The sequence below is a fragment of the Novosphingobium sp. genome (genome assembly GCF_040398825.1).
GTDB lineage: Bacteria > Pseudomonadota > Alphaproteobacteria > Sphingomonadales > Sphingomonadaceae > Novosphingobium.
The window spans coordinates 1-57671 of sequence record NZ_JBBATI010000027.1 but is presented as its reverse complement, the minus strand read 5'-3'; the positions used below and the strand labels follow the sequence as shown (position 1 = coordinate 57671).

48 protein-coding genes (1 of these 48 running past the window's edge) are annotated in these 57671 nt (G+C 65.0%); 17 read left to right on the top strand and 31 right to left on the bottom strand.

The genetic code is table 11. The annotated features are described in order from the left end of the window. Both ABWP89_RS13475 and ribA read left to right on the top strand, forming a co-directional pair. Positions 1-596: the 3' portion of an exodeoxyribonuclease III gene (locus ABWP89_RS13475; RefSeq protein ID WP_353229889.1), read on the top strand. 190 nt of this gene lie to the left of the window's left edge; only the last 596 of its 786 coding nucleotides appear in the window; its start codon lies off the left edge, out of view; it ends in the stop codon at positions 594-596. Further along, on the top strand, positions 593-1678 hold the full coding sequence (ribA, locus tag ABWP89_RS13470; RefSeq protein WP_353229888.1) for a GTP cyclohydrolase II: 1086 nt from the start codon (positions 593-595) through the stop codon (positions 1676-1678). Before ABWP89_RS13475 ends, ribA begins: the two co-directional genes overlap by 4 nt. Before the next feature lie 125 nt (positions 1679-1803). Here ribA and ABWP89_RS13465 read toward each other — a convergent pair whose 3' ends face one another. The 4 genes from ABWP89_RS13465 to ABWP89_RS13450 all read right to left on the bottom strand — a co-directional run bounded on the left by ABWP89_RS13465 (position 1804) and on the right by ABWP89_RS13450 (position 6716). Beyond that, positions 1804-2739, bottom strand: coding sequence for a right-handed parallel beta-helix repeat-containing protein (locus ABWP89_RS13465; protein WP_353229886.1), 936 nt, complete (start codon positions 2737-2739; stop codon positions 1804-1806). A 110-nt stretch (positions 2740-2849) separates the two neighbouring features. Further along, positions 2850-4673 (bottom strand): DNA helicase RecQ, encoded by a 1824-nt coding sequence (recQ, locus tag ABWP89_RS13460; RefSeq protein WP_502915292.1) that lies wholly within the window; start codon positions 4671-4673, stop codon positions 2850-2852. A 260-nt stretch (positions 4674-4933) separates the two neighbouring features. Next, entirely contained in the window at positions 4934-5425 is a 492-nt protein-coding gene (locus ABWP89_RS13455) for a DUF3592 domain-containing protein (RefSeq protein ID WP_353229885.1), read from the bottom strand. A gap of 64 nt (positions 5426-5489) precedes the next feature. Beyond that, complete coding sequence (locus ABWP89_RS13450) at positions 5490-6716, bottom strand: cation:proton antiporter (RefSeq protein ID WP_353229884.1); 1227 nt, start codon at positions 6714-6716, stop codon at positions 5490-5492. A 244-nt stretch (positions 6717-6960) separates the two neighbouring features. Here ABWP89_RS13450 and ABWP89_RS13445 point away from each other — a divergent pair, with 244 nt between their 5' ends. Next, a complete protein-coding gene (locus tag ABWP89_RS13445; RefSeq protein ID WP_353229883.1) occupies positions 6961-7656 on the top strand; it encodes a DUF2490 domain-containing protein in 696 nt (231 codons plus the stop codon). Between the two features lie 133 nt (positions 7657-7789). Here the strand turns inward: ABWP89_RS13445 and ABWP89_RS13440 are convergent, their stop codons facing one another. The 6 genes from ABWP89_RS13440 to ABWP89_RS13415 all read right to left on the bottom strand — a co-directional run bounded on the left by ABWP89_RS13440 (position 7790) and on the right by ABWP89_RS13415 (position 14952). Beyond that, complete coding sequence (locus tag ABWP89_RS13440; RefSeq protein ID WP_353229882.1) at positions 7790-8518, bottom strand: hypothetical protein; 729 nt, start codon at positions 8516-8518, stop codon at positions 7790-7792. 199 nt (positions 8519-8717) lie between these two features. Continuing rightward, positions 8718-9203, bottom strand: a complete 486-nt coding sequence (locus tag ABWP89_RS13435; RefSeq protein ID WP_353229881.1) for a cupin domain-containing protein — start codon at positions 9201-9203, stop codon at positions 8718-8720. 94 nt (positions 9204-9297) lie between these two features. Then, positions 9298-11931 carry a methionine synthase gene (gene metH, locus ABWP89_RS13430; protein WP_353229880.1) on the bottom strand — a complete coding sequence of 878 codons (2634 nt, stop codon included), beginning with the start codon at positions 11929-11931 and terminating at the stop codon, positions 9298-9300. A 2-nt stretch (positions 11932-11933) separates the two neighbouring features. After that, positions 11934-12992 carry a homocysteine S-methyltransferase family protein gene (locus ABWP89_RS13425; RefSeq protein ID WP_353229879.1) on the bottom strand — a complete coding sequence of 353 codons (1059 nt, stop codon included), beginning with the start codon at positions 12990-12992 and terminating at the stop codon, positions 11934-11936. After that, a complete protein-coding gene (metF, locus tag ABWP89_RS13420) occupies positions 12989-13924 on the bottom strand; it encodes a methylenetetrahydrofolate reductase [NAD(P)H] (protein ID WP_502915291.1) in 936 nt (311 codons plus the stop codon). Before metF ends, ABWP89_RS13425 begins: the two co-directional genes overlap by 4 nt. After that, positions 13921-14952, bottom strand: coding sequence for an ArsR/SmtB family transcription factor (locus ABWP89_RS13415; RefSeq protein ID WP_353229901.1), 1032 nt, complete (start codon positions 14950-14952; stop codon positions 13921-13923). Before ABWP89_RS13415 ends, metF begins: the two co-directional genes overlap by 4 nt. 146 nt (positions 14953-15098) lie before the next feature. Between ABWP89_RS13415 and ABWP89_RS13410 the strand changes: the two genes are divergently transcribed. Together ABWP89_RS13410 and ABWP89_RS13405 are read left to right on the top strand one after the other, a co-directional pair. After that, positions 15099-15434 (top strand): hypothetical protein, encoded by a 336-nt coding sequence (locus ABWP89_RS13410; RefSeq protein ID WP_353229878.1) that lies wholly within the window; start codon positions 15099-15101, stop codon positions 15432-15434. Between the two features lies 1 nt (position 15435). Next, entirely contained in the window at positions 15436-15657 is a 222-nt protein-coding gene (locus ABWP89_RS13405) for a hypothetical protein (protein WP_353229876.1), read from the top strand. Between the two features lie 281 nt (positions 15658-15938). Here ABWP89_RS13405 and arfB read toward each other — a convergent pair whose 3' ends face one another. From arfB to ABWP89_RS13355, 10 genes are all read right to left on the bottom strand, one after another. After that, positions 15939-16352, bottom strand: a complete 414-nt coding sequence (arfB, locus tag ABWP89_RS13400) for an alternative ribosome rescue aminoacyl-tRNA hydrolase ArfB (RefSeq protein ID WP_353229874.1) — start codon at positions 16350-16352, stop codon at positions 15939-15941. Beyond that, the gene (locus tag ABWP89_RS13395) at positions 16349-17026 is read right to left on the bottom strand and encodes an RluA family pseudouridine synthase (RefSeq protein WP_353229873.1); all 678 of its coding nucleotides are present in this window, start codon (positions 17024-17026) and stop codon (positions 16349-16351) included. Before ABWP89_RS13395 ends, arfB begins: the two co-directional genes overlap by 4 nt. Further along, the gene (locus tag ABWP89_RS13390; RefSeq protein ID WP_353229872.1) at positions 17023-18204 is read right to left on the bottom strand and encodes a pyridoxal phosphate-dependent aminotransferase; all 1182 of its coding nucleotides are present in this window, start codon (positions 18202-18204) and stop codon (positions 17023-17025) included. The genes ABWP89_RS13395 and ABWP89_RS13390 overlap by 4 nt, the downstream gene beginning before the upstream one ends. Before the next feature lie 3 nt (positions 18205-18207). Further along, a complete protein-coding gene (pabB, locus tag ABWP89_RS13385) occupies positions 18208-20028 on the bottom strand; it encodes an aminodeoxychorismate synthase component I (protein WP_353229870.1) in 1821 nt (606 codons plus the stop codon). Between the two features lie 61 nt (positions 20029-20089). Beyond that, positions 20090-22786: a M1 family metallopeptidase gene (locus ABWP89_RS13380; protein WP_353229869.1), complete on the bottom strand. Its 2697-nt coding sequence runs from the start codon at positions 22784-22786 to the stop codon at positions 20090-20092. A 174-nt stretch (positions 22787-22960) separates the two neighbouring features. Continuing rightward, positions 22961-24487 carry a sensor histidine kinase gene (locus tag ABWP89_RS13375; protein ID WP_353229868.1) on the bottom strand — a complete coding sequence of 509 codons (1527 nt, stop codon included), beginning with the start codon at positions 24485-24487 and terminating at the stop codon, positions 22961-22963. A 1-nt stretch (position 24488) separates the two neighbouring features. Beyond that, the gene (locus ABWP89_RS13370; RefSeq protein WP_353229899.1) at positions 24489-25220 is read right to left on the bottom strand and encodes a response regulator; all 732 of its coding nucleotides are present in this window, start codon (positions 25218-25220) and stop codon (positions 24489-24491) included. Between the two features lie 77 nt (positions 25221-25297). Next, on the bottom strand, positions 25298-25987 hold the full coding sequence (locus ABWP89_RS13365; protein ID WP_353229867.1) for an EF-hand domain-containing protein: 690 nt from the start codon (positions 25985-25987) through the stop codon (positions 25298-25300). Positions 25988-26231: 244 nt separating this feature from the next. Continuing rightward, positions 26232-26609, bottom strand: a complete 378-nt coding sequence (locus tag ABWP89_RS13360) for a VOC family protein (RefSeq protein WP_353229866.1) — start codon at positions 26607-26609, stop codon at positions 26232-26234. Positions 26610-26702: 93 nt separating this feature from the next. Then, positions 26703-28502, bottom strand: coding sequence for an aminopeptidase P family protein (locus tag ABWP89_RS13355; RefSeq protein ID WP_353229898.1), 1800 nt, complete (start codon positions 28500-28502; stop codon positions 26703-26705). Between the two features lie 64 nt (positions 28503-28566). Between ABWP89_RS13355 and ABWP89_RS13350 the strand changes: the two genes are divergently transcribed. Both ABWP89_RS13350 and ABWP89_RS13345 read left to right on the top strand, forming a co-directional pair. Continuing rightward, a complete protein-coding gene (locus ABWP89_RS13350) occupies positions 28567-30705 on the top strand; it encodes a S9 family peptidase (protein ID WP_502915290.1) in 2139 nt (712 codons plus the stop codon). Between the two features lie 4 nt (positions 30706-30709). Beyond that, positions 30710-31105 carry an acyl-CoA thioesterase gene (locus ABWP89_RS13345; protein WP_353229863.1) on the top strand — a complete coding sequence of 132 codons (396 nt, stop codon included), beginning with the start codon at positions 30710-30712 and terminating at the stop codon, positions 31103-31105. Here ABWP89_RS13345 and ABWP89_RS13340 read toward each other — a convergent pair whose 3' ends face one another. The 3 genes from ABWP89_RS13340 to ABWP89_RS13330 all read right to left on the bottom strand — a co-directional run bounded on the left by ABWP89_RS13340 (position 31106) and on the right by ABWP89_RS13330 (position 34901). After that, on the bottom strand, positions 31106-31531 hold the full coding sequence (locus ABWP89_RS13340; protein ID WP_353229862.1) for a hypothetical protein: 426 nt from the start codon (positions 31529-31531) through the stop codon (positions 31106-31108). It abuts the gene before it with no gap. A gap of 332 nt (positions 31532-31863) precedes the next feature. Next, on the bottom strand, positions 31864-32232 hold the full coding sequence (locus tag ABWP89_RS13335) for a hypothetical protein (RefSeq protein ID WP_353229860.1): 369 nt from the start codon (positions 32230-32232) through the stop codon (positions 31864-31866). 227 nt (positions 32233-32459) lie between these two features. Then, complete coding sequence (locus ABWP89_RS13330) at positions 32460-34901, bottom strand: FtsK/SpoIIIE family DNA translocase (RefSeq protein ID WP_353229859.1); 2442 nt, start codon at positions 34899-34901, stop codon at positions 32460-32462. Between the two features lie 200 nt (positions 34902-35101). Here ABWP89_RS13330 and ABWP89_RS13325 point away from each other — a divergent pair, with 200 nt between their 5' ends. After that, positions 35102-35779, top strand: coding sequence for a YggS family pyridoxal phosphate-dependent enzyme (locus ABWP89_RS13325; protein ID WP_353229857.1), 678 nt, complete (start codon positions 35102-35104; stop codon positions 35777-35779). Positions 35780-35965: 186 nt separating this feature from the next. On the opposite strand, the gene pyk is transcribed toward ABWP89_RS13325, so the two are convergent. Next, on the bottom strand, positions 35966-37468 hold the full coding sequence (gene pyk, locus ABWP89_RS13320; RefSeq protein ID WP_353229856.1) for a pyruvate kinase: 1503 nt from the start codon (positions 37466-37468) through the stop codon (positions 35966-35968). 139 nt (positions 37469-37607) lie between these two features. Between pyk and ABWP89_RS13315 the strand changes: the two genes are divergently transcribed. Continuing rightward, positions 37608-37934 (top strand): DUF1244 domain-containing protein, encoded by a 327-nt coding sequence (locus ABWP89_RS13315; RefSeq protein WP_353229855.1) that lies wholly within the window; start codon positions 37608-37610, stop codon positions 37932-37934. A gap of 119 nt (positions 37935-38053) precedes the next feature. Here ABWP89_RS13315 and ABWP89_RS13310 read toward each other — a convergent pair whose 3' ends face one another. Beyond that, complete coding sequence (locus tag ABWP89_RS13310; protein ID WP_353229853.1) at positions 38054-39670, bottom strand: glycosyltransferase family protein; 1617 nt, start codon at positions 39668-39670, stop codon at positions 38054-38056. Between the two features lie 152 nt (positions 39671-39822). Here ABWP89_RS13310 and ABWP89_RS13305 point away from each other — a divergent pair, with 152 nt between their 5' ends. Both ABWP89_RS13305 and htpG read left to right on the top strand, forming a co-directional pair. Beyond that, a complete protein-coding gene (locus ABWP89_RS13305) occupies positions 39823-40782 on the top strand; it encodes a 1-phosphofructokinase family hexose kinase (protein WP_353229851.1) in 960 nt (319 codons plus the stop codon). 64 nt (positions 40783-40846) lie between these two features. Then, on the top strand, positions 40847-42754 hold the full coding sequence (gene htpG / locus ABWP89_RS13300) for a molecular chaperone HtpG (RefSeq protein WP_353229850.1): 1908 nt from the start codon (positions 40847-40849) through the stop codon (positions 42752-42754). Between the two features lie 43 nt (positions 42755-42797). Here the strand turns inward: htpG and ABWP89_RS13295 are convergent, their stop codons facing one another. Genes ABWP89_RS13295 through ABWP89_RS13285 form a run of 3 tightly spaced genes read right to left on the bottom strand, consistent with a single transcriptional unit; the run spans position 42798 to position 46882 of the window. Further along, a complete protein-coding gene (locus ABWP89_RS13295; protein ID WP_353229848.1) occupies positions 42798-44258 on the bottom strand; it encodes an aldehyde dehydrogenase family protein in 1461 nt (486 codons plus the stop codon). An 8-nt stretch (positions 44259-44266) separates the two neighbouring features. Next, a complete protein-coding gene (locus ABWP89_RS13290) occupies positions 44267-45592 on the bottom strand; it encodes a type I glutamate--ammonia ligase (protein WP_353229847.1) in 1326 nt (441 codons plus the stop codon). A 24-nt stretch (positions 45593-45616) separates the two neighbouring features. After that, the gene (locus tag ABWP89_RS13285; protein ID WP_353229897.1) at positions 45617-46882 is read right to left on the bottom strand and encodes a cytochrome P450; all 1266 of its coding nucleotides are present in this window, start codon (positions 46880-46882) and stop codon (positions 45617-45619) included. Positions 46883-47038: 156 nt separating this feature from the next. Here ABWP89_RS13285 and ABWP89_RS13280 point away from each other — a divergent pair, with 156 nt between their 5' ends. Continuing rightward, positions 47039-47896 (top strand): 3,4-dihydroxyphenylacetate 2,3-dioxygenase, encoded by an 858-nt coding sequence (locus ABWP89_RS13280; protein ID WP_353229846.1) that lies wholly within the window; start codon positions 47039-47041, stop codon positions 47894-47896. 32 nt (positions 47897-47928) lie between these two features. On the opposite strand, the gene ABWP89_RS13275 is transcribed toward ABWP89_RS13280, so the two are convergent. After that, on the bottom strand, positions 47929-48768 hold the full coding sequence (locus ABWP89_RS13275; protein WP_353229845.1) for a type 1 glutamine amidotransferase: 840 nt from the start codon (positions 48766-48768) through the stop codon (positions 47929-47931). Further along, positions 48768-49823 (bottom strand): AraC-like transcriptional regulator QhpR, encoded by a 1056-nt coding sequence (gene qhpR, locus ABWP89_RS13270; protein ID WP_353229843.1) that lies wholly within the window; start codon positions 49821-49823, stop codon positions 48768-48770. The genes ABWP89_RS13275 and qhpR overlap by 1 nt, the downstream gene beginning before the upstream one ends. 405 nt (positions 49824-50228) lie before the next feature. Here qhpR and ABWP89_RS13265 point away from each other — a divergent pair, with 405 nt between their 5' ends. The 5 genes from ABWP89_RS13265 (at position 50229) to ABWP89_RS13245 (ending at position 57189) form a co-directional block, all read left to right on the top strand. After that, positions 50229-51395: an MFS transporter gene (locus ABWP89_RS13265; RefSeq protein ID WP_353229842.1), complete on the top strand. Its 1167-nt coding sequence runs from the start codon at positions 50229-50231 to the stop codon at positions 51393-51395. 138 nt (positions 51396-51533) lie between these two features. Beyond that, positions 51534-53825: a TonB-dependent receptor gene (locus ABWP89_RS13260; protein WP_353229841.1), complete on the top strand. Its 2292-nt coding sequence runs from the start codon at positions 51534-51536 to the stop codon at positions 53823-53825. Positions 53826-53941: 116 nt separating this feature from the next. Next, positions 53942-54313 (top strand): response regulator, encoded by a 372-nt coding sequence (locus ABWP89_RS13255; protein WP_353229840.1) that lies wholly within the window; start codon positions 53942-53944, stop codon positions 54311-54313. After that, the gene (locus ABWP89_RS13250) at positions 54306-56678 is read left to right on the top strand and encodes a PAS domain S-box protein (RefSeq protein WP_353229838.1); all 2373 of its coding nucleotides are present in this window, start codon (positions 54306-54308) and stop codon (positions 56676-56678) included. Before ABWP89_RS13255 ends, ABWP89_RS13250 begins: the two co-directional genes overlap by 8 nt. A gap of 112 nt (positions 56679-56790) precedes the next feature. Then, positions 56791-57189 (top strand): hypothetical protein, encoded by a 399-nt coding sequence (locus tag ABWP89_RS13245; RefSeq protein ID WP_353229836.1) that lies wholly within the window; start codon positions 56791-56793, stop codon positions 57187-57189. Between the two features lie 7 nt (positions 57190-57196). Here ABWP89_RS13245 and ABWP89_RS13240 read toward each other — a convergent pair whose 3' ends face one another. After that, on the bottom strand, positions 57197-57580 hold the full coding sequence (locus ABWP89_RS13240; protein WP_353229834.1) for a VOC family protein: 384 nt from the start codon (positions 57578-57580) through the stop codon (positions 57197-57199). Positions 57581-57671: the final 91 nt, after the last annotated feature.

Genomic DNA, 57671 nt, shown 5'->3' with positions numbered 1-57671 from the left:
ATCACGGCGTGGCGACGGTCAGCCGCCTGCCGTTTGTCGAAACCAGGCGCCACGACTGGCAGGCCAATGGTGAAGCGCGCCATGTCGGCGTCGATCTGACCGGGCACGACCTTCACCTGGACAATGTCTATATCCCCGCCGGCGGCGACATTCCCGATCGCGATACCAATGCCAAATTCGGCCAGAAGCTCGACTTTCTGGAACGCATGACGGATTGGTCGGCCGGGCTGGACCGGCCGACGCTGCTGGTCGGTGATTTCAATGTCGCCCCGCTGGATTGCGATGTCTATGATCACAAGGCGCTGGTGAAAGTGGTTTCGCACACCCCGGTTGAGGTCGCGGCGCTGGCCCGGCTGGCCGCCGCGCACGACTGGGTCGATCTGGGGCGCAAACATATCCCCGCCCCGGCGCGCAATTATTCGTGGTGGTCGTACCGGTCGTACTGGCGCGACAAGGACCAGGGGCGCCGGCTGGACCATATGTGGGCGTCACCTGCGCTGGCCGAACGATCGCGCGAACACCGGTTGGTCGAAGAAACCCGCCGCTGGGACCAGCCATCGGACCATATTCCGCTGATCACCGGGTTTGCCGCATGATCCTGCCAGAGGGCGGCCGGCGGGTGGCGCAGGCGCTGGATGCGCTGCGCCATGGCTGGGCGATCCGTGTGGAGCCCGCGTCTGCCACCGATGCCGCCGCAGGGTTTGATCTGCTGCCGGCCGAAACCGGCTATGCCCAGCCGGGGATTCACGCCGCGCGGGTGCTGATTTCCGCGGCGCGCGCGGCCACGCTGAAACTGGGCAACACCATCGCGTTCAACCCCGCCGCGCCGGTGCTGATCCGCGGGCTGGAACCGTTTACACTGGCGACCGCGCGCGATCTGGCCGATCCGGCGCGCGATCTGGCCAGCCCCTTGCGCGGGCCATTCCGCGTTGATCCGCTGCCCGATGCCGATGTCGCGCGCACCGCGATGGAACTGGCGCGGATGGCCGGCGTGCTGCCAGCATTTCTGGTTGCGACCGGCAGCACGGTGGCGGTGACGGTCACCCCGGACGACCTGTTGATGTTTCGCGATGGTGACGGGCTGTCGATCCAGACCCGCGCACATCTGCCGGTGGCGGCCACCGACAATGCCGAAATCGTTGCATTCCGGTCACGCGACGATGTGCGCGAACATGTCGCGCTGATCATTGGCACGCAGGACCGCAGCCGCGTGCCGCTGGTGCGGCTGCACAGCGAATGCCTGACCGGGGATATTCTGGGCAGCCTGAAATGCGATTGCGGGCCACAGCTCGATGCTGCGCTGCGTGCCATGGCAGACGAAGCCGAACATGGCGGATGGGGCGTATTGCTTTATCTGCGGCAGGAAGGACGCGGCATCGGCCTGATCAACAAATTGCGCGCCTATCAGTTGCAGGACCAGGGGTTCGACACGGTCGACGCCAACGAACGGCTGGGCCTGCCCAACGAATCGCGCGATTTTCCGGTGGCGGCGCGCATGCTTGATCTGCTGGGCGTGCCGGCGATCCGGCTGATGACCAACAACCCCGCCAAAGTCGACGCGTTGCGCGGCGTGGGCGTGGAGGTGGTCGAACGCGTGCCGCACGAACTGCCCGCCAACCCGCACAACCACCGCTATCTGGCCACCAAACGCGACCGGTCAGGCCATTTGCTGGATTGAAAAGCCCTCCCCCTCAGGGGGAGGGTTGGGAGGGGGTGTCCAGCGCCGCGATGGCGCGCGACAAATTCGGGCGTCGGACACCCCTCCCCAACCCCTCCCCTGAGGGGAGGGACGCCATAGATCCCCTATCGCTTTTCAAACCGGCGGATGCCCGCGCCGATGGTGTTCTGGCCCAGCCGCACTGCATCGCCCGACCAATCGACGAAGAACGCGGTGTCGTATTTTGCGCCGGGTGCCAGCCGGGCGTTATTGCCATCGATGGTCAGGCCGTCGGCACTGTGTGCGTGGTCCTCGGGGGCGTTGGAGATGAAGGTGGTGCGGTTTTCCTTGTCCGGCCCTCCGACAAACCAGTTGCCGCGGATCAGCCCGGTCGCGCCGATCGACAGATCGATCATGTAATTGCTGGCGCGGCCCGCCGAATCGTCAAAACTGCAATCGGTCACTTCGATCCGGGCCGCCCGGCTTTTGACATAATGCCCGCCGCGTCCCGCTTCGAACCGGCTGTTGCGGATGGTCACGCTGGCATAATTGGCGAAATAGACCCCGTGCGCGCATGACAGCCCGCGGTCGCACCGCCCCAGCCGCGAAAACGTCGATCGTTCGATCAGCACCGTGCCCGCCGGATCATCGGCCGACAGGATGCCCTCTTCGCTGTCGCGAAACCAGTCCTGCCGCACGATCAGATTGCCGTGTTCCAGCCGGATGCCCGACCCGTTGCCATCATCGACGCGCTGGTTTTGAAACACGATGCCTTCGACCCGTGCAGAGCGGCCACGCACCACCAGCGCCGCCTTGCCCTCACAAATCGCGCCATCGAAGGTGACCGCGCCTGGCACCGTCGCCAGAAACGCGACATCGCCCTGCGTCTGCACTGCGCAATCGCGGTACAGCCCCGGCGCGATCATGATCGTGCCGCGCCGGTCGCCGATTGCCGACACCGCCGCCTGCAAAGCGGCAAACCGCTGCCCGGTTTCCACCAGCAGATAGGGCGCGCGCGAATCCTGCGCCGACGCCACCAGGGGCGTGGCCGAAAGAGCCAGTGCAAGCAGGACAAAACGCATGATCAGCAGCCTTTTCGTGATCTAACCCGCTGATTGTGCCCGATGCTGCGCGCGCTGTCGATGTGGTGATGGGGTCGCGGGTGTCTCATTCCCGGCCACCTGTGCCTGCCTCAGCCGGCGACAAATTCGCGGATGACGGCGATAAAGCGGTCGCCATAGGCATCGCGTTTGCGCGCGCCCACCCCGCTCACTTCCGCCAGCGCATCCAGCGTGGCGGGGCGCGCCGCCGCCATTTCGCGCAAAGTGGAATCGTGGAACACCACATAAGGCGGCACCCCGGTTTCGCGTGCCAGATCGCGGCGCAGTGCGCGCAGTGCATCGAACAGCGGATCATCGGCGGGATCGCCCGCCGGCGCAGCGCCGCCCTTGCGCCGCCGCGTGGGGCGATCGGCCTTTTCCGCCGCGGCGTGGACAATCATGTCGACGGTACTCGCGCCCTTCAGAATGTCGCGCGCATCGCCGCCCAGCATCAGCCCGCCGTGTTCGGTCTGCACCAGGGCGCCGCGCGCCTGCAAAGCGCGCGCGACCGGGCGGATCAGCCGTGCTTCGTCCGCCGTGGCGATGCCGAATACCGACAGCTGGTCATGCCCGCGCTGCGCCACCCGCTCATCACTCGCGCCGGTCAGCACCTTTTCGACATGGCCCAGCCCGAACGATTGCCCCGTGCGGTACACCGCCGACAACAGTTTGCGCGCCAGTTCGGTGACGTCGGCCACCGCCGGGCGATCCAGGCAATTGTCGCAATTGCCACACGCTGCCGGCGGATCTTCGCCGAAATGGCGCAGCAGGATCGCGCGGCGGCATTGCGCGGTTTCGACCAGGCTGGCCAGCGTATCCAGCCGGGTGCGTTCACCGCCCCGCCGCGCTTCTTCCAGTTCGCCCAGCCGGGCGCGGGCGCGGGCAAAATCATCCGCCCCCCACAGCATCAGCGCCACTGCCGGATCACCATCACGGCCGGCGCGGCCGGTTTCCTGGTAATAGCTTTCGATCGATTTGGGCAGGCCGGCATGCGCCACAAACCGCACATCGGGTTTGTCGATACCCATGCCGAACGCCACCGTGGCGACCATCACCATGTCTTCGGATGCGACGAACGCGGCCTGGTTGGCCAGGCGCACATCGGGGGCAAGACCGGCGTGATAGGGCAGCACACGGCGGCCGGTCGCAGCCAGCTGATCGGCCAGCTTTTCCACGCCGGCGCGCGTCGGCGCATAGATGATGCCGGGGCCGGGATGATCCTGCAACAGCCGGGTCAATTGCCGCAACGGCGCATCGCGCGGCGTGATGGCATAGCGGATGTTGGGCCGGTCAAACCCGGCGATGATCAGGCCATCGTGCGGAATGCCCAGCTGATCCAGAATATCGGCACGGGTATGCGCATCGGCCGTGGCAGTCAGCGCCAGCCTGGGCACATCCCCGAAATGGTCGAGCAACGGCCGCAAAAGGCGGTAATCAGGTCGAAAATCGTGCCCCCATTCCGACACGCAATGCGCCTCATCAATCGCGAACAGCGCGATGGGTGCGGATTCCAGCAGTTCGCGAAAGTGCCCCTGGCTGGCGCGTTCGGGCGCGATGTACAACAGATCAAGCTCGCCAGCGCGAAACCGGTCCATCGTCTGGCCACGGTCATTGTCGGCGCTGGTCAACGTGGCGGCGCGGATGCCGTTGGCGCGCGCCGCGCGCAACTGGTCATGCATCAGCGCGATCAGCGGCGATACCACCACGCAGGTGCCCGGCAGCATGACCGCCGGCAATTGATAGGTCAGCGATTTGCCCGCGCCGGTCGGCATCACCGCCAGCGTCGAATGCCCTGCCAGCACCCGGCCAACCACCCGGTCCTGCACGCCGCGAAACGCCGGAAAGCCGAACACGCGCGCCAGTTCCGCGCGCGCGGCAGCGAGGGCAGTCAGATCGGGATGGGTGGGCGCGGTCAGGTCAGCATGGTTCACGCGCATCGCTATGCCAGATCGCGGGTCCGCCACAAACTGCTTGTTGGACCAATACCAAGTCGCGCAAAGCGCGACTCATACCGCCCGCCCCGCCTCCCGCGACGAAGATCACGAAAACGTCCGGGGGACGTTTTCGCTGAGGAGCCGACCACCAACGATACCAGTAGGTTATGGTGGTCGGGTGGGGAGGCGGGGCGGGAGGTATGAGTTCACGTCAGTGAACTTTGGTATAAATCGCGCCGAAATCAGCCCAGCTGGCGCAGCCCCGGCAATTCCGCAACCACCGCCGCCATCCCGCCGGTCAGTATCAGCATCTGGAACAGCACGCCCGCGATGACCCCGCTGCTGGCCGCCATCAGCAGCCAGTAGAACGGACCATAGAACGTCACCTGCGTCGGATCGGCGGTGTCGTACCACACCGTATAGACCCCCGACGGTTGCCAGCCGCGCACCACCTGCCGTTCGACCAGCGCGCGGCGCTGGTGGCCATCTGCCGGTGTATAGACAATTTCATCGGTGATCATGCGCATGTCATCGCCATCGCGCCAACTGTATCCGCGCGATGTCATCATCGGGCTCAGCCAGCGGTCTTCCCATTGCTGGGTGTCGGTATAATCGCTTTTGCACACTTGCGCCGGTGTCGGCCGCCACCCGGCCAGCATGCACGCGACGCGCCACAGCGCATAGACCATGGCCACCCAGGCGACGATGGCCAGCAAAAGAAACAGCGATGCCATGGCAGTGGCCATGCCATGCGGGCGGTTAAAAAACCGTCCTGTATCAAGTCGCGCCAGGCGCGACTCATACCTCCCGCCCCGCCTCCCCACCCGCCGCCGCGCGCATGCGCGCCAGCCGCGGCCGCACCATCGGCACGGTCAGCGCGGTGCTGGCCACCGCCATCAGCAGCAGCGCGGTAAAGGTTTCGGCGGTGATGATCTGCCGGTCGAGCAGGACATTGACAAAGATGATCATGATCAGCGCCTTGGTCTGCAACATCCAGCCAATCACGCTCGCCTCACCCGGGGCCCAGCCCAGGATGCGCCCGGCGATGTGCGTGCCCGCCAGCTTGCCCGTGACCGACGCCACCAGGAACAGCGCCGCCGCGCCAAACACTGCCAACGCGCCCGCGCCACCAAGGCCTGCCCCCCACTGCGTGCGCAACCCGGTGGACAGGAAAAACACCGGCATCAGCGCCAGCAACAGCACATCACGCAGCGCATCGCGGCGGGCGATCGAAAAGGCCCCGCCGTCGAGCACCGCACCGGCCAGAAACGCGCCGACCATGAAATGCAGCCCCGACCAGTCAGCGGCAAACCCGGTGGCCGCCAGCCACACCACCGCCACCGCCCAGCGATCGTTTTCGGGCATCCGCACAATCCACCGTCGCATACCCCACGCGGCCAGCGCAAACCCGGCCAGGAACAGCCCCTGCCGGCCCACCCTGCTCCAATCGAGCAGGATCAGCGCCAGCACGCCCCAGATCGCAACATCGTCAAAACTGGCATAGCGCAACAGCCGGTCGCCCAGCGGTTTGCGGAATATCTCCAGCTTTTCCATCAGCAGCACCAGGATTGGCAGCGCGGTGACCGCACACGCCATGCCGATGCCGGCGACACCCTGCACATAATTGCCATGCGGCCCGATCCACCCCGGGTATTGCAGCACCACCGCCGCCGCGCCTGCGCCAAACGCCAGCGGCACCAGCAGCGCCGACCCCGCGGTCACCAGCGTTTCGCCCCGATTGGCCCAGGCATGGCCCAGATCAAGCTCCAGCCCGGCGGCAAACACGAACAGCATGACCGCCCACCACGCAATCCCGTTCAGCGCGCCGATCACCTGGGGATTGAACACAAACGCATAGGCCCCGGGATAGGCCGCGCCCAGCACGCCCGGCCCCAGCAGGATGCCGCCGATGATCTGCACCACCACCAGCGGCGCCCAGCGATCGGTGCGCAACAGCCGCCACACCGCATATGGCAGCGCCAGAATGACCGTCAGCGCGATCAGGAAAATTTCGCTGGTCCCCATTTATCCCACCCGGTTTGTTTCCAGTGATGTGCGCAGCACACAGCAAAAAGCGCAAGCCGGATGAAAGGCCACCCGCGCGGGAATACCTATGCCCCAGGTCCGGTTGCCCTCGCCCGCCGACCAGGTCCCGGCCGCGACCGAAGCATGCTTGACATTGTTACCGCAGGCTTGCTTACCCCACAGGCCCCGCGATCCACAGTCAGGCCACTGCCAAAGCATCGCTGCCCTTGTCTTGGAGCGGATCGTGCCGGAAATTCATTCGCTTCATCCGGCCCTGCGCATTGCCGGCGCGATGCTGACGGCCATGGCCGGTTGCACCGCGCCATTGCGCGCGCAGGCCCAGGCGGTTCAGCCCTGGCCGACCGTGCTGGTAAGTGGCCCGGTTGCCGATGGCGTGCTGCTGTCGGGTGAGGCGACCGGCCGGATCGCCGACAACAGTCGGAACTCGCAAATCGAAACGCGGTTTCTGGTCGGCCATGCCTTCACCAGACATGTCACCGGCTGGATCGGCTATGTGCATTACGAGACTTACGTTCCCAATGCCCGGAACACCCACGAAAGTCAGGTGCTCGGGCAAGTGAACTGGGTCATCGGGACCTTGGGTCCGTTGCACATTTCGACGCGCACCCGGCTTGAACAGCGCTTTATCGGCGGCGTCGACGCCACCAGCTGGCGCTGGCGGCAACAGCTGCGGGTGTCGGTTCCGCTGGGCGGCAAGACTGCGCCAAGTATCGCAGTCTCGGCCGAGCCGTTCATTGCCCTCAACGAAACCACAGGCCAGCGCCGCACACGGGATCAGCTGCGCACGTTTGTCGGGATATCCGTGCCGGTGTCGCCGCACGCCGATATCGAAATCGGCTATCTTAACCAGCGCCTGTACCGGGCCGGGCCGACGCTGGTCAACAATGCCATTCCCGTCAACCTGACCGTGCATTTCTGATCACGGCCAGCGCTCTGCTGACGGTGATCAGACTGGTGTTGCCTGCGTGGACGATCGCGTTGTGGGCAATACGGCGCCGATTGCATGAAATCATGCCAGGGCGGCTGTAGGCTCATGGTCATTCCATTCCGGATCAATCGTCTGATAAAAATGCGCCGGCACCAAGATTGTTGTTCGCCAGATTGTCCGCAATCGCGATGTTGGTGCTGCCATTGAGCCGCTTTCCAGAGCGGGCATAATCACTTAGCCACGCCAGCCGCTGCGACAGGCCAAGCCCGACCGGATCTTGCGTGATCTGCACGGTCAATCCGTTCAACCGGATCCCTGCGCCAAACGAGGCCGACAGATTATCGGGATTGACCCATTCCACGCTGGCAGGATCGCGCTCGTTGCGAAAACGGACCATTTTCGGGTAGCCGGTATTCCAGTCATCGTCTGAAAACCTGCGGGGCAGGACCAGTTGGACCGGGTCACCGGCGATCGCGCGGATCTCCGCCGGCTCGATCAGGCCGCTGGGCGAGCGCGTTTGGCGATGGTGGTATTCGCTCGCATTGATCATCACGCTGCCGAGCCAGCCGGGATCGAGCGTCGTGAACAGCGCTGCACCAGGCAAGTCGACAACGACGGATTGGCCCCGCACCGCGAAACCCATCTGATTGGGCGATGCCGGTAACCATTCGCCTGTTCGAGACGTTTTGACCTCGTAAACACTTGAACCGGTTCGCAGGCCTCCGGGTGTTTCCATCATGACCGTCAGGCGAAAACGGTACTTTGGGAACCACGGACCCACAATGCCGCATCCCGTCAGTACGGCTGTTGCAGCGATGCCCAACTGGGCCAGCGCCGCTCTTCGCGCGATCATTGCCCAGGGTCCGGGATCAACGGACTTTGGACTGGCGCGCCAACAATTCCGCGCGCGACCCGCAGCATATCCGCGCCACTGTGGGCACACCTGTGGCGCGCGGTCGCAGGTATTCGGTCGGCTCGCACGTTCGCTTCAACCCCTTGCCAAGTCTCACTGGCTGTCAGGATTTTATGACGGGCGCAAGTGACCGTGAACGTCAGCCATGTTTGTCTGGCGCGTGCGCGGGCTGCACCGACCATGCCGGCGGTTCATCGTGCGTGTCGGCCATTGCATCGGCGGCGGTCGCCTGCACCTTGCCGGGCGCGTGGTGCACCGGCGCATAGATGGTGTAAACCTGCATGGGCGTGTCGCCAATATTGGTGATGTTGTGCCAGGTTCCGGCCGGGACCAGCACACACCAGCCGGCATCGACCTGTTCGTCAAAGGTCAGCCAGTCTTTGTCGGCGCCCATCTGCACGCGGCCTTTGCCGGATTCGATCCGCAGGAACTGGTCGGTTTCGGGATGAGCCTCCAGCCCGATATCGCCATCGACCGGGATCGACATCAGCGTGACCTGCAAATAGCGGCCGCTCCACGCCACCGACCGGTAATCGCCATTGCGGTTGGTCGCGCGTTCAATGTCGAACGCCTGCGGCATCGGGCCGACATCCTCGATCCGTACATCCGTAATCGCAATGGCCATGGCCGCTCTCCTGAAAGATGCGACGATAGCGTCACCGCCACGGGCCGGAAGGTTCGGCAATTACCCAAGCGCGGCAGGGGCCGCAATTCGCTGCCTAATCCAGATTGGGCCGCAACCAGCGCTCTGCCGTCGGCAGATCGATCCCGCGCCGCACCGCATAGTCCGCCAATTGGTCGCGGCCGATGGTCGCAACGCCGAAATACTGGCTTTCGGGGTGGGCGAAATAGAAACCGCTGACCGCGGCGGTGGGCAGCATCGCCTGGCTTTCGGTCAGGATCAGCCCGGCGGTATTGGTTGCGTCCAGCAGGTCGAACAGGATCGGTTTCAGGCTGTGATCGGGGCATGCCGGATAGCCTGGCGCGGGGCGGATACCCTCAAAATCTTCATGGATCAGCGCTTCGACGCTCAGGTCCTCGCCCGGGGCATAGGCCCACAGTGTGCGGCGCACATGGGCGTGCAGCGCCTCGGCAAAGGCTTCGGCAAAGCGGTCGGCCAATGCTTTGAGCAGGATATCCGAATAATCGTCGTGCTGGGCCTGGAACCGTTCCAGATGCGGTTCGATGCCGTGGATGCCGACGGCAAAGCCGCCCAGCCAGTCGCCCGCCGGATCGATGAAGTCGGCCAGGCAGAAATTGGCCCGCCCTTTTCCATCTTTGCCCCGGCTTTTGCCGAATTGCTGGCGCAGGAATGGCAGGCGCACATGGGTGTCGCCGCCATCCAGATGCAGCACCACGTCATCGCCATGGCGCGCGCAGGGCCAGAATTCCGCCACGCCGCGCGCGGTCAGCCATTTTTCATCGATGATCTGCGCCAGCATGGCCTGCGCATCCACCCACAGCGCACGCGCGCTTTCGCCGACAACATCGTCATCCAGGATGGCGGGGAAGTTTCCGGCCAATTCCCACGCGCGGAAAAACGGGGTCCAGTCGATGTATTTCGCCAGATCGGCCAGATCCCAATCGTCAAACACATGGCGGCCGGGTTGTTCGGGCGGAGGCGCCTTTTCCGACAGGTCGGGCGCAAACGCGTTCACGCGCGCCGCGTCCAGCGTCAGCAGTTTGGACGGGCCTTTGCCCGCGCGCGCCACGCGCACTTCGTCATAATCGCTGGCGGTCTGCGCGATAAAGGCATCGGCCTGGGTATCGGACAGCAGCTGGCTGGCCACGCCCACCGCGCGGCTGGCATCCAGCACGTGGATCACCGGGCCCTTGTACGCGGGATCGATGCGCAGCGCGGTGTGGACCTTGCTGGTGGTCGCCCCGCCGATCAGCAGCGGAATGGTCAGCCCGGCGCGCTGCATTTCCTCGGCCGCGGTCACCATTTCATCCAGCGACGGCGTAATCAGCCCGGACAGGCCGATGATATCGACATCGTGCTCGCGCGCGGTGTCGATGATGCGGGTCCACGGCACCATTACGCCCAGGTCGATCACCTCGTACCCGTTGCATTGCAGCACGACGCCGACGATGTTCTTGCCGATATCGTGCACATCGCCCTTGACCGTGGCCATGATGATGCGGCCCTTTGGCCGGGCACCGGGCTCTTTCAATGCCTCGATAAACGGGATCAGGTGCGCGACCGCCTTTTTCATCACCCGCGCCGATTTGACCACTTGCGGCAGAAACATCTTGCCACTGCCGAACAGGTCGCCGACGGTGTTCATGCCGTCCATCAATGGCCCTTCGATCACCTCGATCGGGCGGGCGTGGGTCAGCCGCGCCTCTTCGGTATCTTCGACCACGAACGCATCGATGCCCTTGACCAGCGCGTGTTCCAGCCGGCGCGCGACATCCCAGCCGCGCCATTCCTCGGCCGCCTTTTCGGCAACGGCATCCTTGCCCTTGAAACTTTCGGCCAGCGTGATCAGCCGTTCGGTGGCATCGGCGCGGCGCATCAGCAGCACGTCTTCGCAATGGTCGCGGAGGGTCGGGTCGATCGCATCATAGATGTCGAGCTGCCCGGCGTTGACGATCGCCATGTCCATCCCCGCCGGAATGGCATGGTACAAAAACACCGAATGCATCGCGCGGCGCACGGTTTCGTTGCCGCGAAAGCTGAACGACAGGTTCGACAGCCCGCCGGAGATGTGGACATGCGGACAGGTGGCGCGGATCTCGCGTGCGGCCTCGATAAAATCGAGCGCGTAACGGTCGTGTTCTTCGATCCCGGTGGCAACCGCGAACACGTTGGGATCAAACACGATGTCTTCGGGTGGGAAACCGATCCCGGTCAGCAGCGCATAGGCGCGCTGGCAGATCGCCACCTTGCGCGCGCGGGTGTCGGCCTGGCCCTGTTCGTCAAACGCCATGACCACCACCGCGGCGCCATAATCCATGCATTTGCGCGCCTGCGCCAGGAACGCGTCTTCGCCTTCCTTCATCGAGATCGAATTGACGATCGGTTTGCCCGACACGCATTTCAGCCCGGCCTCGATCACCGTCCATTTCGAACTGTCGATCATCACCGGCACGCGCGCAATATCGGGTTCGGCGGCGATCAGTTTCAGGAACGTGGTCATCGCCATTTCGGCGTCGAGCAGGCCTTCGTCCATGTTGACGTCGATCACTTGCGCGCCGTTTTCGACCTGCTGGCGCGCGACTTCCACCGCTTTGGTATAATCACCCGCCATGATCAGTTTCTTGAACGCGGCCGAACCGGTCACATTGGTGCGTTCGCCCACATTGACGAAGCGCGATCCGGCGGAAGCGGGGGCAGTGTTTTCGGTCATAATCAGGCCATTACAAAGGGTTCAAGACCGGCCAGCCGCGTGGCCACCGGAACATCGGGCAGGCCGCGCGGCGCAAGGCCGGTGACGGCAGCGGCCATCGCGGCAATGTGATCGGGGGTCGATCCGCAACACCCGCCCAACACGTTGACCTGGCCGTGTTCCGCCCATTCGCGCACCAGCCCGGCGGTCGTCGGCGGCTCTTCGTCATATTCGCCCAGTTCGTTGGGCAGCCCGGCGTTGGGATAGACCATGATCAGCGTCTGCGCGATCTGCGACAGCGCGCGGACATGCGGGCGCAGCTGGTGTGCGCCAAACGAACAGTTCAGCCCCACCGTCAGCGGGCGGGCATGGCGCACGGCGTACCAGAACGCCTCTACCGTATGGCCCGACAGGTTGCGCCCCGACAGATCGGTCAGCGTCATCGACAGCATCAGCGGCACATCGCGCCCCAATGCCTGTTCCACCTGCCGCACCGCCATGATCGCCGCTTTCGCATTGAGCGTGTCGAACACGGTTTCCACCAGGATGAAATCGGCCCCGCCCTCAACCAGCGCGTGTGCCTGTTCGGCATAGACCGCGACCATGCCGTCCCAATCGACCTCGCGATAGCCGGGGTCGTTGACATCGGGGCTGAGCGACAGCGTCTTGTTGGTAGGGCCGATCGCGCCGGCCACAAACCGCGGCCGGCCATCGACGGCGGTGAATTCATCGGCAACGCGGCGCGCCAGCCGGGCGCTGGCCAGGTTGATGTCGCGCACCAGGTGTTCGGCGCCATAATCGGCCTGGCTGATGCGGTTGGCGGAAAAGGTGTTGGTTTCTGCCAGATCGGCGCCAGCGGCAAAGTATGCGCGATGGATGCCCTCGATCACGTGCGGCGCGGTCAGCACCAGGATATCGTTATTGCCCTTTTGATCATGGCCCAGCCCCAGCGCGCCGGCATAATCCGCCTCGGTCAGGCCGCTGCGTTGGATTTCGGTGCCAAACGCGCCATCGGTGATCAGGATGCGCTGTGCCGCCTGTTCCAGAAAGGCGGTGCGCGCGGGCGCGGGGGCAAAGGTCATGACCGGGTATCCTGTGGGCGCAGACCAAGCAGCTGGCAGATCGCATAGGCCTGGTCGGCGCGGTTGAGCGTGTAGAAATGGAAATCGCGAGCGCCGCCCTGGTACAGCCGCTGGCACAGATCGGCGGCCACCACCGCCGCCACCAGCGCGCGCGGGCCGGGGCGATCGTCCAGCCCGGCAAACGTGGCCGCCAGCCAGTCGGGAATGGTGGTGTTGCCGCTCATGCGGCGGATGCCGGCAAAACTGGTCACCGGCATGATCCCCGGCAGCACCGGCACGGTGATCCCGGCCGCCAGCACGCGATCGATAAAGCGGAAATAGATATCGGGCGAAAAGAAGAATTGCGTGATCGCGCGGGTGGCCCCGGCGTCGATCTTGCGCTTCAGATTGTCGAGATCGGCCTCTGCGCTCAGCGCTTCGGGATGAACCTCTGGATAGGCGGAAACCGACAGATCGAACGGGTGGCGCGCGGCCAGGCCGGCGACCAGATCGGCCGCGCTGACATAGCCATCGGGATGGGGCACGAACTGCCCGGCCGATGCTGGCGGCGGATCACCACGCAGCGCCACGATATGCCGCACGCCGGCCTCCCAGTAGCGGTCAGCAATTTCATCGATTTCGCCGCGGCTGGCGCCGACGCAAGTCAGATGCGCCGCCGGGATCAGCGCGGTTTCGCGCACCAGCCGGGCGACCGTGGCATGCGTGCGTTCACGGGTGGACCCGCCGGCGCCATAGGTAACCGACACAAAGGCCGGGTCGAGCGGGGCCAGCGCGCCGATCGCGTCCCACAACTGCGCTTCCATCGCGTCGGTCTTGGGCGGGAAAAATTCAAAACTGACGCGCACGTCCCCGGTCATTGCGGCAAACGGGGGAACGTCGGCCGCGGAAACATTGGCAAGGTGCGGGGAATCGGCCATCGGTGCCTCGGTCATGGGGTTGCGCCGGTTTGTGCGGGGGCGCGACGCTGCGCGGTCCACAGTTTGACGATCAGTTCCTTGCCCGCCAGTGCCCGTTCGGCCAGCGGGGTAAACCCGGCATCGGCAAACATCGCGGCAATCTGCGCGTCGGCAAAACCGAGGCGCGCGTGGGCGTGCTGGCTGCGCAAATCTTCGCGTTCGTGCGCGGCGAAATCGACAATCGCGATCCGCCCGCCCGGCGCGGTCACCCGCGCCGCCTCGGCCAGCACCGCCTCTGGCGCCTGGGCATAATGCAGCACCTGGTGGAACAAGACGGTATCAAAACTGGCGGCGGCAAACGGCAATTGGGCAAAATCGCCCTGGATCAGTTCGACTTTGCCGGCCGGCAGATGCTGCAACCGCGTGCGCGCCAGCCGCAGCATGTCGGGGCTGTGGTCCAGCGCGGTGACATGCGCGGCATGGTCGGCAAACACCTCTGCCATGCGCCCGGTGCCGGTGCCGACGTCGAGCAGGCGGCCCAGCGACGCATCGCCCGAATCGCCCGCCAGCATCGCGGTCAGCGCCGCCTCGACCGGGCCATCGGCGATATGCAGGCTGCGCAACCGGTCCCATTCGGCGGCGTGGCGGGCAAAATAGTCCTGCGCATGACTTTGCCGCCCCAGCCGGATGGCATCAAGATGCGCGCGGTCCTCTGCGCATTGGCTGGCAAAGGCGGGATCGGCGTCTTCGGCCTGGGCCAGCAACTGCGCCACGGCGACCACCAGCGGCGCGGCGCCGGGGGTGTTTGGCGCGCGTCCGGCGGCACCGGACTTGCGCATGCTGGCCGCGCGCAAAAACACCCAGGCGCCTTCACGGCGGCGTTCGGCCAATGCCGCATCGCACAAAATCTTGACATGGCGCGACACGCGTGGCTGGCTTTGCCCCAGCACTTGCGCCAGTTCGCCCACCGCCAGTTCCATGCTGGCCAGCAGCCGCATGATGCGCAGGCGCGTGGGATCGGCCAGGGCGCGCAGGGTATCGATAAGCGGGATCGCGGTGGTCATTACCCCCATATAAAGATATCCTTATATCATTCAAGTCATATAAAGAGATTGTTATATCTGTATGCATTACTCACGGCTTTGCCGATTGGACAGGACGTCGCGCGGCCGATAGTATGGACGAGAGTATTTGCCCTGCGAGGATTTTGATGACCAAATTTGCCCCGATTGCCGTGCTTGCCGCAGCGACTCTCCTGCTGACCGGATGCGGGCATCACGGTCCCGAAAGCGATGACGCCACCACCAGCAGCGTCGAAATGCCCGCCGCGGATCTGCCCGCCGGGCCGCCCTCGCTGGCCGCGCCGCCGCCCGCGCGCGATCCCGATGCCGATGCCTCTACCGCCGCGCAGGCCGCACGCAGCGCTGCCACCAGCGATGCCGAAAACGCCGCATCGGTCGCCGAACAGGCGCGTGCCGCCGCTGCGGAGGCCGAACAGCAGCAGGGTGGCGACACCGCCCCCGCACACCAGCCCCCGGCGCAATGACATGACCGCGCGTGCCCTGGCGGCCTGCGCGGCATTGCTGATGCTGGCCGCGTGTTCCAGCGACAGCGACCCCGGTCCCGGCGGCGTGACCCGGGGCGAGGCGCGCCAATTGGACGCCGCCGCCGCGATGCTGGACAAACGCCCGGCTGCCCCGCTGGTCGACGCCACCGTCCCCGCCGACATCGGTGAAGGCGAAGCAAAGCTGCCCAAGCCCAAACATTGAACGGGCGGCCCAAGCAAGCCGCTCCACTCAATGGCCGCAGGAATCAGATAACCTCTACTGCAAACACTTTCCCGATAAATATCAAAAAGATCCGCTCATGCTGAGCCCGTCGAAGCACCCGCGAAACACCTGCCCAAGGGCGCAGTGACAATCGTGCGAGGCGAATGTCTGCGCGTGTGCTTCGATAAGCTCAGCATGAGCGGGTGCAAGAAAAACAAAGTGTTGCAGCGCCATCCGGCGATATGGAAAGCTTGTGATCAAGAGGGGGAGGGCTTTGTCGGTCAATCCACCCGTACTTTGCCGCGCCCGGCCTTGACCGTGCCGCGGATCTTCTTGCCGGCCAGCCGCTGCACTTTGCCAACGCGGTTCAGCCGGCTTTTGGCGCGTTTTTCGGGCAGGTTCATGGCGTCATCCAGCAGCGCGATCAGCCGTTCGCGCGCGTCGGCGCGGTTGGATTCCTGCGTGCGGAACCGCCGCGCGGTCAGCACGATTTCGCCACCAACCGTCAGCTTGCTGCCGGCCAGCAGCTTCAGCCGGGCAAACACTTCGGGCGACAACCGCAAGCCATAAATGTTGATGCGCAACTGCACCGCAGTGGCGACCTTGTTGACATTCTGCCCGCCCGGGCCGGTCGCGGTGATAAAACTTTCGCTGACGAGCGCCAGCGCGCGCTCGATCACCGCATCCCGGATCATGGCACCGAATCGACGGCAAAGCCCAGCGCGACGAAATCGGCGGGCAACGGCGCGACCGCGTGAATTGCGTCCTTGCCCTCACGCGGCACGTCCAGCCGCGCGGCGTGGAGCATGGTGCGTGCGCCCGGCAATTTGCGGCCATAGACCGGGTCGCCCAGCAGCGCATGGCCCAGGCCCGACGCGGCGTGCACGCGAATCTGGTGCGTGCGCCCGGTTTCGGGGCGGAATTCCACCAAGGTCAGCCCGTCGCGGCGGTCGATCACCCGCCAATGTGTGACCGCCGCCTTGCCCGCGCGCGCGGGGATCATGCGCCAGCCATCCTTTTCGCTGCTGATCTTGGACAGGTTCAGGCTGATCGTGCCGGACGATTCCGCGATCAGCCCGGCGACCACGCCATAATAGACCTTGGCCACCTGCCGCGCCTCAAACGCCGCGGAATAGCGTTTCAGCGCGCGCGGGTTGCGCGCCATCAGCAAACAGCCAGACGTATCCTGATCCAGCCGGTGCACCGGCCACGGCGATCGCTGAAACCCCAGCCGCAGTTCATCCACCCGGTCCTCCAGCGACGGGCCACCGGCGCGCGGGCGATCGAGCGGCAGGCCGCCCGGCTTGTCGATCACCAGCGCCTCCGCGTCTTCGAACAGGATCGTCAGCGCGTGGTTGACGATGGTCATGACAAGGCCTTTGCGATGCGCGAAATTGCGCGGTCCATCCGATCGGTGTCGGTGGCAAAACTGATGCGAAACCCGTCACGCCCGCCAAATGCCGACGCCGCCACCACCGCGACGCCGTGATCCAGCAGATGCAGCGCCAGGCCTTCATCATCGCCAAACCGGGCGATGTGCGGGGTGGCGTCGATCATGCAATAGAACGCGCCATCGGGCACCGGGGTCGATAGCCCGGGAATGGTGTTGATGCCAGCGACCACGCGGTCGCGCCGCACGCGAAAGCGCTGGCACCAGTCGGTCAGAAAGTCCTGCGGCCCGGTGAATGCCGCCACCGCCGCGGCCTGGCTGATCGAACAGGCATTGCCCGAACTGTGCGATTGCAGCCGCGCCATCGCCGCAATCAGCCAGGCCGGCCCGGCCGCCACGCCGATGCGGAAACCCGTCATCGCATGGCTTTTCGATACGCCCGAAATGGTCAGCACGCGTGGGCCCAGATCGGGGCAGACCACCGCCAGCGTCGCGTGGCACCCCGGCACATAGCGCAGCGGGGCATAGATATCGTCGCTCAGTACCAGGACCTGGGGATGGCACCGCAGCACCGCGCCCAGTGCCGCCAGATCATCGGCGGAATAGACCGCGCCAGTGGGATTGCCCGGGCTGTTGAGCAGCAGCCAGCGCGTTTTGGGCGTGATCGCCTGTGCCAATTGTTCGGGGGCAATGCGGTAACCGCCGGCCGCCACTGTCGCCAGCGGCACCACTGTGCCCCCGGCAAAGCGCACGATTTCGGGATAGCTGACCCACCACGGCGCAGGGATCAGAACCTCGTCACCCGGATCGAGCGTGGCGACCAGCGCGTGAAAGATCGCCTGTTTGCCCCCGGCCGAAACGATCACCTGCGCCGGCGGCACGGTCAGGCCCAGATCGCGCTGAAAATGCAGCGCCGCGGCATTGCGCAGCGCTTCGGTCCCGGCGACCGCGGTATAGCGCGTGTCATCGGCATCGAGCGCAGCCTTGGCCGCCGCCTTGACATGGTCGGGGGTGGGAAAATCGGGTTCGCCCACCGACAGGCTGATGATGTCGTGCCCGGCGGCGCGCAGTGCAATTGCGCGGTCGGTCATCGCGGTGGTGCGCGATGGCGCAATCCGCGCCAGCGATTCGCTAAGTCTTTCCAGGCTGGCGGTCATGGCCTAATTGTCCAGCAACTGCGCCGGAACCAGCCCGCGCACCGCATTGCCCAGCAAAAATCCTTCGCGCAGATCATCCAGCACGACATCGCCTTCGACTGCCTTGTCCGCATCGATCAGGCTGCGGCGCAATACCCCCGGCAACAGCCCGTGTTCTGCGCGCGGGGTCACCAGCCGGCCATCACGGCGGCGCACGAACACGTTGGTAAAGCTGCCTTCGGTGATCAGCCCGTCATCGCGCAGCAGCAGCGCCTCATCCGCCCCCGCCCCGCGCGCGGCGGCCAGCGCCGCTTCGTAAAACCCGCGATCGGTGGTCTTGTGCCGCAACCGCCAGTCATCCGCTGCCACCGGCAGTGGCAGCACCGCGCAGGCCAGCGGGCGATCGGACGCCGGCGGCAGCGCGATCGTTTCCAGCGCAATCGCGCCGGATCGCGCGCACACCAGCCGTACCTTGGCGGGCGCATCCAGATCAAAACACAGCGCCTGGATGGCGTTGCGCGCGGCGTGGCGGTCAAATGCAAAGCCCAGCGCGGCGGCGCTGTCGCGCAACCGCTGCAGATGCAGTTCGATCAGCGCAATGCCCCGGGTGGGGTCAAACGCCATCGTTTCGATCAGATCGGCCTGGCCTGCGGACAATCGCAAGAAATTCCCCTTGATCACGCATTCGCGCCATTCGCCCAGCATGGCCGAATCCGCCACCACTGCCGAACCCACGCCCATCGTCGCCCGGCCCCCGGCCGCGCCCGGATAATCGGGCGCCAGCCGTACACTGCGGATTGCCACATTGAACTGCGCACGGCCAGCCTCAACCCCAGCCTGACCGCCATCAGGAATATCGATATGGCCGATCGCCCCGCAATAGACCCCGCGCGCATCGCGTTCATGATCATCGATCAGTTCCATCGCCCGGATTTTCGGCGCGCCGGTGACCGATCCGCACGGAAAGATCGCGCGCACCAGATCGACCGCGCTATGGCCCGGCGCCAGCGTGGCGCGCACGGTCGTGACCATCTGGTGCACGGTGGGATAGCTTTCGATCGCGAACGGCGCGGTCACCTGCACGCTGCCCGGCACCGCCAGCCGCGACAGATCATTGCGCATCAGATCGACGATCATCAGGTTTTCGGCGCGGTCCTTGACGCTGGCGATCAGGCGGTCGCGGCTCTCCGCATCCTCTGCCGCGGTGCGTCCGCGCGGCGCGGTACCCTTCATCGGGCGCACCGTGGCCACGCCGTGATCGACGTTGAAAAACAGTTCGGGCGATGCCGACAGCGTCCAGTGCGACCCATCCCACAGCACCGCGCCATAGCCGCCACGCGCATCATTGCGCAGCGCGCGATAGATTGCCAGCGGATCGCCGCGCCAGGTTCCCCCCAGCGGAAACGTCAGATTGACCTGATAGGTGTCGCCCGCACCGATCGCATCCTGCACCTGCGCAAACGCCCGGGCATAGCCACCGGTCGACAGCAGCGGCACCAGCGGCCCCAGCACGCCCGGCCCGGCGCTGTGGTCATCCAGCCAGGCATCGACATCCGCGCCCGCCAGTTCGGTCACATCGGCAAAGCGCGCAAACCATACCAGCGGCCCGGCCGCACCGGTGCGCCGGGTCGCGCGCGGCGCCAGCCTGGGTTCCAGCGCCAGCCCCGCCTCATACGCGATCATGCCAGCCCAGCGGCCCGGCGTCGCGCCGATCCGCGCCAGCGCGGGCACAACCTCTGCGGCATGGCGCGCCACCACGATCTCGACCGGATCGCGGTACAGCCGCGCGGGCGCCGCGCCATCGGCACGCGCGTCATCCAGCAAAAGAAAGGGGGCCCGGGTCATGACGCCCGGGCCTTAGCCGTTCACTGCCCGCGATGCAAAAGGCGCGAGCGGTCAGTTCCCTTCAGGACTGCTTGGCAAGCCAGGCCGTGGTTTCGCGCGCCACCCGTGCCTTGACCGACAGCCGGTCGTTCAGCCGGCTGATCGCCCGTGCGACCGGCTTTTTGGCATCGGCGGGCAGCGTCGCGGCATAGGCGGTCAGCTTGTCCACCATCACCGCGCTGTCGGCATGTGCCGCCAGCCGTTCGATATAGGTCGTGCGCGCAGAGGCATCGACCAGCGCCAGAATGGCATCGCGATGCGCGATAAAGAAATCGAACGCCAGTTCGCTGTGTTCGTTCGCCACTTCCGAAATGATCGCCGCAGAGGTGGTTGCACCGGGCTGGTCGGTCAGCGCCAGATCCAGCGCGCGTCGGGCCAGTGCCACATCGCGCGCAGAACCCAGTGCGGTGAACAGGTTCGACCGGTCGACCGTCGATGTGCTGGCCTGTGCCAGGCGCGCCAGCTTGTCCCAGTCGGCCGGGCTCGCATTGCGCGCGATGATGCCGATCCAGTCCTGTTTCAACGCGCCATCCAGCGCGTGCGGATCATGGTCCAGCGCGGCAAACCGCGCCCGCGCCGCTGCCAGCACACCGGGTTCACCTATGTGCCCCAGCGCTTTGACCAGCGTGGAACGCAGATCGGCGTCGGGCAATGCCTCACCATCGCGCGGGTCATAACCCAGCGTGGCCAGGCGCGGTTGCCAAAGCGCAATTGCACGCGCCGCCAGGCGGGCCTGCGCATCGGCATCGCCCGACAGCCGGTCATACAGCCCGTCTGTCTTCTGTGTCGAATCCCCGGCAAACCGCTGCACCGCCTCCACCGCCACCCGCGCGCTGGCATCGCGCGGCACCGCCGCCAACAGATCAAGCACGGGCGCCAGCGGCTGATAGCCGGCCAGCCCCAGTTCCAGCTGGTCGGAAACCAGCCCGCGCTGGTCGATCGGCGCCAGCCCAGGCAGCGCGGCAGTCAGCGCGGCAAGGCCGGCCGGGGTATACAGCGAACGGTAATAGCCCAGTTGCCCGGCATTGATCACCACCGGGCCACAGCCATCGATGGTCAGCGTCGCCCGGCCATCGGCCATGATCGACCGCACCGGTGCGGCACCGCCGGCGGCCACCAGCAGCGGCACGTGCCAGCGCCGGGTGGATGCCTCACCCACGCGGTCGCGGGTGAATTCGTCCTGCGTCAGCGTCAGCGTGGTCATGCCATTGGTGCAGGTCTGGCTGGCCACGCGCACCAGCGGGATGCCCGGCTGGGTGGTAAAATCGGTGGCGATCGTGGTCAGCCCGCTGGCGCCGGCCGCCTCCACCGCGTTCCACAGATCGATGGTGTGGCTGTTGCCGAACTTGTGCGCGGCCATATAGGCGCGGATGCCGTTGCGCCAGGTGTCTTCGCCGGCATAGGCTTCGAGCATGGCCAGCACCGCTTCACCCTTTTGATAGGTGATCGCGTCAAACGCCTGGTTGGCTTCGTTGACGGTGCGGATGTGCTGCACGATCGGGTGGGTGGTGCGGAACGCATCCAGGCCCATCGCCGCTTCGCGACCGGCGACGCGGGTGACCAGCATCGACCAGTCGGGGTGAAAATGGTCGGTGGCCTTGGTTTCCATCCAGCTGGCGAACCCTTCGTTCAACCACAGGTCGTCCCACCATGCCATCGTCACCAGATCGCCAAACCACTGGTGCGCGACTTCGTGCGCCTGCGCCTCAGAGATGAACTGGCGCGCGCGGGGAGAGGTTACCTTGGGATCATCAAGCAGATCGCGCTGAAACGTGAACACCGCGCCCCAGTTTTCCATCGCCGAAAAGAATTCCGACTGGCCCGGTCCGGCTATGTTGTCGATTTTGGGCAAGGGGTAATTCTGCCCGAAATAGTCGTTGTAATACGGGATCAGCCCGGCCAGTTCGTTCAGCGCAAAGCGCGCCTGTTCACCACTGCCGCGCGGTGCGACAATGCCTGCTTCCACCCCGACGGAGGTCATCTTGGCCAGGCGTTCAAAATCGCCGGTGCCGAAAAACAGCAGGTACGACGACATTTTCGGCGTGGTGCGGAACGTGACCGTTTTCAGGCCCGGACCGGCTGGCGCTTCGCTGGCGACCGGCATGTTGCTGACCGCCATGCGGTCGGCGGGCACCACCACCGACAGATCGAACGTCGCCTTGTATGACGGTTCATCGAACATCGGCGCGAATTGCCGCGCAGAGCTCGGCTCGAACTGGGTGAACAGCGCGCGTGTCGGCTTGCCATCGGTGCCATTGTAATCCAGCGCAAACAGGCCATCGGCCTGCGTGCCGATCGGGCCGGTATAGCGTATATCCAGGCGATAGCTGCCGGGCACAATCGGCGCCGGCGCGGTCAGCGTGACGGTCTGCTCCGGCTCGTCATAGCTGATCACCAGTGGTGTGGCGCGGCCCTTGGCGCGGATCAGGCGGGCGGCGCCCAGCTTCAACGCCGACGCGTTGAGCACGATGGTGCGGGTCGCCACCGGCACCGCAATGTCGATCCCGACCGTCCCGGCAAAGGTCCGCGCCGTGGCATCGGGGCGGATGGCGATGGTGTAATGGCCGGGTATCGCGGTGTGCGCCAGCGTTCCTTCGGCAGGGAAAGCGGCCGCGGGCGCAGGTGCGTTCGTGTCAGCCAGCGCAGGCGCGGCAACGATCAGCGAAAGCACCGAACCGGTCAGGGCCAGCGCAGGAAACAGGCGATGGGCAGAGCGCAATGGAATTAGCCTTTATCAACGGGATATGGTGGAGTGGAGTATGCCCATGACGGGCGCGCACGAACAGGACGCGCGCCTTGCCGGGCGATGGTTGCCATGGCAATCGCTATCGCAGGTCCATTCGACCGGGGTCAATGCCCCATCGACCAGCAGCATGGCGCCACCCCGGGAACGCTAGAGCAGCGGCACCCGCAACAGCGCTGTCAGTCCGGCAATCCGGTCCCGCTCCATACGGTTGACCAGCGTCAGCGAACCGCCATGCTGATCGGCAATCGCGCGTGCCAGCGTCAGCCCGAGCCCGGCCCCGCCGGTCGCGCTGTTGCGCGATTCTTCTGCCCGCGTGAACGGTTCCATCATCCGCGCGATCGATCCGGCGGGAATGCCGGGGCCATCATCATCGATCTGCAACACCACCATCCGCCCGTCGCGATAGACGCGCACCCGTGCCCGCACACCATAGCGCAGAGCGTTCGATACCAGATTGCGCAAGGCGCGTCGTAACCAGATGCCGCGCACCGGCGCCACCAGCCGTTGCGACACCCCGGCAGTGGCATTGGTGTCCGCAGCATCGGTATCCAGCACGACATCATCGCCCATGTCGGCATATTCATCGATCACATCGGCGACCAGCGCCGAAATGTCGGTGGATTCGACCGGGTCGGTCGGGCGTCCAACACGCGCCAGCGACAGGATATCGTCGAGCGAACGGTTGATTTCTTCGATCGTGGCGGCCATCCGCGCGCGTTCGCCGGCGTCCTCCACTGCCTCGATCCGCACGCGCAGCGCCGCCAGCGGCGTTTTCAGATCGTGGCCGATCGCGCCAAGCATCACATTTTTTTCATCCAGCAGCGCGCTGATCCGCGCTTCCATCGCGTTTTGTGCGATGATCAGCTGTTGCATGTCACGCGGGCCCTGCGGCACCAGTTGATCGGCAATACCCGGATCGGCGGCAAAACTGGCCAGCCGCCCGGTCAGCGCGCGCAGTGGCCGGGTGATCCGCCGCAGGATGACCCACACCACCCCGGTCAGCAGGATATACGTCAGGATCGTCTGGCGCAGCAGCCGGAACAGCAGCAGCGATTCATTCATCGGCATGAAACTGCGCACGGTCAGCCAGCTGCCATCGGGCTGGCGTTCGGCGGCGACCACCAGCGGGGGCAATATGCTGTCGCCCGACAGGCGAAACCGCACCCGCAACGCCGCCAGCGCCGGCCGCAGCAGCGGATCATGTTCGGCATCGCGCGCCACCACCAGCAGCGTCCCGGGCGTTTCGCCCTGCGCCACCAGCATATCGCGCAACGCGGTTTCCACCTCGGTCAGCCGGTGGTCACCGGCCTGCGCGGGTGATCCGGCATCGCGATGCACGTGCAGTGCACGCGGCAGGCGCAACATGTCGTCGCCCGGCCCACCAGGCGGAAATGGCGGTGCCAGGCGGGCGCCAGCACCCGGCGCGCCAGCACCCGGCAGGGGCACCGCCAGCGGGCCATACGGCGGGCGGGCGCCGGGGGGGCACGGATCGGGTTGCCCCGGCCCGGATGCGCGGTTGTCGATCAGCCGCATCGCCGCGCCATTGACCAGCGCGGCGATGTGCCGCTGGTGCAATTCGTGCCATACCAGCCAGGCCGACAGCCCTTGTGCCACCAGCAGCGCGGCCGCGATCGCCAGCATCATCTGGCCCTGCAGGCTGCGCAGCCAGGTCACGTCAGCCCTCCCCGGCGATCTTGCGCACCTCGGCCGCCAGCATATAGCCGCCGCCCCATACTGTCTGGATCAGTTGCGGATTGCGGCTGTCGGGTTCGATCTTGCGCCGCAGCCGGCTGATCTGGTTATCGACCGCGCGGTCAAACAGATGCGCTTCGCGCCCTTGCACCATATCGAGCAGGCGGTCGCGGTCGAGCACCTGGCGCGGGTGATCAAGAAACGCCACCAGCAGCCGAAATTCTGCCGATGATATCGACACCAGCACGCCTTCGGGATCGATCAGCCGCCGTTTCAGCGGATCGAGCCGCCAGCCTTCGAACAGATAGACCACCGCATCATCCGCCGCCGACAGCGGCCGGGTGGCACGGCGCAACACGCTGCGGATGCGCGCCACCAGCTCGCGCGGGTCAAACGGTTTGACCACATAATCATCACCGCCAATTTCCAGCCCGACGATGCGATCGGTCGATTCACCCCGCGCGGTGATGAAAATGACCGGCAGACGCCGCGTTTCCGCCAGGTGGCGGCAGAGCGACAGCCCGTCTTCGCCCGGCATCATGATATCCAGCAGCACCAGATCGAACACCCGCCCGGCGATCTGCGCGCGGGCCTCTGCCGCGCTGGCGGCCTGGGTCACCGCAAACCCCTGGCGGACCAGGTAGTCGGCCAGCGGTTCGCGCAAGCCTGGTTCATCATCCACCAGCAGGATTTCGGTCAGCGATGGTTCGGTCATGTCGACCAGTCTATCCGATCGGGCAGTGCGGTCCAGCACGGTTGTCGGGATCGGCATCGGGTGCGTCATCGGCCCGGTCACATCGCGTCGGCCGGCGGCGGGGGCGGCATGCCTTCGCCGTGATGAGCGCCATCGTGTGAGCCGTGGTGCGGGCCATGGCCGGCGTGACCCCAGGCGTCGCGCATCGCAGCGCGCAATTCATCGCGAGTCAGCGTGCCGTTGTGATCGGTATCGAGCGCAGCGAACCGCGCCTTGATCGCGGCGTCGAACGCCGGCCGGGTGATCGCATCATCGTGGCGCGCCGCGCGCATTGCGGGATGAATGACCGCCATGCCGATCATGCCGCCCGGATGCCGCCCCATGCCGGGGTGCATGGGGCCATGATCCGCCCCGTCTTGATCGGGCCCGTCATGGTCCAGCCCGTCATGGCCGGGCGGCGGCGGGCCATCGGCATCGTCGGGATGATGGGCGTGCCATTGTGCGGCGCGGGCGTGGACCTGCGCCAGAAATTCGTCCTTGCTGACCATGCCGTCGTGGTTGGTGTCGGCTTTTACAAAATGTTCCAGCATCCGCGCATCGCGGTCGGCCGCGTCGATCCGGCCGTCGTGGTTGGCGTCCATGCGCGTCCACATCTTGTCGGCCATGGCGGTTACCTCGGCATAAGTGGCGGCGGGCCCGGGCCCTGCCATGGCCACTGGCGCGGCGCTGACCAGCGCGGCGGTGGACAGCAGAACAAGCGTAATCGCGGCGCAATGGATCGTTTTCATCGGCATGGTCCCTGGGCAAAGCCAATCCGGCGCCAATGCGCCGGTGGCAGGCGAAAGCCGCAGGGCGGCCCCGCGGGTCAGGCTGAATGGGGGGTGGCCTGCCCGGGGGTTGCTGGGGGCTGAAAAGGGCCACCCCGCGACTTTCTGACCAAGGGAATAGCCCCGACCTGTCGCAGGGCTATGCCCGAACCCACGCAATTTTGTCGCATTGTGTCGCGGGTTGCGCGCGTCTGTGCGTCGTGCGTCAGCCTGCGGACATGACAAAGGCGTTCAGCTTGTTGCCGTCGGGATCGCGGAAATAGGCGGCGTAAAAGCCGCCTTCGCCGCGCGGACCCGGCGCGCCTTCGTCGGTGCCGCCATGGCTGAGCGCCAGCGCGTACAGCCGATCGACTTGTGCCGCATCGCGCGCCGCAAATGCGACCATCACCCCATTGCCCACGCTGGCCGGCTGACCATCGAATGGCAGCGTCAGCCCGATACCGGGTGCGCCGCCGGGTGCGCCCCACGCCACCGAGCGATCGGTTTCAAACATGCGCGGCGTATCAAGCTCTGCCGCGATCGCGTCATAGAACGCCGCCGCGCGCACCAGGTCACTGGTCCCCAACGTCACATAGCCGATCATGGTCGTTCTCCCTTCCCGTCTGCACATCCGACCGAATCGGCCTGGACGGAACATATCAGGAACAAAGATGCCCCGCCAGATCGGATCAGCGCATCACAGTGGCGCGGTCGCGGCGTTCAGCCAGGTGCGATCCGCCACGTCCAGTTGCGGTGCCAGCAGGCTGCGCACATCGGCGTGATAGCGATCGATCCAGCCGCGTTCCGCCGCATCCAGCAGCGCCGTATCGATCAGCCGGCGGTCGATCGGCGCATGGGTCAACGTGGCAAATCCCAAAAATTCGCCCTCTGCCCCGGCAATGTCGCGCGGTTCGACCAGCACCAGATTTTCGATGCGGATGCCATAGGCCCCCGCGCGGTAATAGCCGGGTTCGTTGGAAACGATCATGCCGGGCAACAGCGCATGCGCGGTGCCCGCCTGCCCGCCCTGCGCCTTGGCAATGCGCTGCGGCCCTTCGTGCACCGACAGGAAACTGCCCACGCCGTGCCCGGTGCCATGCGCATAGTCCAGCCCTGCCGCCCACAGGAACTGGCGCGCCAGCACATCCAGCTGCGCGCCGTTGGTACCGGCGGGAAACACCGCGCGGGCCAGCGCAATGTGCCCTTTCAGCACGCGGGTGAACCGGTCGCGCACATCGGCCGGGGGCGCATCCGGCCCGATCCACACCGTGCGGGTCACATCGGTGGTGCCATCGCGGTACTGCCCACCCGAATCGACCAGATACATGCTGTTGGGCTCGAGTCTGCGGCAGGTTGCCTCGCTGGCGCTGTAATGCACGATCGCGCCGTTGGGCCCGGCGCCAGAAATGGTCCCGAACGACAGGTCGATCAGCGCATTGGTCGCGCGCCGCTCGCCCTCCAGCCGGGCCGACGCGGTCAGCTCGGTCTGTTCGCCCTGCGGCCCCACACGGTCCAGCCAGTGCAGAAACCGCGCCAGCGCCGCGCCGTCGCGCGCCTGTGCGGCGCGCTGCCCGGCGATTTCCACCGGGTTCTTGACCGCCTTTGGCACCAGCACCGGATCGGTCAGCGCGGCGATGGTCGCGCCGCCGCGTTCCAGCGCCTGAAAGACCGCGGCAACGCTGCGTTCGGGATCAACGCCCACGCGTTTGTCCGTCAGCCCCTCCAGGCTGGCGACAAATCCCTCACGCGGGGCAATCCGCACCCCGGCGCCCAGATGCGCGACCAGTTCGGGCGTGACCTTTTCGGGTGCGATGAACAGATCGGCGGTGCCATCGGCATGCACCAGCGCATAGGCCAGCGCGACCGGGGTACAATCGATATCGCTGCCGCGCATGTTGAACAGCCAGGCGACCGAATCGAGCGCGGCGATCACCACCGCATCGCAGCCATTGTCGGCCAGCCAGCGCGCCACACCGGCGCGTTTCGCATCGGCGCCGATGCCGGCATGTTCCAGCGCGTGGGGCACCGCGGGCGCTGCCGAAGGCGCGGGCCGGCCCTGCCAGATCGTATCGACCGGATTGCTGTCCACCGCCACCAGCACGCCCCCGCGATGCGCCAGCGCGCGGCCCACCGCATCGGCCCAGCCGCGCGTGTGCAGCCAGGGATCATAACCGATGCGCGCGTCGGCCGGGGCATGCATCGCCAGCCAGCCGGCAATGCTGACCGCGGGTACCTGTTCATAGCTGTAAAACCGCGCATCGACCTGGTCACGCACTTGCAAGGTATAGCGCCCGTCGACGAACATCGCCGCGCTGTCCGCCAGCACCACCGCGGTCCCTGCCGACCCGCCAAACCCGGTCAGCCAGGCCAGCCGCTGGGCATAGGCGCCGACATATTCGCTCATATGTTCATCGCAGATCGGCACGACGAACCCGTCAAGGTTCTGGTGTTTCAGCTGCTGGCGCAATGCCACCAGCCGCGCTTCGTGGGTGTTCATCAGCATGGCCGCGTTCCAGTGTCGTGTGCATGCCCGGCTTGCCGGGGGCGTCAACGCACCATAGATGCGAACCATGGCAGAAACCACCCCACCGCTCGACTCCGCCCTTTCGTCCGCGCCTTCGCCCACTTTGGCGCCGCCCGTCGCCGCAAAGCGCCCCACCAGCATGACCCATCATGGCGTGACCGTGACCGACGATTACGCCTGGCTGCGCGATCCGGCCTATCCCGAGGTGACCGACCCCGCGGTACTGGCGCATCTTGAGGACGAAAATGCCTGGTTTGCCGCGCGCATGGCCGGGCAAGCGCCGCTGATGGATCACCTGTTCACCGAAATGCGCGGCCGCATCAAAGAGGCGGACCGGTCCGTTGCGCAAAAGGACGGCGATTACCTGTACTGGGTCGAATATGCCGAAGGCGCCGAATACAAGACCTGGTGGCGCCGCCCGGTGGCCGACACCGCCGTGCCCGACGAACTGATTTTCGATGAAACCGCCGCCGCCGCCGACGCCGAATATTTCCGGCTGGGCGCGATTTCGGTATCCAACAATGGCCGTATGCTGGCCTATGCCATCGACAACGACGGGTCGGAACGGTTCGTGGCGCGGGTCAAGGTCATCGCCACCGGCGAACTGCTGGCGCACGAAATTCCCGACACATTGTCCGGCCTGATCTGGAACCATGACGATACCGCGCTGGTCTATGCCCGCGTCAACGACCAGTGGCGCACCGATACCGTGTTGCTGCACAAACTGGGGACGCCAGCGAGCGAGGACGTCGTGCTTTACCATGAACCCGATGAAGGGTTCCGCGTCGGCGTCGGGTTGTCGGCCAGCGACCGCTGGCTGGTGATTTCAACCGGCGACCATGAAACCGGCGAAACCCGGCTGGTGCCGATCACCGATCCGGCCGCGCCGGCATTGCTGGTGCGCGCACGGCAGACCGGGGTCGAATACGATGTCGATGTGCGCGACCACGGCAACGGGACCGAACCGCTGCTGTTTATCCACACCAACGACACCCACGAAAATTTCCGGCTGGCCACCGCGCCGCTGTCCGCACCCGGCACCTGGACCACGCTGATCGAAGGCAGCGACGAATTCTATCTGACCGGGTTTGACCTGTTTCGCGATTTCTATGTCGTCGAAGGCCGGGTGCGCGGTCTCGACCGGATCGAACTGCGCTATTACGATGATCCGGCGCGGATCGAACCGATCGCCTTTCCCGAAGCCAGTTTTGAAGCCGGGCTGGCCGACAATCCGGAATGGGCCACCGATCGCTTGCGGCTGACCTATGAATCGATGGTCAGCCCGGCCACGGTCTATGACTATCACGTCGCCACCCGCACGCTGGAACTGCTGAAAGTGCAGGAGATTCCATCGGGTTATGATGCGTCGCTATACCGTACTGAGCGCATCGAAATCACCGCGCGCGATGGCACCCAGGTGCCGGTATCAATCATGCTGCGCAATGATCTGGTGGGGCCGGCGGCGCTCTATCTCTATGGCTATGGCGCCTATGGAATTGCGATCGGCCCGGGATTTTCCACCGCGCGGCTCAGCCTGGTTGATCGCGGCATGGTCTATGCCATCGCGCATATCCGCGGCGGCGATGATCTGGGCCGGCGCTGGTACAAGGATGGCAAGCTGGACAAGCGCACCAACACCTTCAACGATTTCGTCGATGTCGCGCGCGGGCTGATTGCGCGGGGCATGACAGAGGCCGGCCGGATCGCCATCAGCGGCGGATCGGCCGGCGGCGAACTGATGGGCGCGGTAATCAATTCCGATCCCGATCTGTGGGGCGCGGTGGTCGCGCATGTGCCGTTTGTCGACGTGCTGAACACCATGCTGGATGAAACCCTGCCGCTGACGCCCGGCGAATGGCCCGAATGGGGCAACCCGGTCGAAGATGCCGAGGCCTTTGCGCTGATCCGGTCCTATTCACCCTATGACCAGGTGCGCGCCCAGGCCTATCCGCCGCTGATGGTTACCGCCGGGCTGAACGACCCGCGCGTGACGTATTGGGAACCGGCGAAATGGGTGGCGCGGCTGCGCGAATTGAAAACCGATACCAACGAACTGGTGCTGAAAACCAACATGGGCGCCGGCCACGGCGGCAAATCCGGCCGGTTCGAAGCCTTGCGCGAAACCGCCGAGGAATTCGCGTTCATCCTGTGGCAGCTGAAACTGACCAACGTCTGATTTCATGGCCAACCGTTTCACCATGGGGTTCACCGCCAATGCCGCCGACATCGACGAACTGGGCCATGTCAACAACGCGGTGTGGCTGCGCTGGATGGAACAGATCGCGGTCGCGCACTGGCAGGCCGATGCCGCGCCAGGCCACCGCGACCGCTACATCTGGGTGGTGACCCGGCACGAAATTGATTATCGCGGCAATATCGGGGTGGGCGAAAGCGTTCTGGCCGAAACGCACATTCCCGCCGCCCCGACCGGCGCACGGTTTGACCGGTGCACCACGTTTACCGGCGCATCCGGCGCGGTCCTTGTGGCGGCACGCACCACCTGGGCGCTAATCGATCGCGCCAGCGGGCGGCTGGCGCGGGTGACAACGGATATCGCCGCGCCGTTCCTGCCCTGATCAGGCGGGATCGGGCAGCGCGTCGCCCGCATCCGGCGGCACCGGCTTGGCCCGCGCTCGGCGTGACCGTGCGGGTGCGCTGTCGAGCAATTCCAACGTGGTATGCGCGTCGTCCAGGCCATATTGCGCGCGCAAGTCCTGCTTGAACGCGTCGACCTCCACCTCGGTTTCCAGATGGCGGATGGAAATGCGCCGCACGATCAGATCACCCACCGTGTCGATCAACGTCAGCGTGCGGCCAGAGGTCAATTCGACCAGCCGCGACACGTCAAACCCGTTGGACAGGTTCCAGTTCTGCCGATCCCAGCTGACCAGCGGGCGCTGGCAATAGCGGCACGTGCTGGTGACCGACCCATCGCTGTCACGATGGCGCTCGCGCACCGGCAGGTGCACCCGGGTAAACCAGCACTGTGTCAGCGCTTCCATGCGCAGGGGTGCCCTTCCAAGTCCGGTAACCGACAGCCCATCCATTCGGGATGGAGGTGGCACAATCCGGCAATCATCCAGCAAGGACGGCGGTAAACAGGTCACTTTAAGTGGCCCTCGCGTCAGCCTTGATCTGTTGTTCCAGGCGCCAGATCTGACCGGACGAACGCTGCCGCAAACCGGGCGATCAGCGCCCGTTACGGCCAGAATGATACCAAAACGGCCTGAAAACGGGCTTTGCCTGCAAGTTCGCAACCATCTCCGCACCGTTACTGCGTGATGCGTGCATCGCCGCCATTTATACTCGGGCTGAGCATCGCATGACGGGCAAATCAAAATGAACATGTTGAAATTTTTGCTGAGATATGTGCCCCATCGGCATCGACCCATCCGAAAACGGGTAAGATGGAATGGAAAAATGTATAGCGGCCGATGCAGCGTCTGCGATGAGCGGATCGCAAAAACGCGAAAGAACTCCTGGGCGCGTTTGTCGGCTGACGAAATTTGACCGGCACATACGAAAAATCGGGCGACGGAAAACCGGGCACGCTGCGCTTTTCGCCATTGAACCGCATAGCGCCGATGCAGTGCTCCGGCCCCGCGTTTGAAGAGCCGGTCATACCCCAATGGCCACCCCTCGTGTGCGTGATGCTGATGGCTTTGGGGTCCGTGCTGTCCTGGGCAATCGTGATTCTGGCCATCCGCTGCCTTTAGAGCATGCTGCGCCAGCGCCAGACATTGCAACCAGATCATAACTGCCCCGCAATCGCCATGACGCGGGAAAGATGGAGGCGCTTATTTTGATCGAGTCCAAAACAAGCGCCTGATTCTTTACTTTATAGCGATTTCCACGCCGTGAATTGGCCCAATTGACTGGGCATTACGGCAGGGCCGTTCATAAAAAACTTGCACAAAAACAATGCTGTGGTCACAGCGGATTGCCATCCTTGTCGCGATAGATGTCGCGGCGGCCGACATGGTTGGGCGGGCCGACAAAACCATCGGCCTCCATCCGTTCAATCCATTTCGATGCGGTGTTGTACCCCACGCCCATCTGCCGCTGGATCCAGCTGGCCGATGCCTTCTGGCTTTCGAACACCAGCTGGCACACCTGGCGGTATTTGCGTTCTTCGGGATTGTCCGACGCGGTGGCATCCAGATCGTCAAAGCCGAACCCGCCATCGTCGGGCTCCTCGGTGACCGAATCGACATATTCGGGCGCGCCCTGTTTACGCCAGTGGTCAGCGATGCGCTCCACCTCTTCATCCGACACAAACGGGCCGTGCACACGCTTGATCGGGTCGGTGTTGGGTTTGTACAGCATGTCGCCCCGGCCCAGCAGCTGTTCGGCGCCCTGTTCGCCCAGGATGGTGCGCGAATCGATGCGGCTGGCCACGGCAAAGCTGATGCGCGTCGGCAGGTTGGCCTTGATCACCCCGGTGATCACATCCACCGACGGGCGCTGGGTGGCCATGATCAGGTGGATGCCGGCGGCGCGGCTCTTTTGCGACAGCCGCTGGATCAACACTTCGATTTCCTTGCCCACGGTGATCATCAGGTCGGCCAGTTCGTCGACGATAATCACGATCTGCGGCAGGGTCTGGTAATCCAGCTGCTGTTCTTCATAGATTTCTTCGCCGCTGTCGGGATCAAACCCGACCTGGATGCGCCGCCCCAGCGGTTTGCCCTTGGCCGCCGCGGCGCGCACCTTGTCGTTGAAACCCGACAGGTTGCGCACGCTGATTGAGCTCATCTGGCGATAGCGGCGCTCCATTTCCTCCACCGCCCATTTCAGCGCGCGCACTGCCTTGGCCGGTTCGGTCACCACTTGCGACAGCAAGTGGGGGATGTCGTCATAGCTTTTCAGCTCAAGCACTTTGGGGTCGACCAGGATCAGCCGGCACTGTTGCGGGGTCAGCCGGTACAGCAGCGACAGCAGAATGGCATTCAGCCCGACCGATTTGCCCGATCCGGTGGTGCCCGCCACCAGCAGATGCGGCATGGTGGCAAGGTCGGCGATGATCGGTTCGCCGGTAATATCCTTGCCCAGGATGATCGGCAGCAGGCCCTTGGCATTGACGAACTTGTCACAGGCAACCAATTCGCGGAACGACACCATTTCGCGCGTCACGTTGGGCAATTCGATGCCCATCACCGTGCGGCCCGGAATGGCGGAGACGCGCGCCGAAACCGCGCTCATGTTGCGGGCGATATCGTCGGCCAGCCCGATCACCCGGCTCGCCTTGATCCCCGGCGCGGGTTCAAGCTCGTACATGGTCACCACCGGCCCGGTGCGCACCGCCATGATCTCACCCTTGACGTTGAAATCATCGAGCACGTTTTCCAACAGGCGCGCATTGCGTTCCAGCGCCAGCTTGTCGATTTTCGGCGCGGTGCTGACCGGGATTTCATCGAGCAGATCGATCGGCGGCAGTTCAAACTTGTCAAACAGGTCGCCCTGGCGTGGCCGTTGCAGCGGGGCGGGGGTGGTGTTGCGCGGTGGATCGGTAATTTCGGTCGGCCGGCGCGGCGCGGCGCCCTCGGCCGGGGGCGCATCGTCGCCCAGCGTGACCGTAGGCGCGGCGCTGGCGCGCGGGCGCGGTGGCGCCGCATCCGCATCGGGCGCATCGCCATCATGATCGGCGGCCTCGGCCTGGCGCCGGAACAGCGCCAACGGATTCAACCGCCAACCTTCCAGCGCATAGACCCGGCAGCCCAGAAACAACCCCAGCCCGCCCGCGACCACCGCCACCGCCACGGTCACCCAGCCGGCCGCAGAGCCAGCCACCGGGCCGGCAAAATGCGCGCCCCAGCGGACCACGCCGCCGCCGATCAACCCGGCGATTCCGCCTGCGCCGGCGGGCAACGCCCCGCCCGGCCGGGTCCAGGTCAGCGCCGCCGCCACATCGATCAGCAGCACCGCCGCCAGCATCAGCCCGACCAGCGCCCACCACGCCGTCGGCACAGGCAGATCGGCATCGTCATCGACCACCGCGATCAGATCGCCAGTGCCATCCCACAGCCGTCGCGCCATCACCAGCAGCAGCGGCAAAGCCAGCATGACCGGCAGGCCAAACAGCACCAACAGCCGTTCTGCCGCCCAGGCGCCCGCCAGCCCCATCCAGTTTTCCACCGGGCTGCCCGACGCGGTCGAACCCGAAGGATCGGTCTGGGTATAGCTGACCAGCGCGCACACCAGAAACACCAGCAGCGCAAACAGGCCGGCGCCACCGATCAGTTCGGCACTGCGCCGCACACTGCGCCGCAGGATGGCGCGCCAGTCCGACCGGCCGGCGCGCGATGCGGCGCCGGATGCCGACTTTCCCGCCCCTGTTTTGGGCTGCCGTGGTGTGATTGCCCGCGATGCCATCGTGCATGAACCTTTGAAGCTGTGGCCGTACCATGCGCCAAAACAGTGGGAATCGTCAAGAATCCAAGGATTTTTCGCGAGTCGCCGGTTTTACGCCGGTTTCGGCCGCGGCCCGGGTGAGCCCGAGGGCGGGCGATGCATGTCCGCCCCGGACCGGGGAGGATTTTGCGGTCTGGAGGAAATCGGTATAGCGCTTGCGCATGACTGACGAAGCCACCGCAATCGCCCCATCCCCGCTCGCCACGATCCGCGCACGCATGGCGCAGGCAGCCGCGCTGGCCGGCCGCAACGTCGATGACATTGCGCTGGTCGCGGTGTCGAAGACCCGCAACGCTGAAGAAATTCAGCCACTGATCGATCAGGGCCAGCGCATATTCGGCGAAAACCGGGTGCAGGAGGCGCAAGGCAAATGGCCCGCGCTGGTCGCCGCGCAGCCCGAAATCCGGCTGCATCTGGTCGGGCAATTGCAATCGAACAAGGCCGAGGACGCGGTGCGGCTGTTCGATGCGATCCATTCGCTTGACCGCCAATCGCTGCTGACCGCGCTGGCCCGCGCGATGGACCGCACCGGGCGGCGCGTGCCGTTGTTCGTGCAGGTCAATATCGGCGAAGAAGCGCAAAAGGGCGGCTGTGCGATTGCCGATGTGCCCGCGCTGCTGGCGGGCGCCCGTGACCATGATCTGCCAATCGCCGGCCTGATGTGCGTGCCACCTGCAGCCATCGAGCCTGCGCCGTTTTTCGCGCTGCTGCGCAAAATTGCCACCGACCACGGGCTGCCCGGGCTGTCGATGGGCATGAGCGACGATTTTGAAACCGCGGTCATGCTGGGCGCCACCCATGTCCGCATCGGCAGCGCGCTGTTTGGGGCGCGGGCTTAGAGCGGGATGAGTTTTGATTGACTCGCTGTTAGCCCCTCCCCTCAGGGGAGGGGTTGGGGAAGGGTGTCCGAGGCCCGAATTATCGCGCACCACCGCAGCGTTGGACACCCCTACCCAACCCTTCCCCTGAGGGGAAGGGCTTTTTATTCAGTGCCTTGCGCTGACTATCGTGAATTTCACCTGGCTCTACGTCTCGGTCCCGCCCGCTTCGGCATAACGGATCAGTTCGTCACCGGCCAGCGTGACCACGTGCAGCAGGTTGGTCGATCCCGGCGTGCCGAACGGCACCCCCGCCAGCGCGATCAATTTTGACCCTGCGCCGCCAAACCCGTGGCGCAACGCCATGCGTTTGCCCTTGGCGATCATTTCTTCAAAACTGCCGATGTCGCGGGTGCTGACCGCATGCGCGCCCCACAACAGCCCCAGCCGCCGCGCGGTGCGCACCGCCGGGGTCAGCACCAGCATCGGCACGCCCGGGCGTTCGCGCGCCACACGGCGCGCGGTCGAACCCGATCCGGTAAACACGATGATGCCCGAAATCGGCAGGGTGCGCGCGATCGACGCGCAGGCGCCGGCCAGCGCGTCGGCAGTGGTCGGATCGGGCGGGGTTTCAATGAAATTGACCCGCGCCTGGTAACCGCTGTCGCGTTCAACCTGCACCGCGATGCGGTTCATGATCGTCACCGCCTCTTCCGGCCAGGCGCCGGCGGCGGTTTCGGCCGACAGCATCACCGCATCGGCGCCGTCATAGACCGCATTGGCCACGTCGGAAACTTCGGCACGCGTGGGCGTCGGCGCCTCGATCATCGATTCCAGCATCTGCGTGGCGACCACCACCGGTTTGCCCTGGCGCCGCGCCATGGCGACGATGCGCTTTTGCAGCGGTGGCACTTCTTCGGGGTTCAATTCCACCCCCAGATCGCCGCGCGCGACCATGATGCCATCGGACAGTTCGATGATTTCATCCAGCCGGCCGATCGCGGCGGGCTTTTCGATCTTGGCCATCAGCGCGGCGCGGCCGTTGATCAGCTTGCGCGCCTCGGCCAGGTCTTCGGGCCGTTGCACAAACGACAGCGCGATCCAGTCGGCACCCTGTTCGATCGCGAACGCCAGGTCGCGGCGGTCCTTGTCGGTCAGCGCGGGCACCGGGATCACCGCATCGGGCACGTTGACGCCCTTGTGGTTGGAAATCACCCCGCCAACCTCGGCCGAACACAGGATTTCGTCGGCATCGGCGCGGATCACGCGCAGCCGCAACTTGCCATCGTCGATCAGCAGCCGCTGACCTTTTTTCAGCACGCCAAACAGTTCGGGATGCGGCAGGCAGACGCGCGTTTCATCGCCGGGTTCGGGATTGCGATCGAGCGTGAAGTGCCCCGAATGGCGGATCACCGCGCGCCCGTCCCTGAACATGCCGACACGCAGTTTGGGCCCCTGCAGATCGCACAGCACGGTGATCGGCCGGTTAATCACCACTTCCAGCGCGCGGATCGATGCGATGGTTTCGGCATGGGTGGCGTGATCGCCATGGCTCATATTGACGCGAAACGCATCAACCCCGGCGTGGTGCAGTTTTTCCAGCATATCGGGCGCGCGGCTGGCCGGGCCGACCGTGGCCAGGATCTTGACCATCCGGCCGCGCAAGGGATGCCAGGCGGCGGAAATGGTATCGGGATCGGTGTTTGCCATGGGGCCAGCCTCGCTTTGTCGTTCAAATACGCGCGACCTGTGCCACCTGCCCGCATGAGACTGTGGCCACGGGACTGCGACGGGGCTATGGCGCATGACACCTTAAAACCCAAGACCCTATTCCCTCAGGACCTTTCGCATGGATACGAATTCCCCCCAGGATCACGCGCGCGATCCGCTTGACAGTTTGCCCGATGACGTTGCGGCAGCGGCGTTTCGTCGGCTGGTGCGCCATTTGCGCCACCGCCACGATGCGCAGAATATCGATCTGATGGGCCTGGCCGGGTTTTGCCGCAATTGCCTGGCCGACTGGATCATCGATGCCGGCGCGCCGCTGGACAAGGTGGCAGCGCGCGAAGCAATCCACGGACTGCCGGCGGCGGAATGGAAGGCCCGGTTCCAGACCGACGCCACGCCCGAACAACTGGCCCGCATGGCCGACAGCATGAAGCTGAACGCCCGCTAATACGAAGTCGCGCAACGCGCGACTCATACCTCCCGCCCCGCCTCCCCACCCGACCACCACAGCATGATGGTATCATTGGTGGTCGGGTGGGGAGGCGGGGCGGGAGGTATGACTGCACGTCAGTGCAGCTTCGTATAATCACCACTATCGTCGGGTGCACCGGTATATTCCGCGTCGGGGTCGGGCACACGCGGCGGTTCGCCCGGCGCGGGCGGATCAAACGCTGCGACCGGGATCGGGCCGATCAGCTCACCGTCGTCCCAGAACACCTCTGGCCAATCGCCCGGGTCCAGCCCCACATGCTGCAGCGGGGTGTAATAATAGCGGCTGAAGGCATAGGCCACGCGCGCCTGGCCCAACGCAGCGCGCACCCCAGCCGGCGCCACCAGCTGTCCGCGATAGCCGCCAAACGCCCAGTTGTCGGTGGTGCGCGGGTCGGTCAGCACCACCAGCGGAAACGGGCAGCGTGGTGCCCCGAATTCGACGCGGCAGGCTTGTTCGATGACCACTCCTTCGGCCTCGTGACTGGCCAGCAGCGCGGCGCCGGGGTGCGCCGCCACGGTGCGCACGGTCTGGCGCCAGTCCTGCGGCACGCTGATGTACACCACCGTCAGCAGATCGATCAGGCCCAGGATCAGCACCGCCGCCAGCACCGCCGGGCCTGCCCCACGCACCACAGCGCCGGTCGCGCGGCGCCACCAGCCCTGCGCCGCATGATCGGCTGAAAGCGCGGGCAGCAGCGCCGCCGATGCCACCAGCGCGGTAAAGCTAAACGCCCAGTGCAGCGTGAAATCGGAAATGATCGGGTGGATCGCGTCGGTCGCCTTGAACACCGGCAGCGTGACCAGCGCCACGCCGGCGGCCAGCCGCACCAGCCGCACCTGCCGCCCGCGCCACGCACCGATGACCACCAGCACCGCCATCAGCACGGCGCTGGCCACGCCACCGGTCAACAATTGCAGGTTGCAGGTGGCCCAAAAATCGCTCCACCCCAGCGATTCCAGCCAGGCAATATTGGCCGCCCGGCCGCTGCGCAATTGCGCCACGGCCATGATCAGCACCCAGCCCGACAGCACCATGGCCACGGCATTGGCGGCAAACAGCGCCGCGATCCGCCGCCAGGCAATGCCGCGCCACACCACCGCCTCTGCCAGCACCACCACTGTCGCGATCACCGGCCACAGCACCATCGTGGTGTGGCAAAAAATGGCGATGACCGCCCCGCCGCTATACATGGCCCAGCCGCGCACCGCCGCACGCCGCGCGCCCGCCTCCAGCGCTTCGACCAGCCCGATGAACGACACCATGACCGCCAGCCGCGCGCAGCCATAGCCGCGCAGATAGGTCGCCTGATAAATGTCCGACCATGACAATGCGAACAGCAGCAACCCCAGCAGCGCAGGCAGCCAGCCCAGCCGCCGCCGCACAAACACGCCAAACAGCACCAGTTGCGCGCAGCCGATCGCCAGCGGCAGCGCGCGCAGCCACCAGTGCCCGATCGGAAGAACTGTGGTCCACACCTTCAGCAGCGAATAAAACAGCGGCGGATTGGTTTCGCGCACCATCCACCAGCCCCACAGGTGGCGCCACGGCTGGCTGGCAAAATACAGCGACGCCATTTCATCGAACACCATCGACGCCGCCGCATGGCGCAGGCGCAGCCCCACCGCCAGCGCCATGATCGCCGCCGCCAGCAACATACAGGTCGTGCCGGGGCGGATGGCGGGGGTGCGCATGGCACCCCGCATACCGGCGGCACCCGGTGCAAACAATCCCCGCCCGTCACGCAGGCTTTGACGGCAATCAATGCGCCTGCCACCCATGGCGCGGCATTGGCGCAATGCCATCCGACGCGCGATGCATCCCCCACATGCAAGGCCCTGATCCCATGCCCGATGCCGACACCACCCCGGACACCATGATCGCCACGCTGACGATGAACCCGACGATCGACGTCGCCTATGAAGTGGAACGGCTGGTGCCCACACACAAAATGCGCACCAACCACGAATACACCAATCCGGGCGGCGGCGGGATCAATGTCGCGCGTGTGTTCGTGCGGCTGGGCGGCAATGCACGGTGCGTCTATCTGTCAGGCGGGCCGACCGGGGTGGCGCTCGATGGCCTGCTCGATCTGCACCAGCTGGTGCGCGCACGCGTGCCGATCGCCGGGCCGACGCGGATCGCGGTCACCATGCTGGAACTGGCCACCGGCCAGGAATACCGCATCACCCCCGAAGGACCGCCCGTGACCGAGGCCGAATGGCGCGCCGTGCTGGCGCAGATCGCCGACATCCGCTGCGCCGCCCTGGTCATCAGCGGATCGCTGCCGCATGGCGTGCCCGATGATTTTTATGCGCAAGTGGTGCGCACGATCGGCGCGCGCGGCGTGCGCGTGGTGCTCGACACCTCTGGCGCAGCATTGCGGGCGGGGCTGGCCGGCGGTGGCGTCGATCTGGTCAAACCCAGCCGGGGTGAGCTGGAGGCGCTGGTCGGCACCACGCTGCCGACCCGCGCCGGCGTGGCCGATGCGGCGATGGCGATTGTCGAGGCCGGCCAGGCGCGACTGGTGGCGGTAACGCTGGGTCACGAAGGCGCGTTGCTGGCGCGGCGCGAAGGCGTGATCGATGTCCCCGCGCTGGCGGTCGAGGCCAAAAGCACGGTGGGCGCGGGCGACAGCTTTGTCGCCGGGATGGTCTATGGCCTGTGCACCGGGCAGGACGATGCGGCATCTTTCCGGCTAGGGGTGGCGGCGGGCACGGCGGCGGTGCTGCACCCCGGCACCGATCTGGCGCGCCCGGCCGATATTGCCCGGCTGCTGGCACAAATCGATGGTCCCGTGGCTTGAAAGCAAGAGGCGCGCGGACCATCTGAAAGCCTACCATCCGCACGGGAGCCTCAGCAGGATTGCCATGACCACTACCGACACCGTTGCCGCAGAAACCGCCGCACCCGAAACCGCCCCTGAAACCAGGGTTTTCGAAGCCGATGTGGCGCGGCTGCTGCACCTGATGGTGCATGCGGTCTATTCCGACCGCGACGTGTTTTTGCGCGAACTGATCGCCAATGCCGCCGATGCCTGCGAAAAGCTGCGCTATGAAAGCCTGGCCAATCCCGCCATCGCCAGCGGCGAAGCCGGGCGCATCACCATCGCGCTGGACGCCGGGGCAAAGACGCTGACGGTGGCCGACAACGGCATCGGCATGACCGAGGCCGACATGATCGACGCGCTGGGCACGATCGCCCGGTCGGGCACGCGCGCGTTCATGGACAAGCTGACTGCGGCCAAGGACGGCGAAAACCCGCAATTGATCGGCCAGTTCGGGGTCGGTTTCTATTCCGCATTCATGGTCGCCGATCAGGTGGAGGTCACCTCACGCCGCGCCGGCACTGACCTGGCGCACCGCTGGTCATCCGACGGTCTGGGCACGTACAGCATTGCCGCGGTCGATGCCGGCGATGCGCCCGCGCAGGGCACGCGGGTGGTGCTGCATCTGAAAGAGGATGCCGCCCAGTACACCGAACGCCACAGCGTGGAACGCATCGTGCGTGCGCAATCGGGCCATGTGCCGGTGCCGATCGACCTGATCGATGCGCCCGGCGGCGAAGCCAGCGCAGTGACCGATGGCAGCGCGCTGTGGACCCGGCCCAAGGCCGATATCACGCCAGAGGAATACACCGATTTCTATCGCAGCGTGGCGGGGCAGTTCGACAGCCCGGCGCTGACGCTGCATTACCGCGCGGAGGGCAAGCACGAATACAACGTGCTGGCGTTCGTGCCCGAAACGCGGCCGTTCGATCTGTTCGATCCCGACCGCACCGGCCGCATGAAGCTGTACGTGCGCCGCGTGTTCATCACCGACGAGGCGGAAATTGTGCCCCGCTATCTGCGGTTTGTGCGCGGGTTGATCGATTCGGCCGATCTGCCGCTCAACATGTCGCGCGAAATGATTCAGCAAAGCCCGCTGCTGGCGGCGATCAACAAAGGCGTGACCAACCGCATTTTGACCGAGCTGGACAAGCTGTCCAACACCGATGCCGACAAATATGCCGCATTCTGGGAAGCGTTCGGCGCGGTGCTGAAGGAAGGGCTGTACGAAGATTACGCCCGGCGCGAAACGCTGCTGGGCCTGGCGCGGTTCCGCAGCACCAGCGGCGGCGACGCCTGGCGTTCGCTGAAGCAATACGTGGCCGACGCGCGCGAAAACCAGACCGCGATCTATTACGCCACCGGCACCGACCGCGACCGGCTGGCAACCAGCCCGCAGATCGAAGGGTTCCGCGCACGCGGGATCGAAGTTCTGCTGCTGACCGACCCGGTGGACAGTTTCTGGGCAGCGGCGGGCGTCGATTTTGATGGCAAGCCGTTCAAATCGGTAACGCAGGGCATGGCCGATCTGGGCCTGATCGCACCGCTGGATGGCGAAACCCCGCCGGCCGAGCCAGCGCCAGAGGCCGATGCCTTTCTGGCATTCGTGCGCGAAAAACTGGGCGATGCGGTGTCGGACGTGCGCGCATCGGACCGCCTGACCACCAGCGCCGCGTGCCTGGTCGCCAGCGAAAACGGCATCGACCGGCAGCTGGAACGCCTGCTGAGCGCCAATGGCCAGGCGCCCAAGGGAACCGCACCGGTGCTGGAGCTGAACTTGCGCCACGCGACCGTCACGCAGTTGTCGGCCTTGCCCGACGACGCCGACCTGAAGGCCGATGGCGCGCATCTGCTGATGGACGAAGCGCGCATCGCCGACGGCGAACTGCCCGAAGACACCCGCGCCTTCGCCGAACGCCTGACCCGCGTCCTGGCCAAAGCGCTGGGCTGACATCCTCCTGCTGAAAGCCCTCCCCCTGCGGGGGGAGGGTTATTCAGGTGACGCTGCCTTCCAGGATTTGTAGCGTTTTCAGGTCGGAATGGAAATCGAGCGCGTAATCGCCGCCTTCGCGGCCAATGCCCGAAATGCCGATCCCGCCGAATGGCGCGGTCAGGTCGCGCACCAGGAAGGTGTTGACCCACACCGTGCCGCCGCGCACCGCGCGGCCAACGCGTTCGGCCCGTTCCGCGCTGCCGGTATAGACCATGCCCGACAGGCCGAACGCGGTCGAATTGGCCAGCGCCACGCCCTCTGCCTCATCGCCAAAGGTCTGAAAGGTCAGCACCGGGCCGAACACTTCCTGCTGCACCACCTCGGAACTGTTGTCGCGCGGCACGATCAGCGTCGGTTCGATCCAGTTGGCGCCGGGTGTGCGCAAATGCCCGCCGCGCACAATGGTGTCGCCCGCGGCGCGCGCGCGGTCGATGAAGCCCATCACCCGTTCGACGTGGCGCGGGTGGATCAGCGCCGACATCGTCGTCGCCGGATCGCGGCTGTCGCCCATGACGTGGGCGTCGGCATAGGCATGGAATTTGGCCAGAAACGCGTCTTTCACGGCATGCTGCACAATGATCCGCGTGCCGGCCATGCACACTTGCCCGCTGTCATCGTATTGCCCGGCGGCCTTTTTCGCGGCCGCATCGATATCGGCATCGGCAAACACCAGCAGCGGTGATTTTCCGCCCAGTTCGGCCGTGAACGGCACGATGTTGGCCGCCGCCGCCCGGCCGATGATCCGCGCGGTCGGCACGCTGCCGGTAAAGCTGATGCGTTTGATGCGCGCATCACCGGTCAGCGCATTGCCCAATTCCGCGCCCAGCCCCTGCACCACGTTGAACACGCCCGGCGGAAATCCGGCCTGATCGACCAGGTCCGCCAGCAGCGACGCCGACAGCGGCGACCAGTCAGCCGGTTTCAGGATCACCGTATTGCCCGCCGCCAGCGCCGGCGCGCATTTCCAGGTGGACAGCATGAACGGCGCGTTCCACGGCGTGATGATCAGCGATGGCCCGGCGGGCATCCGGATCACGCGGTTGGCGGTGCCGCGCGAAGACCACACGCGTTCCTGATGGTCGGTCGCCAGATCGGCATAATTGCGGAAATTGGCCGCCCCGCGCAGGATCACGCGCAACCGCAGGCTTTCCAGCAGCATGCCCATATCCAGGCATTCGATCATCGCCAGCGTTTCGACATTGGCCTCGATCAGGTCGGCCAGCCGGTGCAGATACGTGCCGCGCTCGGCCGGGGACAAGGCCGCCCAAGCCGGAAACGCATCGGTCGCCGCCTGTGCCGCCTGTGCGGCGGTGTCGGCATCGCCGCGCGCAATGTCGGCCAGTTTCCACGACCAGTCGAACGGACAGCGGGTTTCAAACGTAGCGGGCGACGATACCCGGCGCCCGCCGATATAATGATCGGGTGAGACCGAATGGCCGGCGATATCGATGCGCGTGTCCATAAATGCCTTCAGATATAGGGCAGGTAATAGGCAATCTGGCCAGCATCATCGAGCGCGCTGACCGTCTCCAGTTCCTGGCGCTTGATCGCGATGAAATTGGCGATCAGGTCCGCGCCGACCGCCTCGGTCAGCACAGAATCCGCCGCCAGCGCATCGAGCGCGGCCCCCAGATCGTGCGGCGTGTGGCGGTCGGTGTTGATCGTTTCCAGCCCGTCATCGGTTTCAGGCGCCCCGGGGTCCATGCCCGCCTCCACGCCCAGCAATGCCGCCTGCAACAGCGCGGCAATCGCCACATAAGGGCTGGCTGCGCAATCGGCCATGCGGTGTTCGATCCGCGCCGCGGCGCCGGTTTCGGCCGATACGCGCACGGTCACGCTGCGGTGATCGATGCCCCAGTTGGCCCAGTATCCCGACAGGCTGGCGGGTTGCAGCCGGGCATAACTGTTGATGGTGGGCGCCAGGATCGCGGCCAGCGCCTCATGATGGTGCAGCATGCCGGCGATTGCGCCGCGCATGACGGGCGACAGCGTGCCGCTGGCGACATCATCGGCAAACACGTTGCGGCCATCTTTGTCGCGAAAGCTGATGTTGAAATGCAGCCCGCTGCCGCTTTTGTCGGCAAACGGTTTGGGCAGGAACGACAGCAGATAGCCTTTGCGCAACAGCAATTCGCGCGCCATCTGGCGGAACAGGAACGCGTCATCGGCGGCCTTCAGCGCGTCGGCAAAGCGCAAGGTCAGTTCGAACTGCGGCGCATCGTATTCGGCATTCATCGATTCGATCGGGATGTTGCAGGCGTGTGCCGCCTCCCAGATCGTATCGACCAGCCCGGCGGGATCGGTGAACGGGCCGGTGCCATAGACGAACGAGCCCGGCGTATCATAGGGCACCCAGCCGCCATCGGGGCCGCGCTGAAACACATAGGCCTCCATCTCGATGCCCACCATCGGTTCCAGCCCGTGTGCGCGCCACGCCGCGATCGCGCGGATCAGCGCGCCCCGCCCGCACAGCGGAAACGGCGCGCCCTTGAACTGCATTTGCCCCAGCGCGATCCGCGTGCCTGCTTCCCACGAAGGGCGCAAGGTATCGGGATCAAAGTGCATTTCCATATCGGGCAGCCCGTCGAGCAGCCCGCCGCCGGGCGCCGCCACCAGCGTGCGGTCATAGGTCACGGCATAAGTGCCCACGCAAAACCGCGCGTGGCCCTTGGCCGCCTCGATCATCGGCACATATTTGCCGCGCGCCAGATTAAGCTGATCGGCAAACAGCAATCGCGCGCGTTCGAACGCGACGCTGCGCGTTGCATCGGCGGCAATGGGTGACAGGCTGTTCATGGTTCTCCCCGATGCACTTTGTTTTCAGCGTGGTTTGACGCGCACTGGCAGGTGTTTGATGCCGTGAATGAAATTGGATCGCAAATAGCTGTGGTCGGCAACTTGTTCGATCGTATCGATGCGCCTGGCCAGTTCCTGCAACACGATCGCCACTTCCAGCTTGGCCAGCCACATGCCCAGGCAGATATGCGGCCCGCCCTGCCCGAACGACAGGAACGGATTGCGCGGGCGATCCAGATGCAGCGTGTAAGGATCGGAAATCGCGGTTTCATCGCGGTTGCCCGACAGGAACCACAGCACGACTTTGTCGCCGGCGCGCACCTGTTGATCATGAAAGGTGAAATCGCGCGTCGCGGTGCGGCGGAAATGCGATGTGGGCGATGCCCAGCGGATCATTTCATCCGCCGCGCTTTCCCAATCGGTAAAGTCACCCGCCTGCAGCTGCCGCAACAGGTGCGGGTGGTTGGCCAGCGCATGGATGGTGGCCGAAATGCTGTAGCGCGTGGTGTCGTTGCCGGCCGCGACCAGCAGGCAAAAGAAATTGCGAAATTCATCGCGCGACATCTGCGTGCCGTGGCTGGTGGTCTGGCGCACCAGGTTGAGCACGCCGATCTGTTCGCCGGCATCCATGCGGTCGAGCAGGTCGTTGGCATAATCGAACAGCTTTACCGCCGCGGGTGAACGGAACGGCAGCAGGCGATAGGCCTCCGTATCCACCTGATCGATCACGAAATCGGTATAATCGGGGTCTGAGTTGGAAATCAGCGCATCGCCCAGTTCGACCAACATGGGCCCGTCAGCCACCGGCACGCCCATGATCTGCGCCAGCATCTGCATCGGCAGGCGCCGGGCAATGCGATCGACCGCATCGAATTCACCCTCTGCCAGCGCGACATCGAGCAGATCGGTCACGATCGTGCGGATCTGCCCGTCGAACCCGGCGACGGTCGATTTGGAAAACGCCTTTGACGCCAGCGCGCGAAACGCGCGGTGCATCGGCGCATCGGTTTCCTGAAAGGTCTTGCGCGCCTCATATTCCTCTTCCGACTGGTCCTCCATGCGGATGCCCTTGGCCGACGACAGCAGATCGGCCTGGCGGTTGAGATCGAGCAAGTCGGCATGGCGCGTCACCGACCAGAACCCGCGATCACCATTGGCCATGTCCGACCAGGCCATCGGCGTTTCGCGGCGCATGCGGTCAAATGTCGCAAACGGGGCGCCGTGGTTGAACGCATCCTGCGACGACAGATCGACGTGCGGGTCGGTCGAACGGGAAAAGGCATAAGGCATCACGGCATCTCCCTGAATGATTGCCAGCTAGACCGGGCGGGGCCGCCCGTACTTGGCATAAGCGGACAGATATCGCCCCACCTGTTCCGATCTGTGCGCGGCGCGGCTACAACCGCCATCACACAATTGCCGTCTGGGCAGCAGGGAACCGAACATATGGGCGAAATCATCGGAGCCGGGCTGGTCGCGCATGCGCCCACCATCATGATGTCGCGCGAAGACCGCTTTGCGCTGAACGAAGGCAAGGAAATCAGCCTGGTGCCCGGGCTGCACCGGCTGAAAAGCGAAGTGCTGGACGTGCTGAAACCCGATGTGATCGTGCTGTTCGATACACACTGGTTCACCATCGTGGAATTCTGTGTGACCGCGCACACGCGGCGGTCGGGGCTGTTCACATCGGACGAACTGCCGCGCGGGATGCGCCAGATCCGCTATGATCTGCCGGGCAACCCTGTGCTGGCGCAATCGATGGCAGACCACGCCACTGCCGCCGGCGTGCGCACCAACGCGATCGATGATCCGTGGCTGCCGATCCACTATCCCACGGTCAACCTGTCGACATTTCTGCAGGGCAGCGAACAATGGTTGTCGGTCAGCCACGCCTATTCTGCCGACCCGGAGGATTTTCTGGCCGTGGGCAGGGGCATCGGCGCAGCGATCGCCGCCAGCGACCAACGCGTGGTGCTGATCGCCAGCGGATCGATGAGCCACCGGTTCTGGTCATTCCGCGATATTCCGCTGCACGAGGCATCGGACCCCATCCACATCTCTCGCCCCGAAGCGCGTGAGGCCGATTACGAACGCCTGCGCTGGTTTGCCGAAGGCAACCACGCCGCGGTAATCGACACCATGCCCGAATACCTGGCGCATGTGCCCGAAGCGCGATTTGGCCATTACCTGATGATGGCGGCGGCCTGCGGTGGCCGCGACTGGAAGGCCAAAGGCCGCCAGTTTTCAGACTACGAAAACGCCACCGGCACCAGCCAGGTCCACGTGTGGTTCGACATGATCTGAACGTCCTCCCCGAAACCGGGGAGGATGTTGGTCTATGATTTCAGCACCTCGGCCTCCACCCACGCGATAATCTCTGCCCTGCGCGTCCGGTCGTCCAGCAGGTCGCCATCCACGCCCAGTTGCCACGCCAGATCGGCGCGACTGCGGTCGGCGTGGAGCGTTTCCAGCATCAGGTTGTGCGCGGCGATCGCGGCGTGGTCGGCGAAGAAGCCCTGTGTGATCATGTCGTCCTGATCCAGCCGGTTGAGCTGCGCGATCTGCGCCAGATCGAATTCGGGGTGGTATTGCACCCCCCACACCACGCTGTTGTGCAGCGGGATCAGCGCGGCCTGCACCGGGCTGTGCGCATTGCCGGCCAGCAGCGTCGCATGGGGTGGCAGTGCCGACACTTCGTCATAATGGATGCAGGGCGAATCGAACACCGGCGGCTTTGCAGCGAACATCGCGTGCGCGCGGCCGGCGTCTGTCAGCGCAATCTTGCGCGCAATACCCACCTCGCGCCCGCGCGGCGATCGTCCCACGCGGCCGCCAGCGGCGATCGCAGCGATCTGCAAGCCCCAGCATGATCCGAAAATGGGCAAACCCTGGCGTGCCGCCGCCTCCATCAGATCGATCTGGCCGGTCACCGCCGGATCGCGGTCATAGGCGTGCAGCGCCGAACCGGTGATAACCAGCCCGGCATAGTCGGCCCAGCCGCGCCCCGCCGGCAGGCCTTCGCCGGGGTCGGCGGCATAGGCCACCTCCAGCTCAAGATCGGGAAAATGCGCCGATATCGCCTGGGCATAGATGTCGCTTGACCAGCGCACGCCGCGTTCGCGAGCGATGGCACGGCGATCGGCCGGATTGCCCTCCAGCAGCAGCAGACGTGTCATCAGTGCGCCATCTGCAGGCGGTAACAATGCGGTGAAACCCCGCTCCAGCGGTGAAACGCGCGGGTGAAATTGCTGTGTTCGGCATAGCCCAGCCGCAGCGCGATTTCGGCAATCGACAGATCGGGCCGGGTGCGGAATTCAAACAGCGCCTGGCGCATGCGGCATTCATCCAGCACTTCCTGAAACGAGCTGGCTTCTTCGGCCAGTTTGCGCCGCATGGTGCGCGCTGACATGCCGATTTCGCGCGCCAGCCGGTCCTGTTCGATCGGGCGGCAGTTCAGATCGCGCCATACCGCCTGCGCCAGCCGTTCCACCAGCGGCGTGCGGCGCCGGTGTTCAACAATCGCGCGGTTGACCAGGCTCAGATCATTGTTGGGCCGCTCCACCGGCAAGGCCAGATCGAGCAGTGCGGCGGGAAAGCGCATCTGGTTGGTATCGCCGCCAAAACTGCACGGCGCATTCAGCACTTTGCCCATCGGCCCGGGCAGGTCATGGGCCTCCGCCTCGAACACGAATTCAACTTTGTCCCACGCGCCGGCCGTCGCACCCGCACCCTGCCCGCGCAAAATGATCTGCGCGACAATGCCCAGCGTAAACACCGCGTCGTGGTGGCGCGGCCAGATGTCGGGATCGAGAATGCGATAGCTGACCGCAGCCATGTCGCCGTCGCGATGAAGCGTCATTTCGGTGCAATCCTGCAGCACCACAAACAGATCGACCAGCCGGCGCAAGGCCGATCCGACGCGGGTGGCGCCCAGCACCGGTTCACCCAGCGCGCCGCCAAGGGTGGCCAGATCAAAACGCATGCCCGCCGCCCACGGCAGCGACACATCGCGGCGGCGCGCCACCATCTTTTCCGAAAAGCGCACGAATTCGGCCAGCGGGATCGACGGCCGGCTGATATCGCCCGGCCGGGTATCGCGCAGCGCGTGCAATTCCGGCACATCGGCGGCATCGACCAGCCCGTCCCAGCCGTTGAGCGCGCTGGCGTGGACCTGGCTGGTGGTGGCCCGGTGGAAATGGGTACGTTGCGGCACTGTCGTGGCCTGCAGCATGGGTAATCTCTCCGTCATCGTGCGCGTTATACGAAGCTGCACTGACGTGCAGTCATACCTCCCGCCCCGCCTCCCCACCCGACCACCACAGCATGATGGTATCATTGGTGGTCGGCTCCTCAGCGAAAACGTCCCCCGGACGTTTTCGTGCTCTTCGTCGCGGGAGGCGGGGCGGGAGGTATGAGTCGCGCATCGCGCGACCTGATAATAAATCGCTTGTTGATGCGATGGTATCGCAGAGCGACGCATCCGAATTGATCATAATGATCGTTTTTTGATATTTTTAATCACGACCCAACAAAGCATGCCGCGTGGACTTGGCCATTTCGGCCAAGCCCGTCATGGTGCGTGCTGGCAGGGGCAAGGCTGGCGGTCTTTCCGCCGACATTTGAAAAAGGCGCGCGCATGACCACGCACCGACCGCGGGAGATCAACGTCAACGGCCTGCCGGCCATCGCCAGCGCGATTGTGCTGGGCACGATCGGCGTGCTGTCGTTCATCATTCAGCCAGGCATCGTGCAGGGCTATGTCACCCACCTGGGGATGTCGGACGCGACGGCGGTCAATCTGGTCGGGCTGGAAATGCTGGGTGTCGGACTGGCCACCATCGTCATGGCGCTGGTCGGCACCCGCATCGATTGGCGCGTGGTGGTCGCGGGCGGGTTGCTGATTGCGGCTGTGGGTGACGCGGCATCGGCCTTGGCCACCCATGGCCCGCTGTTCGGCTGGTTGCGGCTGTTCGCCGGGTTTGGCGAAGGGGTGATCATTTCGATCAGCTTTACCTTTGTCGGGGTGACCGCGCGCGCCGAACGCAATGTTGCGCTCTATCTGGTGCTGCTGCTGACCTATGGCGCGTTCGGGCTGTGGTATCTGCCGGTGATCCTGGATGCGATCGGCATTGCCGGCATGTTCGCCGTGTTCGCCGTGCTGTCGGCGCTGGCGCTGGTCACCGTGCCGCTGGTGCCGCACGGCTATGGCGCCGGCGATGTGGCACGGCCCGGGGTGCGCCAGTTGCCCGTCCCGCTGCTGGCCATCGCGCTGCTGGCGGTGCTGGCCTATAACATTGCGCAGGGGATTGCCTGGGCAGTGCTGTTTCTGGTCGGCACCAGCGCCGGGCTGGCCGAACAGCCGGTCGCCAATGCGCTGTTCGCATCGCAGATCGCCGCCGTCGCTGGCGCGCTGGCGTCGGTGTTTCTGGCCGAACGACTGCCGCGCGAAGCAGCCATCACCTTCGGCATTCTGGGCGGCGCGGCCAGCATTGCGCTGCTGCTGGGGCATCCGGGGCTGGCGCTGTTTACCGCCGGGGTGTGCGGGTTCAACATGCTGTGGAACTTTGTCCTGCCGTTCATCCTGGGCCGGGTCGGTGATTTTGACCAGTCGGGCCGGATGATGTCGTTCGCGATCGCGATGCAGATGGTCGGTCTGGGCGGTGGGCCGCTGATTGCCGCGCCGCTGATCGATGGCAAAAGCTATCGCATGGTCGAACTGGTGTGCATCGCGCTGTTCCTGATCAGTTTTGCCCTGCTGCGCATCCCCAGCGCGGCGCATCGCCGCCTGCACGCGGCGGCCTGATACCGCCCGCCGCGAATTTGGCCGCATCTGGCAAGATCGCACTGCAAACGCGCTTCATGAAGGCATCTCGGGGCGCAACAAGCGTCCGATCGGTCGTGCCGGCACCGGCCACCGATCAAACGGGGAGTTATCGGCATCATGGCATTCAAAGGCACTCTTTGCGCGCAATCGGCGATTTTCGCGCTGGCAATTGGCGTAATGCCGCACGCAGCACGGGCGGCGGATGCCGCGCCGCCCGCCGCGGTCACCCCGGAACCGGGTGAAATCGTCGTCACCGCGCAGAAACGCGAACAAAGCGCGCAGAAAATCGGCATTGCCGTGACCGCGCTGGGCAAGGACGCGCTGGCCGCGCTGGGGCGCCAGGACGTGACCGCGCTGGCGGGCCAGGTCCCCAATCTGGAGGTTAACCAGTATTCGCCGACGATCACCGTGTTCAACATTCGCGGCGTGTCGCAAAACGATTTTACCGACGCGCAGGAAGCGCCGATCGCGTTCTATGACGACGAGGTTTATATCGGTTCGCTGGGCGCGATCACCGGCATGAATTTCGATCTGGAACGCGTCGAAGTGCTGCGCGGGCCGCAGGGCACGCTGTTTGGCCGCAATGCCACCGGCGGGCTGGTGCAGTTCGTTTCGGCCAAGCCCACTGCCCGCACCGAAGCGTTCGTGACGCTGACCACCGGTTCCTATGGCCAGGTCGCGACCGAAGGCGCGGTCAGCGGCGCGCTGTCCGACAATGTGCGCGCGCGGTTTTCGTTCACCACCAACAATATGGGTGGCTATGTCCGCAACACCATGGGGCCAAGCCTGGGCAACACCAAATTCTATGGCCTGCGCGGGCAGATCGCCGCTGACCTGAGCCCGGCGGACAAGCTGGTGGTAAAGGTGCAGGCGCTGCGCAACGATCACGAACGCAGCGGTGCCTATTCCTGGGCCGCGACCTATCCCGACCCGGCCAACCATTTCCTGGGTGATTATGCCGCGCATGTGCCGGGCGGCAATCCGGGTGCGCCCTATACCGATGCCGGCCAGGGCGCCGATGCCAATGGCTATACCAACCATTCGGGCAGCCCGTTTGTGCAAAGCGAAGACCGCGTGGGCGCGTTCGACCGCACGTTCTGGGATGTCAGCGCGCGTTATACCCACGATTTCGGTGGGGCAGAGCTGGCATCAATTTCCGATTACCAGCATCTGGCCAAGGATTACGGCGAAGATTCCGACATGTCGCCCAACGCCATTTTCCACTATGACACGCACCAGCGCATGACCCAGTTGTCGCAGGAATTGCGCCTGTCGGGCAAGACTGCGCAGCTGAACTGGGTGGCCGGGCTCTATGCAATGAACATCCACACCGCCAACCAGTACCAGGTGGTCAGCCCGGCCAATACCTATCCCGGCATCGGCACGCTGAACTATGGCGGCACGCAGAACACCACCTCGCTCGCCGCGTTTGCGCAGATGGAATATGCCGTCACGCCCACGGTGTCGGTGATCGGCGGCCTGCGCTATTCGCATGATCGCAAACACATCGAATTTCAGGATTATTCGAATGGCACATTGCTGTTCGATTGGGCCACCACCATCCCGGCGGTGGCGCCGTTGCGCTTTGCCACATTCAACAACTGGTCGGGCAAGGCAGAGGTGGATTACAAGCCCGATGCCAACACGCTGATCTATGCCTCGGTCAACCGCGGCACCAAGGCGGGCGGGTTCGGCACGGTGTCCAGCCCGGCGCCCTATACCGATGACCCGGCGACCTCGGTCGCCACCGGGCAGGCGCTGGTGCAGGCGATCCCGTTCAAACAGGAAGTGCTGACCAACTGGGAAGCCGGGTTCAAACTGACGTTGTTCAACCGCACCACGCATCTGAACGGATCGGCATTCTTTTACAATTACGCCAATTATCAGGCGTTTCAGAATATCGGCGTCAACCAGTACATTTCCAACCATCAGGCCTATAACCACGGTGCAGAACTCGCGCTCGACACGCGACCGGTCAAAGGGCTGTATCTGGGCACATTCGTCACCGTGCTGTCGTCAAAGGTAAAGGGCATCACGCTGCCCGACGGCTTTGTCACCGACCGCGTGCTGCCCCAGGCGCCCGAATTCGCAATAGGAGCCCAGGCGCATTACCAGTTCCCCGTCGGCCCCGGCGTGCTGGGCCTGGGCACCGACTGGAAACACGAATCCGGCAGCTATTTTGAAACCAACAACGCCCCCGTCGACTATGAACCCGCGCGCACCATCGGCAATGTGCGGGTGACCTATGCGGTGATGGACGGCAAAGTCGAAATGGCCGGGTTCGTCACCAATGTTACCGACAAATGGTACCGGGTGTACAACCTGGACCTGTCCGGCCTGCTGGGCGCCAGCAACCAGACTTATGCCAAACCGCGCACCTGGGGGGCCAGCATTACCCTGCGGTACTGAAACCGGCGCCGCACAGCCCCCTGCGCGCACGGGGCTGTGCGGGCATGAGTATATTCCGCAGGGTGCAATTGCCCGCGGCTGGCCTACCACGTTTCTCTTCCTGATCCGTGGTGCGAATGACAATGCCAGACCAAAAATACCTGAATATCCTGGTGGCCGAAGACGATGAGCTGATCGCCGAGCTGCTGTGCGACATTCTGGTCGGGATGGGCCACACGGTTTGCGCGGTGACCGTTTCGCAGGCGGCGACGGTTGCGGCCGCTCGCCAGTTTCAACCCGAACTGTTGATCGTCGATTTCCGGTTGAGCCCGGGCAGCGGGGTCGATGCGGTCGATCTGATCATGCAGACCCGGTTCATCCCGCATATCCTGGTCAGCGGCAGCATGGCGCAGTTGCGTGCATTGCGCCCCGAAGCGATCCTGCTGGAAAAGCCCTATACCCGGGCCGCGCTGAGCGCGGCAATCGAGCGCACGATCGAGCATGCTTGACCCCCTGTTGCCCGTTGCCCAATCCGCCGAAGACATATTGCTGAAAGCCGGGGCGTTGCAGGACGCCATTTTCAACAGCGCCAATTTTTCCAGCATCGCCACCGACGCCCGCGGGGTGATCCAGATCTTCAACGTCGGCGCGGAACGCATGCTGGGCTATACCGCGACCGAAGTGCTCAACCGCATCACCCCGGCCGACATTTCCGACCCCGAAGAGCTGATCGAACGCGCCCGATCGTTAAGCCTGGAACTGGCCACGCCGATCTCCCCCGGGTTTGAAGCGCTGGTATTCAAGGCGTCGCGCGGGATCGAGGATATTTATGAACTGACGTATCTTCGCAAGGATGGCAGCCGTTTGCCGGCGGTGGTGTCGGTCACCGCATTGCGCGATGAACAGCACGCCATCATCGGCTATCTGCTGATCGGCACCGACAACACCGCGCGCAAACTGGTTGAGGCGGAACAGAAAAAGCTGGACCAGCGGTTGCGCGACCAGCAATTTTACACCCGGTCGCTGATCGAATCCAACATCGATGCGCTGATGACCACCGATCCGGCGGGCGTGATCACCGATGTGAACAAGCAGATGGAGGCGCTGACCGGCTGCACCCGTGACGAATTGATCGGCGCGCCGTTCAAGGATCTGTTCACCGATCCGGCCCGCGCCGCTGCGGGTATCACGCTGGTGTTGCGCGACAAAAAGGTCACCGATTACGAACTGACCGCGCGCGACCGCGACGGGCGGCAAACCGTGGTGTCGTACAACGCCACCACATTTTACGATCGCGGGCGCAACCTGCAGGGCGTGTTTGCCGCCGCGCGCGATGTGACCGAACGCAACCGGGTCGAAGCCGAACTGAAACAGGCCAAGGCCGCCGCCGAAAGCGCCAGCCGCACCAAATCGGATTTCCTGGCCAGCATGAGCCACGAAATCCGCACCCCGATGCATTCGATCATGGGCATTGCCGACCTGCTGGCACAGACCCCGCTGTCACCCGATCAGCAAAAATATGTCACGATCTTTCAACGGTCCGGCGAAAACCTGCTGAATCTGATCAACGACATTCTCGACCTGTCAAAGGTTGAAGCGTTACAGCTGGAACTGGAACGCACCGGGTTTTCGCTGCCCGATCAGCTGGACAAGATGGCCGAAATGGTGGGGCCGCGCGCGCTGGAAAAAGGGCTGGCGCTGGCGATCACCATTGCGCCCGACGTGCCGGCGAAGCTGGTCGGCGACCCGGCCCGGTTGTGCCAGGTGATGTTGAACCTGCTGGGGAACGCGATCAAGTTCACCATGGCGGGAAGTGTCACGCTGGACGTGGCGCTGGTGCCGGATGGGACGCCCGGCGCGGTTGGATCACCAACGTTGCAGTTCACGGTCACCGATACCGGTATCGGCATCCCCGCCGACAAGCTGGACGGCGTGTTCGAACGCTTCAGCCAGGCGGATACATCGATGACCAGGCGGTTCGGCGGGTCCGGGTTGGGGCTGACCATCTGCCGCCAGCTGGTCGAATTGATGGGCGGGCAAATCCGGGTGCAGAGCGATACCGGCACCGGCAGTGTCTTTTCATTCTTTCTGCCGTTCGAATTGTGGGTGCCGACCGATCCCTTTGCCGCAGAGCCGGTCGATATGATCCGCGACCACGTCTGGCCACCCTTGCGCGTCCTGCTGGCCGATGATTCGCCCGACAATTGCACGATCATCCTGGCCTATCTGGAACACACGCCGTTCGTTATCGAAATTGCTGAAACCGGCGCCATCGCCTGCGACTTGTTCAAAAGCGGACATTTTGATCTGGTGCTGATGGACCGGCAGATGCCGGTCATGGACGGCCTGACCGCGACCAAAACGATCCGCGCGTGGGAGGCCGAAAATGGCCGCGTGGCGACCCCGATCATCGCCCTGACCGCTGCGGCCCTGAAAGGCGATCGCGAAATGTGCCTTTCGGCGGGCTGCACCGTGTTCCTGACCAAGCCGATCAAGCAGGCGGTGCTGTTGCGTGCAATCCGCGACAGCCGCAAACCGGTGCGGCACGGATCGGCCGCCAACGACCACATGGCCATCGCGACCCCTGCTGTGCAAAACCCGGTGAAGCCGCCGATGATCGCCCGGTTCCTGACCCGCTGCCGGGCCAATGTCGCCACCATGCAAGGTGGCCTCGACACCCGTAATTTTGATGCGGTCACGACGCTGGGCCACCAGTTGTGCGGCGCCGGCGGGATGTTCGGGTTTGACCGCCTGACCGAAATCGGCGCCGGGCTGGAACTGGCCGGCGGCAACGCCGATGCGCCAACTGCGCAAAACTGGCTCAACGCCATGACCGCGTGCCTGCAGGCGATCGAGATCAACCAGGAAATTTAGACACCAGGCGCAACCTGTCCTTCAGGTCTTGGTGCTATCGCCGGCCTGGTGTTCGCGTTGGACCCGCGCGCTGCCAGCTGATGGCCACACGTCCACATGCCAAGGCGCCACGATGCCCCAGGACAGTTTTCACAACGAATGCGACCGGATTTCGCAAGGCGTCGATGGCGTGCAGTACGAACGCCAGCGCTGGGCCAAGACCGAAGGGCCAATGCTGGCGAAACTGGTCGAACTGGCCCATGCCGCCATCGCCGACCGTGACGATTTTGAACTGACCGAAGAAGGCGCCAGCACCGACATCAAGCGCTTCGTGCTGAAAGTGCACAGTTTTCGCGTGGTCGGCGTGGTCATGTGGCTGGAACGGGGCCACGCGATGATCAATGCCGAAGAGGTTGGCCGCAGCAAATATGCGCTGACCCCCGGCGCGGCGATATCGGCCGATTTTCAGCATGTTGACGCCGACTGGATGGCCCGCACGTTGCAGGAATTGATGGCGCGCATCCAGTTCTGACCGGTATTTATGGCCCGATCAGGTCCCAGCGGTTGCCGTAAAGATCTTCGAACACCGCGACCGTGCCATAGGATTCACGCCGTGGCGCTTCGACAAAGCGCACGCCACGATCGGTATAGGCGGCATGATCGCGCCAGAAATCGTCGGTTTCCAGAAACAGGAAGACCCGGCCGCCGCTTTGGTCGCCAATCGCACCGCGTTGCCGGTCATCGGCGGCGCGCGCCAGCAGCAGTCCTGCCGCTGAGCCCGGGGGGGCCACCACCACCCACCTCTTCCCGGAACCCAGCGCGGTATCGTGGCGCAAGGCAAAGCCCAGTATGTCGGTAAAATAGGCAATCGCTTCATCATAGTCGCGCACAACCAGCGCGGTCAGGATCAACCTTTGCGGCATGGTTCAGATCCTTGCACGGATGGCGACCGACGCATCATACCAAAGTTCACTGACGTGAACTCATACCGCCCGCCCCGCCTCCCCACCCGAC

Excerpts from the sequence above, each read along its gene's own strand:
- ribA (WP_353229888.1), top strand. The coding sequence starts at position 593 with ATGATCCTGCCAGAGGGCGGCCGGCGGGTGGCGCAGGCGCTGGATGCG.
- ABWP89_RS13465 (WP_353229886.1), bottom strand. The coding sequence starts at position 2,739 with ATGCGTTTTGTCCTGCTTGCACTGGCTCTTTCGGCCACGCCCCTGGTG.
- ABWP89_RS13455 (WP_353229885.1), bottom strand. The coding sequence starts at position 5,425 with ATGGCATCGCTGTTTCTTTTGCTGGCCATCGTCGCCTGGGTGGCCATG.
- ABWP89_RS13450 (WP_353229884.1), bottom strand. The coding sequence starts at position 6,716 with ATGGGGACCAGCGAAATTTTCCTGATCGCGCTGACGGTCATTCTGGCG.
- ABWP89_RS13440 (WP_353229882.1), bottom strand. The coding sequence starts at position 8,518 with ATGATCGCGCGAAGAGCGGCGCTGGCCCAGTTGGGCATCGCTGCAACA.
- ABWP89_RS13435 (WP_353229881.1), bottom strand. The coding sequence starts at position 9,203 with ATGGCCATTGCGATTACGGATGTACGGATCGAGGATGTCGGCCCGATG.
- metH (WP_353229880.1), bottom strand. The coding sequence starts at position 11,931 with ATGACCGAAAACACTGCCCCCGCTTCCGCCGGATCGCGCTTCGTCAAT.
- ABWP89_RS13425 (WP_353229879.1), bottom strand. The coding sequence starts at position 12,992 with ATGACCTTTGCCCCCGCGCCCGCGCGCACCGCCTTTCTGGAACAGGCG.
- metF (WP_502915291.1), bottom strand. The coding sequence starts at position 13,924 with ATGACCGAGGCACCGATGGCCGATTCCCCGCACCTTGCCAATGTTTCC.
- ABWP89_RS13415 (WP_353229901.1), bottom strand. The coding sequence starts at position 14,952 with ATGACCACCGCGATCCCGCTTATCGATACCCTGCGCGCCCTGGCCGAT.
- ABWP89_RS13410 (WP_353229878.1), top strand. The coding sequence starts at position 15,099 with ATGACCAAATTTGCCCCGATTGCCGTGCTTGCCGCAGCGACTCTCCTG.
- ABWP89_RS13405 (WP_353229876.1), top strand. The coding sequence starts at position 15,436 with ATGACCGCGCGTGCCCTGGCGGCCTGCGCGGCATTGCTGATGCTGGCC.
- arfB (WP_353229874.1), bottom strand. The coding sequence starts at position 16,352 with ATGATCCGGGATGCGGTGATCGAGCGCGCGCTGGCGCTCGTCAGCGAA.
- ABWP89_RS13395 (WP_353229873.1), bottom strand. The coding sequence starts at position 17,026 with ATGACCATCGTCAACCACGCGCTGACGATCCTGTTCGAAGACGCGGAG.
- ABWP89_RS13390 (WP_353229872.1), bottom strand. The coding sequence starts at position 18,204 with ATGACCGCCAGCCTGGAAAGACTTAGCGAATCGCTGGCGCGGATTGCG.
- pabB (WP_353229870.1), bottom strand. The coding sequence starts at position 20,028 with ATGACCCGGGCCCCCTTTCTTTTGCTGGATGACGCGCGTGCCGATGGC.
- ABWP89_RS13370 (WP_353229899.1), bottom strand. The coding sequence starts at position 25,220 with ATGACCGAACCATCGCTGACCGAAATCCTGCTGGTGGATGATGAACCA.
- ABWP89_RS13365 (WP_353229867.1), bottom strand. The coding sequence starts at position 25,987 with ATGAAAACGATCCATTGCGCCGCGATTACGCTTGTTCTGCTGTCCACC.
- ABWP89_RS13360 (WP_353229866.1), bottom strand. The coding sequence starts at position 26,609 with ATGATCGGCTATGTGACGTTGGGGACCAGTGACCTGGTGCGCGCGGCG.
- ABWP89_RS13355 (WP_353229898.1), bottom strand. The coding sequence starts at position 28,502 with ATGAACACCCACGAAGCGCGGCTGGTGGCATTGCGCCAGCAGCTGAAA.
- ABWP89_RS13350 (WP_502915290.1), top strand. The coding sequence starts at position 28,567 with ATGCGAACCATGGCAGAAACCACCCCACCGCTCGACTCCGCCCTTTCG.
- ABWP89_RS13345 (WP_353229863.1), top strand. The coding sequence starts at position 30,710 with ATGGCCAACCGTTTCACCATGGGGTTCACCGCCAATGCCGCCGACATC.
- ABWP89_RS13340 (WP_353229862.1), bottom strand. The coding sequence starts at position 31,531 with ATGGAAGCGCTGACACAGTGCTGGTTTACCCGGGTGCACCTGCCGGTG.
- ABWP89_RS13335 (WP_353229860.1), bottom strand. The coding sequence starts at position 32,232 with ATGGCCAGAATCACGATTGCCCAGGACAGCACGGACCCCAAAGCCATC.
- ABWP89_RS13330 (WP_353229859.1), bottom strand. The coding sequence starts at position 34,901 with ATGGCATCGCGGGCAATCACACCACGGCAGCCCAAAACAGGGGCGGGA.
- ABWP89_RS13325 (WP_353229857.1), top strand. The coding sequence starts at position 35,102 with ATGACTGACGAAGCCACCGCAATCGCCCCATCCCCGCTCGCCACGATC.
- pyk (WP_353229856.1), bottom strand. The coding sequence starts at position 37,468 with ATGGCAAACACCGATCCCGATACCATTTCCGCCGCCTGGCATCCCTTG.
- ABWP89_RS13315 (WP_353229855.1), top strand. The coding sequence starts at position 37,608 with ATGGATACGAATTCCCCCCAGGATCACGCGCGCGATCCGCTTGACAGT.
- ABWP89_RS13310 (WP_353229853.1), bottom strand. The coding sequence starts at position 39,670 with ATGCGCACCCCCGCCATCCGCCCCGGCACGACCTGTATGTTGCTGGCG.
- ABWP89_RS13305 (WP_353229851.1), top strand. The coding sequence starts at position 39,823 with ATGCCCGATGCCGACACCACCCCGGACACCATGATCGCCACGCTGACG.
- htpG (WP_353229850.1), top strand. The coding sequence starts at position 40,847 with ATGACCACTACCGACACCGTTGCCGCAGAAACCGCCGCACCCGAAACC.
- ABWP89_RS13295 (WP_353229848.1), bottom strand. The coding sequence starts at position 44,258 with ATGGACACGCGCATCGATATCGCCGGCCATTCGGTCTCACCCGATCAT.
- ABWP89_RS13290 (WP_353229847.1), bottom strand. The coding sequence starts at position 45,592 with ATGAACAGCCTGTCACCCATTGCCGCCGATGCAACGCGCAGCGTCGCG.
- ABWP89_RS13285 (WP_353229897.1), bottom strand. The coding sequence starts at position 46,882 with ATGCCTTATGCCTTTTCCCGTTCGACCGACCCGCACGTCGATCTGTCG.
- ABWP89_RS13280 (WP_353229846.1), top strand. The coding sequence starts at position 47,039 with ATGGGCGAAATCATCGGAGCCGGGCTGGTCGCGCATGCGCCCACCATC.
- ABWP89_RS13275 (WP_353229845.1), bottom strand. The coding sequence starts at position 48,768 with ATGACACGTCTGCTGCTGCTGGAGGGCAATCCGGCCGATCGCCGTGCC.
- qhpR (WP_353229843.1), bottom strand. The coding sequence starts at position 49,823 with ATGCTGCAGGCCACGACAGTGCCGCAACGTACCCATTTCCACCGGGCC.
- ABWP89_RS13265 (WP_353229842.1), top strand. The coding sequence starts at position 50,229 with ATGACCACGCACCGACCGCGGGAGATCAACGTCAACGGCCTGCCGGCC.
- ABWP89_RS13260 (WP_353229841.1), top strand. The coding sequence starts at position 51,534 with ATGGCATTCAAAGGCACTCTTTGCGCGCAATCGGCGATTTTCGCGCTG.
- ABWP89_RS13255 (WP_353229840.1), top strand. The coding sequence starts at position 53,942 with ATGACAATGCCAGACCAAAAATACCTGAATATCCTGGTGGCCGAAGAC.
- ABWP89_RS13250 (WP_353229838.1), top strand. The coding sequence starts at position 54,306 with ATGCTTGACCCCCTGTTGCCCGTTGCCCAATCCGCCGAAGACATATTG.
- ABWP89_RS13245 (WP_353229836.1), top strand. The coding sequence starts at position 56,791 with ATGCCCCAGGACAGTTTTCACAACGAATGCGACCGGATTTCGCAAGGC.
- ABWP89_RS13240 (WP_353229834.1), bottom strand. The coding sequence starts at position 57,580 with ATGCCGCAAAGGTTGATCCTGACCGCGCTGGTTGTGCGCGACTATGAT.